Here is a 57,671-nt window from a genome sequence, read left to right as displayed (position 1 = left end):
GGCAATCCGTTTGACCAAATCCAGATTCGGCAGATACAGCCAGCGGTCATCATCTGTTCCCGGGGCCGTATGTTTGTGTACCATAAATACCATTTTACGAACATCGGCGGGTCCCAGGAAATAGACATAGTATTTCTGGTCTCCCCCAACCTGGACATTTTTACGTAGAATGGTAAAATCCCGCGTTCGTGTCCGTCCCTGCTTGTCGGTAATGGTCATGTTGACCTTGCTTTTACCATCCTGCCCCTGATAGTAGGCGACAAGATTGGCCCGATTGACAATCTCGTCGACCGATGGGGTTTCTGGGGGTGTTGTTTGCGATTCGGCAGCGATTGAAACACACGAAAAAGCCAATATAATGGCTGCTAAGAATAGTTTGTTCATAGTACACCTTCCTTTTAGGGTATCGTAATATTGTATCCTGATTCCTACATAATAATTTCTGTTTCGTCGCGGCAAAGACCAGCAGCTTCCACCACTTGCTTCTTTGGCTCACGGAATAGTCCTATCCGTCGGTATATATCAAAAACACCAAACAGGTACGACAGAGTCATGATCGCTTCACAATTTTATGCATTGTTACCTGGAGTTTCTTCTGCCAATCGACAGGCTTTTCGACGAGACAGAAAGCCGCAGACTGCCACCATAACGATTACCACAGCCATGCTGATCCAGGCCAGGGTATTGATTTTCAAATTCCAGAATAATTGAATATTCAAATCTACAACGATCACCGCAGAAATGGCTGAGACGATGCAAGTCCAGCAATTACAGGTTACAGATTGCGGATTAGCCAGATTCCTAAACAGCGGCTTTTCCAGCAGCTTCATCAGGGCGGGTAAAACGAACACCGTGACTGCCCCGGATAAGCCCATAATGGCACAAATAAAGATGCCAACTGTTTTATAAGGTATCAGAGGTGCTGCCAGCAGGGGAAGAAAGCCAATCGCGATCACCAGCACATTGCGGGTAATTGCTCGGGCAGGCTCTCCGAATATCTCCGGTGCCAGTTGTTCCCATGTTTTTCCGGATTGAAACATATCCCGCGAACGTTCGAGAAAATGGATTGCAAAGTCCACCGCCATACCGAGGGTCAAGGCACTCAGAACCGCCACCGGCATATCATAATCCTTGCCGATAAGACCGATAACACCATAAATGCCGACAATGGTTATCGTGAGCGGAATCATACTAAGCAAACCCCACAACACGGACCTGAACAGGATCACCATCATTAAAAAAACCATCAGAAAACTGCCCAGGAAGGATTGCAGCATACCGTTGACCATTTTGTTTTGCCAGATGATATTGATATACGTCTGTCCGGCCCAGTTGTAATGCAGTTCAACCGGCGGAAGATGCTGTGTGAAATAATCATCCACCGCCCGGACGACTTTTTCCATATCCCTGTTGTCACCACTTTTTAATTGAAACCAGATATTCGCATGCCGGAAATCAGGTGTTACCAGGTGCCACAGATAGTGCGGCTTATGACTGCTCTGGTATTGAATCAGGCATTCACTGACCCCCTTGAGATGGTCCGGAATGCGATAATTGGCCGGTTTGCCGTCAATTAACTCCTGATTGACCTTACGAACCACATCGGCGACAGAGCTGCTTTTGCCCACCAGTCCGATTTTTTCCAGATGTTCCTGCAGTCCGATCATGTAGTTCAGCACGTCGGGCCTCTTGAACACCCCAAGTCGTTCCTGCTCAACACCAAAATAGGTCGCAATTTCGTCCCAGATGGCAAATTCATCATCCAAAGCCGCCTCCCCCTTCTGCTGGGCAAATGCTGTCAGTTGCTCAAGCAGGGCTTCCTGAGTCAGGCCTGCAGTGGTCATCTCTTTTATTTTTTCCCGGGCCTGGAAAATCAGATTGCCAGCCTTGGGGTTTTCCGCAGCCATAGACTCCTGCAGGCGATTTAATCCATCGAACAGAGACTGTATCCATCCCGGTTCAGCCTGCTTGGATTCCGGAGCATCCAGAACCAGGTAAGCCATATATGTTCCACCAAAATGCTGATTCAGGGCAATATCGGCCTTGCGAATCGGATGGCTCCGGGCAAACCATTTCACGGGATTGTCGTTCACTTGAATTTTGGTAATACCCCAGACCGCCACCCCGGTCAGAAGCATGAGTATGACCAGAATAGGCCTGGCTTTGCTGTAGGTTAATTTTCCCAGCTGTCGGAGTATCCGCGACATCAGGCTTTGCGAGTCCTGGGTATGTACCGCATGGCCGAAATGAGTCAGTGATTGTTCCGGAATCATCATCACATACGCCGGCACAAACGTCACAGTAAACACCCATGCAATCATGATGCCGATCGCCACAAACGCCCCGAACACCTGGACCGGCGGTATCGGGGTCAGTGCCAGGGAAATAAAGCCGGCTGCTGAGGTCAAAGAGGTATAAAGCATGGATGTAAATAAAACCTGCATCACCTCAACGATGGTGTTTTTACGCCCTTTGTCCGAAGTATACCGATCAAAGAATTCCGACAAAATATGGACCGAATCCACCACGGCGATCGGCATCAGGAATATGGGTATCATGGAGCTCATAATATGCACTGGAAACCGCATTCCGATCAGAAGTCCCATCGTGGAGAGGACAGTCACCATGGCGATAATCATCGGTGCAATGATCAGCACTATTTTCCGGAAAAAAATCAGCATCAGGACAAATATAGTGCCCATGGCCAGAGGTGCTGAGATTGCCATTTGCACAAACATTTCTACACCAAATGTGTCCTGGGCGACAGGTAAACCTGTGATATGATAATCTTCAGTCGCCTGCAACGTGGCAATGTGTGCCTGTAATGCCCGATAGACCCGATAACTCAAATCTTTGCTGGTCAAAGGCAGATAAAGACACAGGGCCCTGCCGTTTTCCGATACCATTGTCCCTTTAAACAAGGGATTGGACATGACTTTGTCACGAATATCCAGAGCCTGTTCACGGGTTTGCGGCGGTTCCTTCATCAGCCATTCAAAGCTGATTTCTCCAGGCCCCTTCTGACCGATGTGGTCCACTTCTGAAGGTGCAATAATGTCCACCTCAACCACCCCCACGGTTTTGGAAGAATCGACAGGGTCCGCCCATCGCAGGGTTTTGGCGTATTGAGCCAGATGATAGATATTGTTCAGTGTTGCCGGATTAAAAACGCCATCGGGATCCTTGTCATTAATGACCCCAACGACGACCATATCGCTGAGATCAAAAATCTTTTTGGTATGGTCATGAAACACACGCACCGGCTCGCTGGAAGACAGCATGTTTTCCGGATCGGTATCGACTCGAATCATGGGAATAAATGCAGCACATGCCAGCGTGAAGAGCACCATGATTGCTGTGACCAGCTTCCAATGGTTGACAGACCAACGGACAATTGTATCACCTGCGGCCTTCATCATTGCCTCCGAGTTAACTTGACTCTCATTATATCTCCACATCAAAAGAATGCATCCGCTTTTTTTCATTTTGTGCAATTGGCATACACACAATCCAGCAATTGGATCACTGCAGGATTCGCAATCCGGTAATACCGATTGGTTTTATCTCGTCTGCACGCCAATACGCCTTTGTCCTTCATAATTGCCAGATGCCGGCTGATAACAGCCTGCTGAACCGCCAGGATCTCAACCAGGCGATTGACTGGAAGTTCTTGATTTTTTAGAGCCTCAATTACTTGAAGTCGAATCGGATGTCCAAGAGCCTTCAAAACATCAGCTACTTTTTCTGCGTTTGTGTTATCCATAATAATCACTCCGTATATATCAACAGATGTATATATGTATATTCATATATTTTGTTCGACCTTTTCCATTCCAATTGCCGTTATTCGCAAAAAAATCTGGGGGCGGCTCAAAATGTACTATGACTTATCGTTAAACAACAAGAATAGAACGGTTATGTACCATGTATTCCAGATAGGTTTGGGCTGTTTTTTTAGGTTGCATTATTCCCCCCTATCGATTATTTTTATAAGTTTATACAATTTGAGGATAAACCGAATGCGAAAACAAACACGTACAGTGGCCGTGGGTTCAGTCCGGATTGGCGGGAGCAATCCGATTGTGCTGCAGTCAATGACCAAAACGGAAACGACCGATGTGGCCGGATGCTTGAGACAGATTGAAAAACTGGTCAAAGCCGGAGCTGGGCTGGTCCGGATTGCTGTCCCAACCCGGGCAGACACGGAGGCTTTTGGCAAGATTGTCCAGAAATCGCCGATTCCGCTGGTGGCGGATATTCATTTTTCACCCGATCGTGCCATTGAGGCCATTGAGGCCGGGGCAGCCAAGATTCGTCTGAACCCGGGAAATGTCAAAAACAAAGACGATATCCTGCGGATTATTGATTGTGCCAAACGCCATCAGATCGCAATCCGTATAGGAGTCAACGAAGCCAGTATCCGGGATTTGAAGCATGATGTGGAACGCGATCAGCGTGTAACCTTGATGCTCCAGGAAATGACAGGATATGTCCGGATGTTTGAGCAGAACGGTTTCGAAAACCTGGTGCTCAGTGCTAAAAGCGCCAATACGGTTCGCACCATTGAAATCAACCGGGCAATCAGCCAGACATTCGACTACCCTGTGCATATTGGGCTAACCCATGCCGGATTGCTGGAAGACGCTCTGGTGCCGTCATCGGTAGCGATTGGTACCTTGCTGGCCGAAGGCATCGGCGATACGGTCCGCGTCAGTATCGCTGGGGATCCGGTTCAGGAAATCGAAGCTGGCAAAAAGATTCTCGCGTCAGTGGGCCTCTATAAACAATCGCAGCCGGAGTTGATTGTCTGTCCAACCTGCGGACGGTGCCAGATTGATGTGGTTGGTCTGGCCAAAAAAGTGCGTAAGGTGCTTCAGAAGTCAAACAAACCGATTCGTGTTGCTGTGATGGGGTGTGTTGTGAACGGACCGGGCGAGGCCGCAGATGCGGATTTGGCCATTTGTGCGGGTGCCGGAAAAGGCTTTTTGTATAAAAATGGCCAGAAAATTGCCGCAGTGGATGAGGCCAATCTGCTGGATGCAATCTCGGAGCAACTGCTGACATTTTAATTCACCAGATATGGCAAATACAACAGGCATTATCTTCGATATCAAGCGGTATTCCATAAACGATGGGCCCGGCATTCGCACCACCATTTTTTTTAAGGGCTGTCCGCTGCATTGCCTGTGGTGTCATAATCCGGAGGGAATTTCCTTCAAACCTCAGCTTATGCATCGGCCCAGCCGGTGTATTCAATGCGGCCGGTGTGTTCTGGTCTGTCCCCAGAAGGCCCTCGAAATTCAAGACAAAAAAATAGTTATATTCTGGGAAAAATGTACCGGCTGCGGCAGGTGTGTTACCGATTGCCCTTCCGGAGCTATGGAGCTTGTTGGCAAATCCGTAACCGTTGACGAGGTGATGAAAGAAATTATCAAGGACATCGTCTTTTTTGACCAGTCCGGCGGCGGCGTTACCTTTTGCGGAGGCGAACCTCTGGCACAGCCGGAGTTTTTGTATGAATTGTTATCCCGCTGTCGGGCGATGGATATCCACACAACAGTGGATACGTCTTGTTATGCGCCGCGGGGTGTTCTTGAACGAATAATAGACCAGACAAATCTGTTTTTGTGCGACATAAAACATCCGGATTCTGCCAAACATTACGAATTGACCGGCGTAGAAAATGCGATTATTCTGGACAATATCCGTTTTCTGGCCCAAAAAAAGAAGCCAGTTATTATCCGAATTCCTGTGATTCCAGGCTTTAATGACCAACCCGAGACTATAAAAACGATTGGAACACTGGTGGCGGATATGAAAAATATACACCAAATTGATCTTTTGCCGTATAATACGGGAGGTCAGTCGAAATCGCAGCGACTGGGAAAACCGTATAAAATGTCAGGAATTCAGGAGCCATCAGGTCTTAATATAAAAGAGCTGGCGGCTGTACTGATGACCATGGGATATAAAGTACATACAGGCGGGTGATAAACCTGTCAACCGGATCTGCCGTGCAGACGATTTTTGCGGGATTGAGACATTATGAATGAACGAGTAAAGCGGCTTCGTGAACAAAGCGTCAATACCAGACCTTATATTTCTTCCGAACGTGCGGAATTGATAACCGCCTTTTATAAAAGTGACGTCCCCATGCAAGTGTCTACACCGGTAGCCCGGGGACTTGCCTTCAAGTACCTGATGGAGCACAAGGCTGTTTCTATTCAGGACGGCGAACTGATTGTGGGAGAACGCGGCCCTGCCCCCAAAGCCACGCCAACCTATCCGGAATTGTGCTGCCATTCCCTGGACGATTTTGAGATTATGAGCAAGCGGGATCGGACACGGTTTGATGTGGATGACCATGTCCGCAAGGTCTATGCTGAGACGATTATCCCGTTCTGGAAAGGCAAGACGATGCGGGAAAAGGTCTTTGCTGCCATGAATGATAAATGGATGGCCGCCTTTGAGGCCGGCGTCTTTACGGAATTTATGGAACAGCGAGCCCCCGGCCATGCTATCCATGATAACAAAATATACACCAGGGGCCTGTTGGATTTTCAGGATGACATTCGCCAGCAACTGCGTAATCTCAATTTTATGAACGATCCCCTGGCGTATGACAAGCAGCAGCAGCTTCTGGGATTCAGTCATGCGATTGACGGGTTGATTACCCTGGCCAGACGGTATTCGGACAAGGCCGCCGAATTGGCCGCTCAGGAAACAGACGCTGCTCGCAAGCAGGAGCTTCTGAAGATTTCAGCTATCTGCAGGCATGTACCTGCCTATGCACCTCGTACTTTCCATGAAGCTCTGCAGATGTACTGGTTCATTCATATCGGGGTCATTTCTGAACTCAATGTCTGGGATTCGTATAATCCAGGCCGGTTGGATCAGCATCTGTATCCGTTCTATAAAAAAGAATTAGAGGCCGGGACATTGACCGAGGATGAAGCCAAAGAGCTGCTGGAATGTTTCTGGGTTAAATTCAACAATCAGCCCGCCCCGCCTAAAGTCGGCATTACTGAGGCTCAAAGCGGCACCTATACGGATTTTGCTCTGATCAATATCGGCGGCGTCAATCCCTCCGACGGCTCGGATGCCGTGAATGACGTCTCCTATCTGATGCTGGACGTTGTGGAAGAAATGAAGCTGGTTCAGCCCAGTGCCTGTGTCCAGATTAGCGCCAAGAATCCGGATCGCTTCCTCCGCAGAGCCTGTCAGGTGATCAAATGCGGTTTTGGACAACCGTCGGTATTTAATACCGATGTCATTATTCGGGAGATGCTCCATGACGGCAAGACGATGTTCGATGCCCGCAGCGGCGGCCCGAGCGGCTGTGTGGAAACCAGTGCCTTCGGCAAGGAAAGCTGTACTCTGACTGGCTATATCAATTGGCCGAAAATCCTCGAATTGGCACTCCATCGCGGCATAGACCCTCTGACGGGAAAACAGATTGGGATCAAGACACCCGATGCGACGACGTTTAGTTCAATTGATGATGTCATTGATGCCTATAAGGCTCAATTGAAATATTTTGTGGATTTGAAAGTGGAAGGCAATAATATCATTGAACGCCTTTATGCCAATTATCTGCCTGCGATGATGCTGTCGATACTGACCGATGACTGCATCAAGAAGGCCCGCAATTATCACGATGGCGGCCCGCGATATAATACGACCTACATTCAGGGTGTCGGCATTGGTACCCTGACAGATGCCCTGGCGGCGATTCAATACAATATATTCGACAAAAAGACCCTCACTATGGCGCAGCTGCTGTCGAGTTTGAAGGCCAATTTCAAGGATAATCCCGCTCTGCAGCAGCAGCTCAAGCAAAGCCCGCGATATGGCAATGATGATGATTATGCCGATCGTCTGGCCACAGAGGCATTCAATATCTATTTCGATACCGTCAACGGCAGGCCCAATACCAAGGGCGGTAAATACCGCGTTAACCTGCTGCCGACAACGGTACATGTGTATTTCGGCCAGATGACCGGGGCCCTGCCCAATGGCCGCAGCGCCGGGGAACCGCTGTCGGATGGTATTTCCCCCACTCACGGGGCAGATGTCCACGGACCGACGGCGGTGATTAAATCGGCGGCAAAAATCGACCATGCTCGCACCGGCGGAACGCTGCTGAATATGAAGTTTACTCCCCACCTGCTCGAAGGGGAAGGAATCGAAAAGCTGCTGCATCTGATTCGCAGTTATTTCCGACTGGACGGCCACCATATCCAGTTTAATGTTGTCACGGCCAAGACCCTCCGGGATGCCCAGAAAAACCCAGACCAATATCGCAATTTGATTGTGCGTGTGGCCGGTTACAGTGATTATTTCAACGATTTAGGTCCCGATCTGCAAAATGAGATTATTGCCCGAACCGAACAGCAATGCCTGTAACAGGATGCCTTCGGCGGTTGTACAAAGAGCATTGTCGATATAGAAAAATCAGAAAAAGGATCTGATTTTTGCTTGCAAAAATGCTGGTCTTTGTTACACTATGGGCCATAAATTCATACGTTTACCTGTCGGCATAAACGGCACGAAGAACGCCATTTCTTAATAAGAGCCTGTAGCTCAATTGGATAGAGCATTGGTCTACGGAACCAAAGGTTAGGGGTTCAAGTCCCTTCAGGCTCGATTTTCTTATTTTTTATAACAAAACAAGATAAATAGGGTTTAGATTTAGGAATTATCTATATGGCCAGTTTTTTGGAGCAGATTTTCAGCAGAGCGGCAAGCAACATTAAAACCATCGCCCTGCCGGAAGGCTGTGATGTACGTACTATCGAAGCGGCATCCGTCATTCTCAAAAAGAAATTTGCCAACATTATTGTCTTGGGTAATCAGGCCAAAGTGCAGCCGTTGCTGGATCGATATCAATTGGATGCCAGGGCGGTTAATTTGATTGACCCCTCCACCGACCCCCGTCGTCAGGAGTTGGCCCAGTATCTGTATGAGCTTCGCAAGGCAAAAGGCCTGACCCTGGAGCAGGCGGAGAAACTGGTCCTGGATGAAGTCTATTTTGCTACGCTTATGGTCAAAAAAGGATGGGCGGATGGCTTGGTTTCCGGAGCCTGCCATTCCACCGCTGATACGCTCCGTCCGGCATTGCAGATCATCAAGCCTGCCGAGGGAATGAAGACCGTTTCCAGTATGTTTTTTATGTGCTGGCCCGACAAAATTCTGCTGTATGCTGACTGCGGGCTGATTGAAGACCCGACGGAAGATCAGATTGTTGATATTGCCGTCTCCACTGCCAAAACCGGTCTGCAATTCGGTATTCAGCCCCGGGTGGCCCTTTTGAGTTATTCCACCAAAGGTTCGGCTTCCGGGCCTAATGCCAAAAAAATGGCCAACGCCTCCGCCAAGGCCAAAGAAATTTTTCAAAAAGAATTCGGCGACAAAGTCATCGTTGATGGTGAACTCCAGTTTGATGCAGCGTATGTTCCCTCGGTGGCTGCACACAAAGCCCCCAACAGTCCGCTAAAGGGCAATGCCAATACATTTATCTTCCCTGACCTGGGGGCCGGCAATTTGTGCTACAAATCCACCCAGCGTCTGGCCGGTGCGGAAGCGTATGGTCCCATCGTGCAGGGGCTTGCCAGACCGGTCAACGACCTGTCTCGTGGCTGCAGCTCGGATGATATTGTGGCTACAGTGGCGATCACTGCGATTCAGGCAGTCAAATAACCTGAAGCAGGGCTTATGATGGCCGGCCCGGACAATCCGTATGTTATCCAGCAGCATACAACACCCGATGGCTGCCATTGGGATTTGATGCTGCAGCGAGGGGATTGTCTGTGGACATGGAGAATGCCTGTCTCGCCTGAACAGATCCTCAGCACGGCCTGCGTGCAGATGGAACGCATTGCTGATCATCCGCTGCGTTTTTTGTCTTATGAAGGGCCGGTTCAGAATCACACCGGCCAGGTGACAATTGCGGATCGCGGCGTATTCCGTTGGCTTTCAGACCAGCCTGAAGCCCTGTCCACCTGTTTCCATGGAACCATCCTACACGGGGTATTCACCCTCACCCGCCAGTCGGGATCTCGCTGGATGCTTGTCCGGCAGAATCCCATTTAACGCCGCAGCTCGGGTATATCCGGCTCCACATGAACCATCACATTGACCGGACGGGAAAGCTGTTCTATTAATTCTGTTTCCAGCGACTCGGCAATCTCATGGGCCTGGGTGATATTCAATAACGGATCCACCAGGATATGCACATCCAAAAACACTTCCCGTCCCACACTGCGTGTCCGGAGCTGATGCCACTGGCGAACACCCTGATGCGTATTTATGACGGTTTGAATCTGCTGGAGTGTTGCCGTATCCACGGCCCCTTCGGCCAATTCGCTGATGCAATCGCCGACGATTTTACACCCAACCATCACAATCATCAGGCCTACGGCAATCGCACCCAATTGATCGCCATGCGGATAGCCGAATTTCACTGCAACCGCACCAATCAGCACAGCTACCGAGCTGAACGCATCGCTGCGATGGTGCCAGGCATTGGCATAGGTTGCCGAACTATGGGTACGCTGGGCAGCAATCCGCGTGATTTGATAAAGATACTCTTTAAGTGCAACCGACAGCAGTGCAATCCAAATCACTGCTGTGCTGATTTGGATCTGTTCATTGCCGGTATGGTGCATGTAAGCAATGCCCTGGGCTCCCTCATAGATGAGCCACGCTCCGACTGCAATCAAAGCAGCGGCAACAAATGCCCCTGCAAAGGTTTCCAGCCGGCCATGTCCAAAGGGATGGGTGTCGTCCGGTTTTTTGGAACCCAAATACACACCCACCAGAAGCGCGATATCCGTTGCAAAATCCGACAGGGAGTGCACGCCATCGGCAATCAGAGAAAGCGATCCAACCAGATACCCGGCAATCAGCTTGACGATCATCAAGGCAATGTTGATACACATGCCTGTAAACGTAACACGTCGGATTTGTGCGTTGGCTGCTTCCAAGGCCAGTGTTTTTGTCATTTCAGGACTTCCCTGCACACGGATTCAATGGTCTCCAGATACCGTTTTGCGACAGCCGGGTCTTTGGTTTCTAAAATGATGCGCATAATCGGTTCGGTGTTGCTGGTGCGGATATGCAGCCAGCCGTCGGCAAAATCAAACCGACATCCGTCACTGGTATTGACCTGGGCATTCGGAAAAATACGCCTGGTTTTTTCAATGATTCGGCCGGCCTGCTCACGATTGGCGGCATATTTGGTCTTGTACATCGTATAGCCCCCCACCGCATCGGCCAACTGTGAAAGACTCTGGCCGGTCTGAGCCATCAACTGCAGAACCATTGCCATGGCCACCAGGCTGTCGCGAATCGGGCCAACTCGCAAATCAATCACCCCGCCATTGCCCTCTCCGCCAATCATACACTGGTTTTTGACCATTGCCTCGGCAACATGGGCCTCGCCGACCGGGGTTCGAATGACTCTGCCCCCCGCCTGGGCTGCAATATCATCGATCATCCGCGAGGTGGACAAGTTTGCCGCCGCGATACCGCCGGGATTTTGATCGAACATATACTTTGCAGCCAGAGCCAGTGTAAATTCTTCCCCGATATAGCGTCCTGTTTCATCGACAAGAGCCAGCCGGTCAGCATCCGGATCCTGGGCAAAACCGATATCCGCCTTTGCCTGAAGGACTTGCTGCCGGAGACTGACCAGATTTTGTTCAGTCGGTTCGGCACCGTGGGCAAACAGCCCCGTCGGCTCAGTATTCACCGGCGTCACCACACAGCCCAGCTTAGCCAGGAGTGCCAACCCTACAGGTCCCCCGGCCCCATTGACACTATCCAGCACCACCTTGTATCGCTTTGCGGCAATCTGCGAGGGATTGACAATCGACAGCACCTTGTCAATATGTACCGCGGCTGCACCAGGATTCGCACTCACTTGGCCGCAGTCCACAGAACAGACCCGGTCAAATTGCTTATCGAAATAAAGGCCGCGGATAGCCTCGGCTGTCGGTTTGGGGGGAGCGATTCCATTGCCCAGCAGGAACTTGATGCCGTTGTACGGCAGCGGATTATGGCTGGCGGTAATGACGACCCCGCCGCTGCATTGCAGATGTCGAAGCATAACCCCCACACCCGGTGTTGTGCAAATGCCCAAATCGATGACATCCACCCCCACCGATGCCAGTCCGGATGCCACAGCACAAAAGAGCATTGAGCCGGAAGGTCTGGAATCCCGGCCAATTGCCACCATGGGGCGTGGGCCGGATTGGCTGCGTTTTAGAAAAGTCCCGAATGCCGCACCATACTCGGCTGCGGTTTCCGGAAACATATTCTCGCCGATAATGCCTCGCATTCCGCTGATCGTAATGATCAATTCCTGTGACATCGCTAAATGCTCCTCGATTTCTCCAGAGTGATTTTCAGTTTTTCAACTAATTTTTCTACCTGTGGATCTTTCAGGGCCAATATATCCTTTAAGGCCTGGCCAATATGCGGCAGATAAGTTTCGATATAGCTGCGTTTGATCATTTCTTCCTTGATACGACGCTGTTTGCGGACATGCATGCCCAACTTGCGGCCGCATTCCTGGACCGCCAGTTTGATTTCCTTGATGATTTCCGGATAATGGGCCACCGCCTCCTTGCTTTCTGAGGTAAACGGCACCCAGACGGATGCGATATGCACCATCAGCATCACCGGTCCCGAGGGCAGCGCTCCGCGGCTTTGCCCCAGCCCATAGCTGCGCCAGTTGACGTCCAGCACGGCCTTATAAATCGCACAGGCCGACTGCTGATAGAGCAGCGGCACACGGTTGGCAAAACGAACCAGCCGCATCAATTGATCTTTTTCTTCTTTTTCGGCAGGCATTCCCGCCTCTTCCTCTTCATCTGTTGGGCTTGTTTCAGAGGCATCCCTGCAGCCATACGCCAGAGCCGCCTCGACGAGGAAAGGATTGCCGCGATACACAGCGGGCTTGCGGGTGCAGCTGGTATAAAATTCCGCATCCACCACCCGCCTGAGGCCGTCAATCAGTTTCTCTTCACCGATCGGGCCGATACAATCCGTCGGAGGGGCCATCAATTTGGTCGAATTAATCACATTATGAAGACGTTCTGCATCTTTGATGGTCAGATCGCAGGGTTTCATATTGACCGACAGTTTGGATTTTCTCAGGAGGTCTTCAGCAATCGCCTGACTGATCCGCGAAAAATCCGATCGCAGAAATTCCCGCATAGTCTTGGCTTCGGTCTGCCGGGCCATCTTGAACAAGACCCCCACTTCCACGCCATACGGATGCGGCTTGATTTCCACCGGGATAAACGGCATCTCATTGCTTTGCCGGGGATAGTCGTAGGTTTTCCCGTCAGGTGCGTGATAGGTAAATGACGCATGAGGGTTGGCAATGGCTGTCTGGGCCAGGTATTCATCAATACTTTGCTTGCCCTTCTGATAGCGACCCTCCATGGTAATGGTGACGCTGGTGCCATGAGGCAGATCGAACTCGCATTCTTCGTCCAAAATCACTTCCGGGCGATTTTTGGTTGTATCAATCTGAACATGATAATGATTGGCCGGCTTTTTGCTGCTGGTCCGGGTCATAATCTGCACCGGTTCGCCGGTGGTCAAAAGGCCGTACATGCCCGCGGCGCTGATGCCGATGCCCTGCTGACCACGACTCATTTTCAGCGAATGGAATTTACTGCCGTACAACAAGCGGGCAAAAATATTGGGAACCTGTTTGGCCACAATACCAGGTCCGTTATCCTTAACTGTCATCCGAAATTTATTCTCACTGCCGTCAACCGGGGCGATGGTCACGATGATATCCGGCAGAATATGGGCTTCTTCGCAGGCATCCAGCGAATTATCGACAGCTTCTTTGACGGCGGTCAAGAGGGCTTTTCGTGGATTATCAAAGCCCAGCAGGTGGCGGTTTTTGGCAAAAAATTCACTGACACTGATATCCCGCTGTTTGGCCGCCATCGACTCAGCGGTTGCAGCCTCACTTTTTCGCCGGCGTGATGGTTTTGATGCGGTCTCAGAAGCCGCCGGCTGCTCCGACTCTTCCTTTTCCATTAGAGCTGTTTGCGATGCGGTATCAGGGGCTTTGGGTTGAATTGCTTCTTGCCCGGCCCCCTCAAAATCAAATCCCAACTGGCTGTCCGGGTTGCCTTTTTTTGTGCGTTTCGTTCCATCCATAATGCGATACTAATCCTACTTGCTATGTTCCGGCTCGTTGCGGCTAAATTCAGCAGTTCCCGCAGTATGCTCGTTGTTTTTTTGCGGAATTACCATCCCTGCCGGGGTTGCTATTCCAATCCCGTAATCAGCTCGCGACAAGCCGGATTCTGACACATCTTATCGTTGTCATTGAGCCAATACGGCATGCCATTAAGTACATTCAGGCCGGACCGGTGGGTTCAATGATATCCATCCACCGGCCCGGCCTGTCTGAAACATCTGAATTAAGACTGTACCCCCTCACCCGCCTTAATACAATTTACACACATACACTTCGTTGACAAAATCCATCGTCTTCAATTCTGCAACAGCCTTTTCATCGAGCTGTTTGTTGAGGCTGACAGCAAGAAGAGCCTTGCCTTCTTCAGCTTTATGGCCGACTCCCATCGTGTTGATGTTGATGCCGTATTTACCCAGCAGTGTACCCACGGCGCCGATGACACCCGGCTTGTCTGCATTGAAGATAATCATCATGGTACCCTCGGGGGTGACTTCCACCGCAAAGCCATCAATGTCAATGATACGCAGCAGCTTGCTGCTGTACACGGTACCCCGAATGGTACGTTTGACCTTGTCAGTTTCCACGGTTGCCGCAAAACTGGATTCAAGGTCTTTGATGTCCGGATTCTTGGTGATATCCACACTGATACCGCGTTCCTTAGCCAGCATCCCGACATTGACTATATTGACCACCGTATCAAAGTGAGGCTGAAGCAATCCAATCGTAAACGACGTCGCAATCGGCTCAACCTGTTTTTCGGCGATGGCTCCACGGAATTCCACCTTGGCATTTTTGATATGCCCCGGTGCCAGGGCGCTCATCAGCGTACCGATACGCTGAGCCAGATCAGCATAGTAACAGACAATCGGTGCTGCCGAACCCAGCGACGGAGCATTCACCGCATTGCGAATCGGTCCGCCCCGCAAGGCATCCACCAGAATCTGGGCTGCTTCGACTGCAACCTCAATTTGCGCCTCTTCAGTGCTGGCACCCAGGTGCGGAGTGACCAGACAGGTCGGCACGTCCTTGAACCGCATATTTTCCGGGGGTTCCTTGGAGAACACATCCAATGCCGCTCCGGCAATCGTCTTGGACAGCAGGGCATTATACAGATCGTCTTCGTTAATAATCCCGCCGCGAGCACAGTTGATCAGCCTGCACGTCGGTTTCATCATTTTCAATTCTTTGGCTGAAATCATATTCAGCGTGTTTTCGTTTTTCGGGACGTGCACCGTGATATAATCGGCTTCACGATAGATCTTTTCCAGATTATCGACAATTTCCACCCCCAGCGATTCGGCTTCTTTCGGAGCCGCAAAGGGATCAAACCCCAGAATCCGCATGTTGAACCCTTTGGCCATCTGCGCGACCGCCATACCGATACGCCCCAGACCAATCACACCCAGCGTCTTATTATTTAATTGATTGCCCTCAAAGCTTTTGCGATCCCACTGGCCGCTTTTGAGGCTGTTACAGGCCGCGACGACATGTCGGCTCATCGCCAGCATCAAGGCCATGGTGTGTTCAGCGGCACTGATGGTGTTGCCGCCAGGAGTATTCATGACAATAATGCCTTTCTTGGTGGCCGCTGGGATATCGACGTTATCTACGCCGACTCCGGCCCGGGCGATCCCCTTGAGTCGGCCGGGATTGGAAAGAACCTTGGCGGTGACTTTTGTTCCGCTTCGGATGATTAAACCGTCGTACTCGCCGATAGTCTGCGCCAGCTCGTCTTCGCTAAGCCCCAGGCGAACAACCGGTTCCACATCATCCATTGCCTTCAGAAGGTCGATACCCTCCTGTGCCAGTTTGTCGCTGATCAGGATTCGTAACATGTTCGGCATCTCCTAATAAACATCTTGCTGGATCATTTCATTCAGTCGTGAACGCTCTTCGTCCACCCTGTATTCCGTCTTACGACACGCATAAAAATTGCGGACAATACAATGCGCTGTTGCCGCACAGAGGCGAGAGACTATCGCATCCCTGCCCTGATTCATCATTTCAATTGCCACGTCCGTTTCTAAACCATCGTTACTGGCCGGCCATAGAAGCTGCCCGGATTTGGCATCGAGCAGTACGGCCCGGCTGACCAGCCTGCCGCTATATATGGTATTCGAATGATGGTTGATGGTTTCAAAGGATTCTGCCCGGATATACAAAACCAACCCGGCACCGGCCTTTTCGGCAAGTGTCTCAGGCCGGACAAAAAAATCCCTCTGACCCTCCACCGAGGACCCGATAATCACATTCTTTTTTTGGATACCTCCTTTTTGGTGAAGCGCTGTCCCAACTGTCCGAGCCAATAAATCCGCAGTCGCGATTTCAAGTCCGCTGGAAGGGGTCGGCTCCACCCAGACGTAAATTTTCTGCGACTGCCGGGACTTCAGATCGAACTCAGGTTTGACGGTTTGTTCAAATGCGCTGGGACTGCTCAAAAAACCAAATATATTACACCCGCCTCCGGTAAATAAAAGAGCCACAGATACAACCATGAGGTGAATCCCGGATTGGCGTCTTCGATCTATCTTAGTGTTCTTCATGTATTGTCAGACGACTCTGTTCCATTGCCTGATTGTCAGTCAGGTCCGTTTCACATACAATTCGTTTCATATCATCGTTTGTTTAAAAGGCACCCACATAAGTGCGGATGAGCGTTGCCACCCAGCCCAGCAGCATGACCACGCCTGAACAGATCAGCACATATTTCCAGAAACGAGGGTTCAATAATACCTGCCATAGCCGAAAGTGTATCCCAAAAACAGCCGTATGTAAAGCCAAAATCCATACGATCACGCTGACGACACAAAAAACCATGGCTGCCGGCTGCAGCACAAACGACCGCCTGATATCCCCTGTGACAAATGCCTGGGCCGAGTGTGTCCATCCGCACCCCGGACACGGCAGCCCATAGCGCTGCTTGAATCCGCAAACCCCCAGTACGGACTGTGGGTGAATGATACCCTTTTCCGCCAGCCAGAGGAAGGCCCAGACCCCAGAAATTCCGGCAAAAATAGCCAATCCAATCAGTCTTTGTGTAAAAATCGGTTTTTTTGTACGATTTGTTTGTTGGAAATCTGTCATACTGCGGCTAAAATAGACCCGTATCATAGATTTGTCAAGGTGAAAGGAGTCTGATGGAATTAACTCCCCTGCTACTGAAGAAAATTGTAGATACTGCCTCGCAGGCTGCTATTCTGGCCGGCAAGAAGGCTGTTGAGGAGCTGACGCATGTCACCAGTTCCCTCAAAAACCCCACCGAGGTGGTTACTCAGGCGGACCCCCTATGTCAGGACATCATTATCCAGTATATCCGCAACGTGTTCCCAACCCATGGAATTCTTGCCGAAGAAGGCCCAAATGCTGCGATGCTGATTGAAGCCCCGCGGGATAACTCGGATATCTGGTGGATCATTGATCCTATTGACGGGACCAATAACTACGCCCACGGCCTGCTGTGTTTTTGTGTCAGCATCGGTGTCATTCAAAACGGAAGTCCTGTTGCAGGCGTTATTTATGATCCGTGCACAGACTCTCTTTATACGGCAGCTTCAGGCCTTCAAACCACCTGCAACGGCAAACCAGTCTCTGTAAGCCATGATAAAATAAGTAAAATATCCAGTTTTGCCTTTGACAGCCATTTCGACCCGTCCGTAGAGCCGGCAGTGCATCAGATGCTTCGCCTGACACGAGCTCGCAGTGTCGGTTCGACCGCTCTGCACTTGGCGTACTTAGCCAAAGGAGCAATTATCGGGACTTTTACTGTATCGGCAAGGCTCTGGGACATCGCAGCCGGAGTCATTCTGATTCAGCAAGCCGGCGGGATTGTAACAACCTTGGATAGGCAGGCGGTATTTCCTATCGATATTGGCAATTATCATTCAGAGCGATTCCGTCTGCTGGCAGCCAATCCCGAAATCTACTCCGATTTGGCAAGAATCTTTGAAACAACCCATTCTTAGGTCCAGTCTTGTATTAAAACAAAAAATCACTTTTTTCCTCCAAGGAGGTAACCCATGCGAAAACATCTTTCTCAATGGAAACCACTGGGCTTGTTAGTCCTGCTGTGTGTGTCTGGAATTGCAGGATTTGCAGCAGAAAATGTCTCAACAGCACCTGCAAAAGATCCCCTGCTGGAGCTATTGCCGTCCGAGTGCCCGATTTGTGTCAGAATCAACGCTTTCCAGACCTCGCTGGGGCAGTTAGACCAGTATCTTACCGGGGTTAATCCAATGCCGATGACCCTTTCGATGATAGCTACCGGCTATGCGGCCGGGATTTTCGGTGATCCGATGATGACCGGGCTGGATATGCAAGGGAGTATCGCTATGGTTGCGATGCAGACAAATCCATCGAACAAGGCCTTGTTTATCTCCTTTTTGGTGCCAACCACAACCACCGACCAATTTCTCAAATCCAATAAAAATCTGTCCACACCAGATGCGGATGGAATTTATACCCTGCAAGTCGAGAATTCCCCTGTTGGCAACCTGATTTTATGTCCTATGGCGGATAAGAAATATCTTTTAATTACTCGCCAGGAAAATAAAGATGATCTTCTGGCAGCCAGTAAACTCATCCAAGAGAAGAAAGCTGCTCTTGCTTCTCGATTTAATGCCTCACTTGCCAAATCATCGCAAACTCAACCGGTATGGGCTTATGTTAATATAGACAAGATTTATACTCTGTATAAAGACTATATTGATCGGGGGATTCAGGAAGTTCAGGTTTCCGTTTCCGAACAGGCAGGCGGCGAAGCGGGGACTGCCATGCAGCCGAAATTAGAGGCTGTGTTTGAGATGCTGCAGTATTTTGCCGGTCAGGCGGATTGGATGACGCTGTCTCTGACGCCCTCGGCCAAGACACTCCAGGCAGAAACCGTGTTCTCCGCGAAAGCTGGTTCAGAACTGGCAGGTATGCTCAAACCGGCAGCAACGGCCGGAACACCCTGGCAGACCGCCGGCTATTTGAATGGGCCGGCTGCGGTCAAATACCTGATGCGGTTAAACAAACCGCTCTTGGAACAAATGAGTGCCCGCATTATCGATATTCTTATTAAAACCTCAACGGAAGCGGAAAAAGTTGAGCTCGAAAAGTGGAAGCCGCTAATCAATAAATGGTTTGTTGCTTATGGCAATGAAATCGCCGGCAGTTTTTCGTACCGAGCGGGAACACCTCCTTTTGAATTCAGCCAGATCGTTCAAATCACCGATGCCAAGGCTGTTAATGCGCTCCAAAAAGAAACCATTGAACCAATTAATTCCATTTACTCCTCGATGGGTTTGAATATGGATGTCACGTATGCCGCATCCGTTGAAAAGTATAAAGGCACAGATATTGGATTATATCAGTTCAAATTCAAGGGAGATGACGCTACATCCGGTGCCATTGAATCCCTGTATGGCAAACAGGGCCTGCAATATCCACTGGCGACGACGTCTGACCTTTTCATGATGTCGTTTGGGCCGGATGCCATGAATCAGCTTAAGGCAATGCTTGATAATCCCAAAGCAGGCCCTGCGACCGGGGAAATTAAGACTGCCCTGGATGCTATTCCCGACAGCAGCAAGGCGGAATTCGTGATGTCGGCCAATATCCTGAGCCTGCTGAAAGGCATGATGGATATGGCCGGCCAGTTCACCGCCGAAAGCGGCATGGAGATGCCCGATTTCTGGAACGGCGTCTCAACGAAAACCACCAGCAATCTGTCTGCGGCGGCATTTGTGGAACCCGGCCAGATTCGCGGCGTCATGGTATTACCCAAAGAACATCTGTCTGAGGTTGTCCAGGCTTTTATGCAGATTCAGCAAAAGCAGATGGCTTTTTATATGCAGCAATCGCAACAGGGCGGACAGGCTATGCCGTTTGGCGGTCAGGGTGAGGCCGAAGAAGAATATGAGGATCCGATGCTCAAAACCATCGGCACTGCTGTTCCGGAAATGAAAATGAAGGATTTAGCTGGCAAGGATATTGTGTTATCCAGCCTGAAAGGCAAACCGGTTATCCTTGATTTCTGGGCAACCTGGTGCCCCCCCTGCAAAGAAATGATTCCGCTGATTATTGACCTGCGAAAGCAGCATCAGCCCGATAAGCTGGTCATCATCGGAATTTCCAATGAATCCGAAGCCAAACTCAAACCGTTTGTCGAAAAGGCCGGGATTAATTATCAGATTGTCTCGTATTCCAATGTTCTGCCCGCACCCTTTGACGCGATTACCAGCATTCCGACGATGATCTTTATCGACTCCGACGGCGTCATCCGGGATGTACTGATTGGCACCCATGAAGCCAAGGATATCAATGCTTCGCTCGGAAAAATAATGAAGCCGTAATCGCATTGCATCAGGAGCAACGCAAAAGCCGAAGGTCTGATAAGCCTTCGGCTTTTTTTAATGCCCCCTCCCTCGCGTGTATTTTTGTTCAGCGTGGATCCGGTACCGGATGCAGAGCAACCAGCCGAGGGACATCGCCTTTCTGCCAGACATTGCTGCGGTCGAAAATGGCAATCATACGCCGCTGCGGGCCGTCGGTGCCAAGCCGGACCAGAATATAAGCCGTGAACGTATCGCTGCGAACCGTAAAGATATTGGCCAGACGATTGAACACCCAGTATTGTTCCTCGTAATCGTTTTCAATCCCCATGTCACCTACATTTGTGGATCCGGGACCGAAGTACTTCTGCATGTCAGCAGCCAGTGAGGGTTTGATGCTGCCATCGACCAAATCGCTTAATTTGGTATAAGGTCGGCCGTCTACAATCTGTTTCGCCAGGGTAACCGGATTAATCTTAATCCTCCATGCCGAGTCGCTGGTGGTTATCACCAGGTTAGGCGGAATTGCCGCGGCAATGACATATTGCGGGGCCGTATTGATATTGATGCGTCCCGGCAGAATACCCGTATCGCTGTTCATTGTGCACAGATATCTGAGCATGCGAGCATCTTTGACCGGATTAAAGCGAATGGCAGACTCGTCCGCGGCTTTGGCGACCAATTCGGTAATGGCATTGGGATCAGGCGCCAGCGAGGTATTAGAGACAAAGCTGATTCGCTGGAAATCCGCAAGACGATTCATAACCAGATTTTTATTATTGGCAACAGGCAATGGATACCCCTGACGCCCCACCACGCTCACGTTGTTAGCAGTACCTAATGTGGGAGTATTATTGTTGACATAAGCAAGCTTGTTGGTGAATTTCCAGGCCGTATCCTGGCGATTGGTGGAACGGACCCCGTCGCCCGTCATCAGAAATGTTTTTTGAGCCTCTGTAATTTCATCCACAACGATATGCTGTCCTGAATTGGCCGGATCCGGACGCTGAAGATAAAGTCCGTCCAGCAATGCGGTCATAAGCCCCATTCCCGGGCGTTCCAGTTTTGCACCAGTTCCGGATATTTGCATGGATGCAGGCAGGCTTCCCGCGTAAACCGTCAACCGGCCCGGGGAAAGCTCTGAACTTGCAGCCGGAATGGACATATCATCAAAGAAATAATTGTCTGTCCCGATTCGAATGGTCCAGCCATCGGGTTGACGACCAAGTTTTATCTCCATCGGATAAGGATTAACCAGTTCGACGGCAAATCCGAGTGCTCTGTCGGCCCTGGTATTATAATTGGTACAGACTTCCGAGATAAACGGCTGCATCTCATAACCATAGATCGTATCCGACGCCGCCAGGCCAAAATCAAAAGCCGTCATATTGGTGATGTTGTTTCCGGCATCCACCTCGTCAATCAGCCGGTCAATAATGGTCTTGGTGAAAAAAGTGGGATTGCTATTGATCTGCGAACCATACAAGGGATCGCTCAAAGGACCGGTTGCGGTATCACTCATATCATCCAGATAATCGATCATATTGGCGGTAATCTGGGCGGCCTTGCGGGCAGCCAGCAGTTTACTCTCAGCCGGATTGACATTCCCCGCCTGATAATCATAAAAATAGCAGTCACGAAGTGCATACAGCACGTGCAGGATATTGATTTTGGCGGTTTTTGTATTGGATGTAATATCCAATTTTCCCAGATTCACCGGGCGTCGATTGAGCGGGCGGAAATACTCTTCCACCGTGCTGCGATTTGCCGTGGGTACTGTACTCAGTGCCGCATCCAGCAAAAGATAACGTCCGCTGCGAATATTCCGGTCAAAGCTGTAGGTCGTGCAGATATGTCGGCGGTCGTATTTGTAGCTGTTGTTGTAATACTCAGAGCCCGATGCCTTCATCTGGCCGTCCGCTTCCCAGACATTGAAATTACGGTAGTCAATCCGCCATTTCCACGGGGCTAAATTGGGAACCCCGTTATCCACGGAACTATCCCGAGGAATCTGCAAGGCGGCATAGTCGCCCCCTCCGGCATCCAGTGTATAATTGGCGACATCCTTACTTTCAATTCTGGCCTCAGTCCCGCTGGTCAGGATAAAGCGGTTTCGCAATTCCAGTTCATCCCCGATATCAAACAGGCGATACGAGCTGCCCATGGTCCCCATATTTTCCAGCAGAATCTGCACCTGGGGAGGAAATTGCTGTGAGGTGAGCATGCCCCCCGAAAACACACCAAAATTTTTCGCTGTAAAAATATTATACCACCCGCTGTTTTCTGTCTGACTGAGCGTACTGTTCAGGTCACTTCCTCGTAACAAAGGCAGATAATTGATTTCCGCCAGATACCGTCCGCCGTCAGCCCAAAAGGAGCCGCCATAAGCAATATACCAGGGCTTTTGGAACGGACTGGCTGGCTTGGCGGAATAGGGCTCCTGATAAAAGCAATAGGCCGTATTCAGGTTCAGCATGGCGCAATTATCGATAATTCGTACCGCCGCATAGACCGGTTCCCCCCGGACGGTGGTTACATCGGGCAGTACGATCCACATACTGTCAGCCACGCCATCCCCGTCGGCATCCGCCTGTTTCCCGGCTGCCACCGAAGATGCAGCAGGATACTCGGGAATGGTATTGCTGCCGTCCTTAATGACCTGATCCCATTGTTTGCCCCCGGCCTTCGACAGGCTTCCGGTCAAATCGGTAACATATTCCCAGCGATACCAGTCATCATTCTGGTTGGTGGCATCCCGCTGATCCGCCAGCTTCGGTTCCAGACTAGCCAGCCAGGGGTCTGCAATCGGATGATCATACGCTTCGGTACCGCTGGTTTCATCGAGCAGTTGTCCTGAGGTTCCCAGCAAATCGTCCGTCAGAGTCTTGCTGATCAGGGCCACCACAGACTGCACCGCATGGTCCAGGTTGCGGTTGTCGGCCACATTCGAGGACGTGATATCCCGGACGCGAGTGACCATCACAAACATCACCCCCACCACCGCCAGCAGTGTGGTGACTACCACCACCAGAATCAGTGCCGATCCGTCCCTGAATCGATTGTTTTGTCTTGATGCCTGCATATCTGCCTCGTCGCTTCCGCTGTCTGCTAATTATTCAGATAGACAATGTGAGTAAACGTCTTGCCGTCCGGAAAAACACCTTTGGAATCATAAATCGTAAAGGTGAATTTCAGTGCCCGGATGTTGGTAAATCCCTCAGCAACATGAAACCACCCGCTGGTACGGGACTGAAAAGTGGAGGTGTACTGATACGTAGTATTGACCTTGTAATAATAGTATTCCCCCCACTGGTTGGAGGCTGTAAAATCGGTTGCCTCCGGATACCATTTATAAGTCGAAGCGGCCGAATCCCACTTTGCCCTCTGTACCGCAAAACTGCCAACCCCCTGCGACAAAATCATATGGAGCGACTGGCCGTCGGCGGCGGACAAATCCACGCCGGGTCTGTTGTTAAAACAGGTCAGAATATAATGTGAAGCGTTTGCGGGATTATCCAGAATTATCCGCCAGTCCGCAAGGCTCAGATTATCGTATTCAAAGACATCATTGCCATACAAAGTCTTATCTTTCCAGGCAACAAAAGAGGCCGTAAACATGGAAGCCGTCGGAAATACATTACCCTCAGGCATCTGCAGCTGCGTCATCAGATGGCATCGTCGGGCCAGAATCTGCTGGGTCCCGAGGCTGCGTGCATCGGGCACAGTTCCCTTATAAGATCGAGTTGCCGTGCGTTTCTTTTCCAATAAATCTATGGATACATTATTCGCCTGACCATAATAAATTCGTGCGGTGTTGCCTTCCAGGGCGGTCGTAGCGGAGGTCGCATCTGTTTTTTTATAATAAGTCCACTGCCGGGAAGTTTGAAATACCCCATTGGCAAAAAACTGGATCTGATCGTATCGTTTGCGGGTTACGGGGTCATATTCATACCAGATCGCCACCGGCATATCATTTCGCAGCCCGCGAAAATCCATATCGAGCTGTTCGGTCACCGCCCGCATTCGTGCCATGATTTCGGTCGTTGCCGCAGCTGTCCGATGGGCCTTGACCGCTGCCGAAAACACGACCCCGGAGATTGCCACCAGGATCACCAGCAAAGCCATCGCCACCAAAAGCTCAATGATTGTAAAGGCTTTTTTCATAATGTTCGTCTAAAATTCCAGAAGCCGCTGATAGACTCCAATGCACGGATTTCGTGTACTGCCCGCTGCCGGGGGGACAACCCAGACAATATTAGCTTCAGACTCCGCATAATCCCGATCCAGGACAAGCAAGTCCCGAACCACATTATCCGAACTTTTGATTTCCACCACACGATACAGTGCCCCCGTGCGGCTGACCAGCAGCACACTGCCTTCGGTGAAAAACCGATATTCGGTATTGTTCGGCATCGCCGGCTTGATCTTGAGGGTCTTGCTGGCGATTTTTTTTTCAATCTGAACCGAGACCGGCTCGGGCCATTTTCCCACAGCAAGCCGCTGGGAATGATTCGGGTCATAATAGAGGGCATTCTGGGACAATAGCCGGCTGACAAAAACCGTCGTCTGAAGTGTGGTATCGCTGATTTTCCGAACCATCGCCGACCAGTGATATTTCTTTTCCAACGCCCCGCTCACCGACGGATACCACCGTTCATCGCCGGGCAGCAGTGATGGATACATCAAATTCAGGTTGGCACTTTCCGTCGCAGGTACCGAGGCCGGTTTGATGACCGATGACAGCGGGCCGGCGGGGCCATCCGGATCTTTGCCAAAAAGCTGAATTTTGGCAAACGCCTCGCTGGCTGCCGTCGCTGCCGCTGTACGTTCCGTGGCCGTACTGGTCAGCTTGACCCCGACTGGAAAGACCATGGCAATCATCACCAGACCAATCGCCAGCACCCCCGTCGCCAGAAGCACTTCCGTCAGAGAAAATCCATTATGTCGTAATCGCTGCTTCATAATTATTTCTTAATCAGCTCACCTGTATAGGGATTGACTGAATCCCGAGTCAGGAATTGCAGATAGTTCGTCCACGGTTTGGCACTGTTTTTCTGCAGTTCTTTTTTGTCGTAGATTCGGAATGCCGAAACACTGTCTTCTTGGCCATAGCCATCGGTGGGATAATCATCCTGGACAAATTGCGCCTTGCCGGCCAGAACATTGGGCTGTGTGTTAAAAACCCGGTCGGTGCTGGTATGATCGGTTTTGCCATCCCGATTGCGGACTCGAACCGGATGCAGCACAAACTTGCCGGACGCATTAAACACCACCGAAAACGTACTGGCCTGATTCATCCCTGCAGCCGAGGTCAAATCCGCATCGGTATAATTACCGTCGGCAATCACCCCCACCGTCTCCGGCAGCGGTATCGGTTTTTTGTTGTCCACCGCCCGGAAACCATTGGCAAGCCCGGTAGCCGACGGATCATGGATAATGAATGTCAGATACGTATTGCCCTCGACATCCCGCTGAAACCGGACGCCGGCATACTTCTGCTCACGAATCGCAATCGCCCTGGCATTGGCCAGCGCCGCATCAATCACGCTGCCGGGCCCCACCGACTGCTCCAGCGACCGGCTCAGTTCTTTGGCTGCCGGAATCGAAACCGCCAGGAGAACGGCGATGATCGCTACCGTCACCAGGACTTCCGTCAGCGTGATTCCATGATTGCTGTGGTTCTGCTTCATTCTCACTTCACTTTCTTTTCCGCATCCGCGAAAAAGAGATGACCTGCATCCGTTTGGTTTAATCGCATCCCCGGACCAGCCGGCGGGTATTATTTTTCGTTTTCATCGATGTTATAGACATCATCCGGCGACCCATATAAGCCATCCGCACCGGCACTGAGCAGAATAAACGACTGAGCCCGGTAGGGACGCTGGGGCGTCGTTGCACTGGGCGGAAAGTTGGGATTGGCTATCCGCTTGTAAAACAATTCGCGATCGCTGGCCATGGGGTGAATTTCTTCCGTTGGCGTCACGTACGCAAAAAATGGATAATTATGATTTACATTATAGATCGCATCCGACGATGTATTTGTCTGATCCGTCCCCAAGGTGGTAGGCCGGAACAGGACTTTCGTTGTGTCTGCACGATAATACAAGATCGGCATCCCTGTTTTCTTGCCGGTGGTTCTGTTGTATACTGTACCAAACATATCGGCCAGGACATAGGTTTCCCTCGCGACAATAGAAGTGGGAAACTTTGAATTGTCTGGATAAATTGAACCCAGCTTAACCGCGTTGGATTTTTCCAATTCCAGATAAGGCCCCTTGCGGACCTTGAGATTTTCAGCGGCGGTCTGCAGCGTTCCATTAAGGACTCCATTGACCGTATCGTAAATCAGTTCCGGACTTCCATCACCATTAAAATCTGCTTTACCGTCACTTTGCCAGGCACTCTTGGGGTGATAGCCGAACCCGTCCCAGCCGACCATCGCCTCGGCCAGTTTCTGGGCGCCGCAATAGCCGGTTTTATTATCGTTACCTAAGAAGGTGTACTCCGACGGCGGATAATCCCCCGTATCCACCCGGAACGTCTCCAGCCCGACTTCGATGGCATGAAACTGGGCCTTCTGTTTGACCATATGGGCCGTTTCCCCGATTTTTTGGATGGCCGGAATCAGCAGGCTGATCATGATCGCGACAATCGCCAGAGCAGTCAGCATTTCCAGCAGTGTGAATCCGCGTATTTGCTTGTCTCGTTTCATTTTTCTCTCCGTTACACTCACGGTTTATTAGGACGCCGCCGGCAGGCAGCTCCATTAGTAATTAAAATTGGTAATATCGTCTTTAGTGCCGTACACCCCATCATAGCCAGCCGAAATCAGAATAAAGGTACTGGCATTGAACGGTTTATAAAAATTCCTGCCCGCATCCGCCGTTTGAGTAATATGTTCATAAAACCACTGGGCTCGTTGTGCATCCGTAGTCTTGTCTGGAGCATTGGGGTTAACAAAATCCATATCAGACAAAGCAGGATCGGACAAGACCGGAAGCCTGACTAATTCATAATTGTCATAATAATTATAAACCCATTTTTCGGCCTGCTGGGCGGTCGGATTGGTCACCAGATTTCTCTGGCTGTCGATCCGGAAGGGCTTGCTCTCGTTGGCTCGATAATACAGCACCGGCAGACCGACTTTGATGGATTCGCCGTTAAGGTTTATCTGATTCTTGTTAAAGACATCGGTAATGACGGGAGACCGGGAATCCGCCTGCTGAGGGGTCGGATTTGGGAGGGATGGGTAAATATTGGTACCGGCACTGCCGCCCCACAACTCCAGAATCGTGTAAACCCCGCTGTATTTGAACTCCACATACGGACCTTTGCGGCGGCGAAGACTGGCCTGTACCGAAGCATCATACAGATCGTCCGGAACCAGCGGATTATAATTTTTGTCGTTGGGAGGATACCAGCCCGTCTGAGGCTCAACACCATACCCATCCCGTCCCACCAGGGCCTCAGCCACCCGCTGGGCGCCGCAGATCACCGGGCCGCCGCTGACAGGTATCTGATTCGAAAACGGATAGCCATCGAAATCCTTGGCAAACAACTCCAGCCCGATATCCATCGCCTTCAGTTCCGCTTTCTGCCGCAGGTTCTTGGCGGTGATGGTGGCTTTGCGCAATCCCACAGCCATTATCCCAACCAGCATGGCAATGATTGCAACCACCGTCAGCAGCTCAATCAGCGTGAACGCTTTTTTATTCAATTGTTTTGGAATCCGTTTCATCTGGTCTTCCCTGTTTTATTCGTTTTGTTTTCTCGCCTCGGCGGCATAGCCGCCTGTATACTCATTGATTGCTCAGATCGTCAGAAGTCCCGAAAAGTTTATCCGGCCCGGCCGACATAATCTTCGGATACGGGTAATGATCCAGATACTCATACTGTAAACTTTCACCCCAGGCATCGATAAAGTAAGGTACGCTAATCCCCCCCATGTCCATTTTAATCTGATGACCATCTGCATCCAGAGTGGTTATCATTCGATCCGACAGCGTATCCAGAATCGCCTTACTGTCGCCGCAGCGATTCAGAAAATAATACAAGGCAGCACTGGAAGCAGCGTTCCAAACTATTATCTGCTCATCTTTATCTTTTTTGGTTAAGATTCCAGCGGTAACATTCGCCGTCAAATCTGCTTCGAAATGTTTTACAGTATACAGATCGGCAACGGCGTCCCCATTTTCATCCCTGTTCTTAAATGGAAACACCCGGTACTGCTCATGGTACTGCTCCAGGGCGGCATCAATAATCTGGATTGTACTTTGGGTCAACTGTATCCCGGCACGGGTGCGCAGATATTGCCCCGTTCCGGCCAGAGCCCCCACCAGGATCATAATAATGGCCAGCGTGATAAGGACTTCTATCAATGTAAAGGCGTTTTTACGCATTCCTGCATCAATCCGGCAGACCTGTTTCTGCTGTCTGTCTTGACTTGTTATCTGCTGTTCCGCATCTGTTTTGTCCGGATGCGTTCGGACCCTCGGCGAGAAATAACGTCAATTGTTCCCCCGGTTGACATTATTTCATAGATGACTCAATGACCTGTCTATTTCTGATGCTGTCAGCACAAGCTCCCCTTCTGCCGCCGACAGGTCAAAATATCGCTTGTGTTCCGTCCTTACTGCTGGCTGCCCTTTTCGAAGTTAAAGATATCGTCGGAAGTTCCATAGAGCTCATCCTTGCCCGCCGAGACCAGAATATACGAATCGGCCCGGTAGGGACGAAGGATGCCTCTGGGATTGGCAGCCGTGACAGTGGATTGCTGAACCTGCTTGTTGAGAATCATATTCTCGAAATTTTCATAGGCAGAGCCGGTGACAGTACCGGTAACCGATTCCAATTCATGTCTCTCGGACGCATCGGTTGTCCCCAGGCAGACAAGGGCGCGATTGTCATCGTAATTGTAGATATCATTTGTATAGTTGCCATCGACAGTGAAATCCTGGAGGGTATAATTGATGCGTGCCTTGAAGTACAGAATCGGCATTCCTGTTTTTTTGCCCGAAGCACGGTTTTTGGCATAGACATCACAGAGCACATAATTGGTACCCAAAAAGGTCCCGCTGGCTCCACCCTGACTGGCAGAAAGGTTTGTATTATACACATCCTGCATACGAAAAGCATTGGCGTTTTCCATATCGATGTACTTCTTGCGGGCCTTGATATTTTCATCCCGGCTCTTTTCGGATTCCGTCCCAGCCTGAATCCCGTTGTTGGTATCATAGACCCAGGCATAGGCATTAAATGTGGGATTCTGGAAATAATTGTACCCATCGGAACGGAACCCCGAACGCGGATGGAAGCCCAGCAAATCCCAGCCCACCATCGCCTCGGCCAGTTTCTGGGCACCGCCATAATTCATATTATCCGCCTGTAAGGGGGCAGCTGGGGTAGGTGTACTGGCTCCACGATTATCATACGAATCCGGATAAGAACCGAAATCGGTCTTGAACATTTCCAGGGCGACATCGATACTGTGGAACTGTGATTTCTGCTGAACCTGCTTGGAATAATCCTTGACCTGATTCAGGGCCGGCACCAGCAGGCCGATCAGGATGGCAATAATCCCCATCACCGTCAGCATTTCCACAATGGTAAAGCCTTTATTTTGACCTGTTCTTTTCATCGTTTTTCCTTTCTCATCAATTATGGCAAGTATTGCGTTATGTTTTTGTCATCGCCGGGCCAGCCGGTGATATCCTTATTCGTATTACATCAGCACCTGAATCATCTTGACCATCGGCAGGAACATGGCCAGCACAATCGTGCCGACCATTCCACCCAACATGATAATCATAAGCGGTTCCAGCAGGCTCATCATGGAGCCGACCAGTACGTCCGCTTCTTCATCAAAGTTGTCTGCAACCTTCATCAGCATTTTATCCAGATCGCCTGTTTCTTCACCCACATCCACCATGTTGACGACGATGGAGTCCACCGTCTTGCTCTGACGCAGGGGGTTGGCGAAGGTATCGCCCTGACGAATAGCCGCCTGGACCTTGCCGAGCATTCTGGAATACACCTCGTTGTCCGCGGTTTCCCGGGTGATATTGATGGCTTCCAGAATCGGTACGCCGGCGCTAATCAGTGTTGCCAGTGTACGGCACCAGCGGGCCACTGCGGTTTTATAGACCACCTTCTTCACGACCGGCAGGCGAAGCTTAACCCAGTCTATGGCAAACCGCCCCGCCTTGAACTGACGAATAAATTTAAAAAATGAAAATACAATAAACGGCGAAACAGCCACCATCCCTGCATTCAAGCCTTTTCGCCCCAGCAGCCATTTGCTGATATTCAACAGGGCCTGCGTCAGTGCCGGCAGACCCGCCCTGCCATCGGACATATCCGCAAGCACTTCCGAGAAAGTCGGCACGATAAAAATCATCAGCCCCAGCACGATGAACAATGCCGCCGTCATCACGACCGCCGGATATACCATGGCCCCTTTGATCTTGGATTTAAGCTTTTCAGCCTTTTCCATAAAATCCGCAACACGGGCCAGAATCACGTCCAGCACGCCGCCGACTTCACCCGCGGCTACCATGTTTACAAACAGACGGTTGAAGCAGCGAGGATACTTGCCCAGCGCCTCCGACAGCGTCGAGCCGCCTTCAATATCATCCGCCACATAACCAATAATCCGTTTGAAGGGGCCTTTTTTCTGCTGTTCTTCCAGAATACGCAGGGATCGCAGAATCGCAAGACCCGCGTCCTGCAGGGTGGACAGCTGCCGGGCAAACTGTGTTACCACCTTGATTTTAATTTTCTTATTGGCCCCCTTGCGTTTCGGGGCCGCCGCCGCGGCTTTTACGGCTACTTTCTTGCCGGCTCCATGTGCCTTGACTTTGGTTGGAAACAGCCCTTTATTGCGGATTTTACTGATCGCCTCTTTACTGCTCAGAGCCTCGATCTCCGCTTTCACCTCATTGCCTTTGGCGTCCAGCGCCACATATTCAAAAGTAGGCATCGTGCACCTCCATTATTCTTCTGCCGCAATGGTTTCGCGGGCAACTTCATCAATCGTCGTGATACCGTCATAAATCAGCGCCAGGCCATTTTCACGCAGGGTCTTCATCCCGGCACGGCGGGCGGCCTCACGCAGGACCGACGTCGAAGCGTGATTCATAATCAAATCGCGGATTTCATCATTGAATACCATGATTTCATAAATGCCAGTACGCCCTTTGTAGCCGGTATTATTGCAGTGTTCACAGCCTCGGCCGTAATAGAGCTTTTTGCCCTTGATGTCTTCGTGCGTCAGTTCCAATTCCATCAGTTGTTCTTCCGATGGGGTATATTCGGTCTTGCAGCGATTACATATCTTGCGAACCAGACGCTGAGCAATAACACCTTCCAGGGTTGCTGTCACCAAAAAGGTTTCCAGACCCAGATCCAAAAGACGTGCAATGGTGCTGGGAGCATCATTGGTGTGCAGTGTGGTAAACACCAGGTGCCCGGTCAGAGAAGCCTGAATAGAGATCTCCGCGGTTTCAAGATCGCGAATTTCACCGACCATACAGATGTCCGGGTCCTGACGCAGAATCGACCGCAAACACCGGGCAAAGGTCAATCCAATTTCCGGACGAATCTGAACCTGAATAAGGCCATCAATATCATATTCCACCGGGTTCTCGGTGGTAATGATTTTCGTGTCAATGGTATTGAGTGCCTTCAGACAGGAATATAAGGTTGTGGTTTTGCCGGAACCGGTGGGGCCGGTTACAATCACAATCCCGTTGGGTTTATTGATGAGCTGATTGACCATATCCAGCTCGCGGGGACGCAACCCCAGCATATCCAGCCGCAAATCCACCTGGGTCCGGTCCAAAACACGAAGCACAACACTTTCACCAAACATCGTCGGCAATACGCTGACACGCAGGTCCACCGGATTGCCGCCAACCACCAGGGGAATACGTCCATCCTGCGGCAAACGACGTTCGGCAATGTCCAGATTGGCCATAACCTTAATACGGCTGGATAAAGCGACTGCAATGCTCTTGGGAGGCGGCACCATTTCATACAAAACCCCGTCAATACGATACCGCATCTTGAACTCATCTTCAAACGGCTCAAAATGAATATCCGACGCCTTCTCACGAATCGCCTGGAGAAGGACATGATTCAGCAGCTTCTTGACCGGGCTGGACTCTGCCAGTTCCTTAATGTCTTCCAGGTCAATACTCTCGCCCCGTCCCTCAAACTGCTTGAGGGTCTGGTCTCCTTCGATTTCACCGATCAAGTCGCCCAGTCCTTCTTTGTCCTCTTTATAATACTTGTCCAGGGCTGCGGTCAAAGCGTCCGGATCGGTTACTTTTGACTCGACTGAAAACCCAAGCAGCGTACTCAAATCATCTGTGGCGCGGAAGTTGTCCGGATTATCAATGGCGACAGTAATGCGATTGCTGGATTTGTCATATTTAAGCGGGAATATTCGATAAGTCCTGGCCATTTGTGATGGAATCTGATCAATCACGGCCTGTGGGATTTCCTGCCCTTCCAGGTCCACATATTCCATCCCTCGTTGTCCGGCCAGGGCAATGCGTAAATCTTTGGGTTTAACAAACCCCTTTTCAACAAAAACTTCACCGAGCTTGACCTGTCCTTTACGCTCCTCTTGAATCTTAAGGCATTCGTGGACTTTCTCTCGGGTCAGTAATCCCATCTTGATCAGGATGCGACCAATCGTTCTGCCTTTTAATTCACTAACCGGAGGTATTTTAGCCATTTCATTCACTCCTGAGCCTTACCCGTTAAAGGTCTCTATTTTATTATAGGTCATTAAAATTGATTCGGCAAACAAATATGCACGGTGACACTTGGCTTAATTAACAATTGTTCTCATTTTTCCTTAAATAAGGGCTATTTAAATAAAAACAAGGTTTTTCAATTGGACTTCGGAAGACTTTTATAGCATTTATTTTTAAAAAAATTAGTTAGACACGTGGCATAATTTACATACATATAAATTCATAATTCGTTTTTTTACAAAAAAAGGCCGATTATGTCGGCCCTTTGAGAACCAAGATGAAAAGGAATCAACCCTGTAAAACCGGACCATATTCTTCTTCAATGGATTTCTTGGCGTGTTGACCTAAAGATTGTCCTAATTTCTTTTCGGCTTTCTCCAAAAGAGCTGCCGGATATCTTGCTTTGTCGAGCATTTCTTCAATGCCAATCAGATCCTTATCATATAATTCCCACAAATGATCATCCAATAACTGCATGCCTATTTTTTTACCAATCTGGATGCTGGATTCGATACGATATGTCTTGTTTTCACGAATCAAGTTTGCAATTGCAGGAGTAACAACCATGAACTCGTATGCCGCAACACGCCCTTTTCCTGTCTTTTTTGGGCACAATGTCTGACTGAGCACCGCAATCAAATTGGTACTTAACTGAACGCGAATCTGTTCCTGTTGGCTGACGGGAAACGCGTCCACAATTCGGTTAATCGTACCTTGACAGCCCGTAGTGTGCAGCGTCCCAAACACCAAGTGGCCGGTTTCCGCTGCCGTGATGGCCGCTTCAATGGTTTCCAAGTCACGCATTTCACCAACCAGAATTACGTCCGGGTCCTGACGCAAAGAACGTCGCAGTGCTTCGGCAAAACTGGGGGTATCCAGCCCCACTTCACGCTGATTGATAACTGATTTTTTGTGATTGTGGTAATATTCAATCGGTTCTTCGATGGTTACGATATGATGGTCGAGGGTTTCATTAATATAGTTAATCATACTGGCCAAGGTGGTCGTTTTTCCGGATCCTGTCGGCCCTGTCACCAGGAACAGTCCTCTGGGGCGTCGGCACAGGGCAGCACATATCTTGGGCAGACCGATTTGTTCAAAACTCAGCAGAGCCGATGGAATCAAACGCAGTACCATCGAGATATATCCCTTCTGGCGAAACACGGCAGTTCTGAAACGCCCGGCGTCGCCGAAGGCAAAACCAAAGTCCGTACTACCCACTTCCTGGAGTTCCTGCTGATTTTTTTCAGGGGTAATACTTTTCATCAAGGCAACGGTATCATCGGGCTCCAGAACCTTAGTTTCGAGGGAACGCAGCCGTCCACTCAAACGAAGGACGGGCGGGCGTCCTACGACAATATGAATGTCTGAACCACCCATTTTGATACAGGCTTCCAAAAGTCGGTCAATATGAAGCGAGGCCATAGTAAATCCTATAAAAGCAACAAAATCGTATTATCCCGCCTGATCCACAACAAGGCCTTCAGCCTGTGTTACACGGGATACTTCTTCAGGAGTTGTAACGCCTTTAAACACTTTGAGTCGTCCATCCTCGAGCAGCGACCGCATGCCGCTGGCCAAAGCCGCTTTTCGCAAGGCACTGGTTGGAGCCCGCGTGAAAGCCAGCTCTCGAATCTGGTTATTCATTTCAAGCATTTCGAAAATAGCGATACGGCCTTTATAGCCGGTGCCGGAGCAACGCGGACAACCAGCCCCCTTATAAATGGGGTGCTTTCGCAAATCTTCCGGCGTAATATTCATCAGTCGCAGGTAATGCGGATCAGGATGCGGGTCCAGCATCTTGCATTCCTTGCATATCACTCGCACCAGACGCTGAGCCATAATAGCCTGAATGGAACTGGCCACCAGGAACGGCTTGACACCCATATCAATCAGACGGGTGATTGCTCCGGGGGCGTCGTTGGTGTGCAGGGTGCTGAACACCAGGTGCCCGGTCAGGGCTGCCTGAATGGCAATGTCAGCCACCACACCATCACGAATTTCACCGATCAGGATGATATTGGGGGCCTGACGCAGCATCGACCGCAGAATTTTTTCGAATGTCAAACCGATATCGGTTCGTATCTGACACTGATTGATTCCCTTAATATTGTATTCGACAGGGTCCTCAGCGGTAATAATTTTCTTGTCCGGACGGTTCAATTCCTGCAAGGCCGAATAGAGTGTTGTTGTTTTGCCGCTTCCTGTCGGGCCTGTGACCAGGAAAATACCGTTGGGCCGGCGAATAATTTTGGTGAATCGCTCGTAGTTATCTTCCTCGAACCCAATCGCTTGAATACCAATATTCACGGAGTCGGGACGCAAAATACGCAAGACCGTACTTTCACCATGATACGCCGGCAGTGCTGAGACACGGAAGTCAATATCCTGCCCGTCAATATTGCGTTTGATACGCCCATCCTGCGGCAGACGGCGTTCACCGATATCCATGCCGGACATAATCTTGACACGGGCCAGCACAGGGGCCTGCATGTTTTTAGGAATGTTGTCACGTTCCACGCAAACGCCATCAATACGATAGCGCACACGCACACGGTCCGCCATCGGCTCGATATGAATATCACTGGCCCGCATGCGGACAGCCTCATCGATAATCAAATTGACCAGGCGGATGACGGGGCCATCGTCTTCTTCCCCGCTCATCTCGGCCCGGCGAATTTCAGCCTGGAGTGTCTTGCCTGCGGCAGCCAGTTCAGCGGCAGTCGCATCAATACTATTGCGAACCGCATCCAGGCGGGTATTGATGTAATTATCAATCTTGGTCGGTGATGCCAGACAACAGTTCAACTCCGCATTCAGACGGAAACGAAGCAAGTCCAGCAAATCCAGATCCAGCGGGTCTTTGATGATGAGTTTGAGGGTGCCGTTGTCTTTGCTTAAAGGCAGGATGCGATGTTTTTTGATTAATTCTTCGGGAATCAGCTGCTTTGCGTTTTCAGGGACTTCGACCTTGTCCAAATCAACGTAGTCCATCCCGAACTGCTTGGCCAGAGCTTCAAAGACCTGGTCTTCATTGGCCAATCCCATCTGGATAAGCATTTCACCCAGACGTTTATTGGATTCCTTGGCCTTTTTTATAGCCTTAATAAGATTCTCTTTATCAACAAGCCCCTTGGCATAGAGAATCTCGCCTAAATGTCTCCTTTTTTTTATCATTCGGTCCTTTCTATCCGCTGTTTGCCCGAATTTCTTAAAAAGTACATTATAACATAACTTCGGTTTACGTCAAACCCCCAGTTTTAATCGCAGCAGATTTAATGCCGTCAGGGCTGCCCGCTGACGTATTATTTCCCGGGAAAGCGGAGCAAAACGAAATTCGCGGACCTGGACATCGTGTCCTGCGGCTATTGCAATATATACTAATCCAACAGGCTTTTGGTTTGTTCCGCCTGTTGGGCCTGCGATTCCTGAAATACCAATCGCAGTATCAGCACAGGCTCTGGCTTGAGCCCCCAAAGCCATGGCTCTGGCGACCGGTTCGCTGACTGCTCCGTAGGTGTCCAAAAGCTCTTTGGGTACTCCTAAATCCCGCATTTTCGCTTCGTTACTATAGGTAATCCACCCCCCTAAATAATACTCACTGCTCCCGGCTGTATCCGTCACTAATTTTCCTATCAGGCCGCCGGTACAGGATTCGGCTGTCACAAGGGTCATTTTCTGCCGCCTGAGCAGCTTTCCGACCACTTCAGGCAGTGTTTCATCCTCAGTGCTATAAACCAGCGGGCCTAAAATCGACACAATTTCCTTTTTTTGCTGCTCAATCATTGTTTTGGCGGTGCTAAAATCGTCTGCGGTTGCAACCACGTGAAGCGTAATGTCACCGCCGGAAACCGTACAGTTTAACAGAGGATTGCGTCCTCGTTTCATCCTGTTCCCCAATTGCTGGGCAATGGTAGACTCGCCCGCACCATAACAGTGTATACGCTCTGTCAATACAATAGGGCCAGATTTTTGCGAGGCCAGTACAGGACGTATATAGTCCTGATACATACTTTTCATTTCAACAGGTACGCCTGGCACAGAGAATAATTCCTTGTCTCCAAAACTGGCGTGCATCCCTGGAGCCGTGCCGATGGGATTCGCAATGGCTTTGATGCCCTTTGGAATATAGGCCTGCACCGCATTGATTGGTGCCATATCTACTTTTCGAGCCTCAAAGAAAGCTTTGATACCGTCATATAAATCTTGCTTAAACTCCAGCTCCACGCCCAGAAATTTCGCCAGGGCCTGTCGTGTCAAATCGTCATCTGTCGGACCAAGTCCCCCTGTAACCAGGATGATATTTCCGACTTCGCAAGCCTGTTTAAAACAGGATACAATATGGTGTATATCATCGCCTACAACCCACACCTCTTGGGTGGGAATCCCCAGTTCAAGCAGTTGGGTGCTGAGCCAATGGGCGTTGGTATCCAGTGTCCTGCCATTTAGTAACTCATTGCCAATACTGATGATGCATGCTTTTTTCATAGCTTGATAATGGCCTTTACCACACCCTCTTTATATCCGGCTACCATCTCGAAGGCATCCTGGGTATGCTCAAAATCAAACTCATGTGTGACCATAAAGTCCAGCTTGACTTGCCTGGAGGCCTGCATGTCAATGGCTTTTTGGGTACAGTGATTTTGCCGTCGCACATTGATTATGGTAATCTCTTTGCGGCGAATAAGATCCGGGCAGAAGCTCACCCGTGGTTCTCGTGGAATTCCCACCATCATGAGCTTTCCACCGGGTTTGAGCAATTCGATGCCCTGATCCAGCGTTTCTTGCTGGCCGGCACATTCATAGACAATATCCATACCGCCGGGTTCAAGTTTGCAAATAGATTGCACGATATCTTCCTGATGCGGGTTACCGACCCAATCCGCCCCGTTTTTCTGAGCTAATTTTGCACGTTCGGGGATAATTTCTGTCATCAGTACCCGATGTGCCCCCAAAGCCCTGGCTGCGGCCATGCAGCTCAAGCCAATCGGGCCTGCCCCGAGAATTGCAACTTTTGCTTTTGAAAAGACTTGTGACTGTTTTACCGCGTATAGACCGATGGCAAAAGGCTCTGCAATCACCCCCTGATTGGCAGTCAGTTTTCCATCAATATCAAAACAGCACTCTGCCGGCATGACCAGATATTCACTGAGGCATCCCGGAATTTGTCCCGGACATCCCAAAAAGACCATTTTGCGACAGGTGTTTTCACGCCCGACAAGACATTGATCGCATTGATGACAGGAAATGCCTGGCTCCACGGCGACTAATTGTCCCGGTTTAAGATGGTTGACTGATGGGCCCACTTCAACGACGCGGCCGGCACATTCATGACCAACCACAAAGGGATATTGAACAATCTGGCTGCCGATGCGTCCGGTTTCAAAATAGTGAATATCGCTGCCGCAGACTCCAACGGCCTCGATTTTCAATAGAACATCATCGGGACGGATAATTTGAGGGGTGGGAATTTCCCTCATTTCCATCTGGCGAATACCGGTCAGGACTTGCGCTTTCATCATTTCTCAACCCAATGATTGTGATAAAAAAATCCTTGTTTAAGCTATCCGCAGCCAAAACAAGGATTTAGAGCGGGCGATCGGAATCGAACCGACATGGCCAGCTTGGAAGGCTGGAGCTTTACCACTAAGCTACGCCCGCAGTCGCATTGATTCCTCTGTTCAATGCTGAGGCATATCTTGACTCAAAATCGAAGAATTGTCAACCCAAAGCTCAATAAAATTGCTGAAAAAAGTCTGTTTTTGTACGGATAACGCTGTATTATTATGGTGAAGTACACAACCCGTTAGAAATGGAGGTCATGATGTTTAAAATCTATTACAATTTGAAGCGAAGCATCATTTGCATCTTTGTTTTAGTTGCCCAGACGCTATATTCGGACATATACCCTCTCATAACAAATGTATATAATCGGGATACTCAGACTCTTAACGGCAAGTGGAATTATATTATTGATCCGTATGAGACCGGTTTTTATGACTATCGTTATCAGGAAAGCAACACGGGGTATTTCAGGAATCAAAAACCGCGAGATAAGTCCGAACTGGTTGAGTATGATTTCGATAAAAGTCCTTTAATCAATGTCCCCGGCGACTGGAACAGCCAGCGGCCAGAGCTGCTGTTTTATGAAGGCACGATCTGGTACAAGAAAAGCTTTAACGATCCTCGCAAGGACAAGGACAGCCGACTGTTTCTGCATTTTGGCGCGGCAAATTACGAAGCCATTGTTTATTTGAATGGTAAAAAACTCGGTAAGCATGTTGGCGGATTTACCCCGTTTTGCTTTGAAATCACGGATGCGGTACGTCCCACACAAAATGATATTGTTGTGAAAGTTGATAATAAACGTTATCGGGAAGCCATACCCACGGTGAATACGGACTGGTGGAACTATGGCGGGTTGACGCGTGATGTGTACCTGATTGTGACTCCGCAGACATTTGTTCGCGATTATTCGATTCAGCTCAAAAAGGACTCGATGGATACCATTGCAGGATGGGTTCAGCTGGATGGGCCTGAAAAGGAAACGGAGGTCACAATCGAGATAGAAGACCTTGGCGTCCGGAAAACCGTCAAGCCGGATACTTCAGGCAAGGCAGAGTTTGAATTGACTGCTTCACCTGTATTGTGGTCGACCGAGAATCCCACATTATATAAAGTGACCTTGTCTGCGGGCAAGGACACCGTGCAGGATCAGATTGGATTTCGGACCATTCAGGTTCGGGGGCAGGATATTCTGCTCAATGGTCAGTCCATCTTTCTTCGCGGCATTTGCATTCATGAAGAATCGCCATTGGGCACCGGTCGTGCCTGTACACCGGAGGATGCCGAGGTGCTGCTGGGCTGGGCGAAAGAATTAGGCTGCAACTTTGTCCGGCTGGCTCATTATCCGCACAATGAGTATATGCTTCGCAGGGCCGACCAGATGGGGATTCTGGTCTGGAGTGAATTGCCTGTGTACTGGACCATTTTGTGGGACAATCCGGCAACGCTTGATAATGCCTTGCATCAGCTTGAGGAAATGATTACGCGCGACAAGAATCGAGCCTCGATCATTTTATGGTCGGTCGCGAACGAAACGCCAGTCAGTGAGCCTCGCCTGAAATTCCTGACAACACTCATTGACAAAGTCCGCCAGATGGATCCAACGCGTTTGGTTACGGCAGCCATGGAAAAAACATCGAGGGGCGATACCGTCCTGATTGAGGACCCGCTGGGAAAATATCTCGATGTGCTTGGCTGTAATGAATATATCGGCTGGTATGAAGGGACGCCGGAGCTGTGCGACAAAAAGACCTGGCAAACCTCGTACGAGAAACCCCTGATTATGAGTGAATTTGGCGGCGGCGCACTGCAGGGGTATCATGCTGACGACCAGACGCGATTTTCAGAAGAATACCTTGAAAAGCTATATATTCATCAAGTGGCAATGCTCAAAAAGATTCCGTTCCTGCGGGGTACAACGCCGTGGCTTCTGAAGGACTTTCGCTCACCCCGAAGGCCCCTGCCCGATATCCAGGATTATTACAATCGAAAAGGGCTGTTTTCAGAGACCGGGCAGCGCAAGAAGGCTTTCTATATTATGCAGGACTTTTATCAGCAAAAAGCCAAAGAAGCTAAGCCCTGAGCGTGTATGCAGGCGAAGTGTGTTTAATCCGGCTGACGCTGCAGGAGGGTGATAATTTCTTCCTTTTTGGGCAGCGCATCCTGGACGCCAAATCGACTGCGGGTCAGGGCTTCGGCGGCTATCGCAAAGCGTACCGCGGCATCGGGAGAATCTTTGGCTCCACAACAGGCTGCCAGGGCCCCGCAAAAAGCATCCACTGCTCCGCTGTTATCCACTACTTCCATCTCAATTCCGGGGATATGTCGGCCGCCCTGTCGGTCTGCCAGTAATGCGCCACGCCAGCCGAGGGTCATGACGACACAGTTGGCCCCTTTGGCTACCAGTTCAGTAGCTACTGATTTCAGTTCGGCAATTCCACCAGCCCCCAGTTCGCTGGCACAGGTAAAATCGGCAAAACGGACGATCAGGACATCCACATTGAAGAATTCCATCGGCCAGTTTAATCCAACGGTAGCATTTCGACCATGGTTTGGCAAACAGACATCCAGGACGACACGACGTTTGTGGATTTGAGCCGTCCGGATAGCGGATACAATGGCCTCCTGGGGCAGCTGACCGCAAACAAGGCAGACATCGGAAGTCGCAATGAGCTGCTCGGCCGCGGCATATTCGATTTCATCCCGGCCAATGGTACGATTGGCCCCGGCGCAGACGCAAATGCTGTTTTCTCCCATAGGGTCAACGAGAGTTATGGCTGTGCCGGTGCTGATGGCATTGGAGGTATAAATGAGATCGGTATTGATGTTATACTGGGACAGATTTTTTTTGATTAAGTGACCAAAGCAATCATCCCCGATACGGGCGATTACGGACACATCGCATCCGCATAAGGCCGCCTGGATTGACCGCACGACTCCAGCCCCCATGGGATAGTAAGCAAATGACGACCCTTCGACCGTCCGCCCCGGCGTAGGGATGGACTGGCATTTGACTGCCATATCGACAAAGACCGGTCCGATGACAACAATTTTTGGAATCCGTTCCGTCATATCTTATGACCTCTTCATTCTGAGTAACATCTGTTTGTTCTCAAAAGTATAGCAGAAAGTCGTTTAAAGAAAAGACATTGCTATAAAAAACTCCTATTTCTTTGAACCGGCTGAATCGGACCTTAGAAAAGGAGATGACATACAGTTCTTTTTAATGGTATTAAGGGCTCCTCGAACAATTCCTTTTGGCGGACAAAAGAATTTTGCCGCTGGAAAGCCATTTTTAGAGCCACTCTTAAGCTTATTGATTTGAAACTCGTGTGAGTGATATTAAGCTAATTGAAGATGTTATAAGGAGGCGATTTAAGCCAATTCTCTTGACCCTGAAATGACAGGATGCTATAACATACCTGAGTTATCCTGAAAGGTTTGCAGGTGAATCAAGCAGTATGTATGACAAATTCGGGCGTTCTGGACACTCTGAGCCGATGGAGTATCGGCGGGCTGGTCCCCGGCAGAACTTTATTTGGAGAAATCCTGTCATGAAATGCAAAACGATTTATGCTCTATCGGTGTTTTGGGGTGTTCAAATGGTTTTCTCATTGGCGGCTTTGGCGGCCGACAACAAAGAAAAACCCCTATTTGATTACCAGCGAAGTCAGCTTAAAAACGGACTTACCGTCATTACGCTTGAAGACTTTTCCTGTCCGATTGTGGCAGTGCAGGTCTGGTACCAGGTCGGCTCCAAGGATGAACGTGCCGATCGCCAGGGCTATGCCCATATGTTTGAACATATGATGTTTAAGGGGACGGAAAACGTTGGCCCCAAAGATCATTTCCAGCTCATTCAGAAGACCGGCGGGACGACCAATGCCTATACGAGTTTTGACCAGACCGTGTATGTCGAAACCTTACCAGCCAGTCAGTTGGCGCTGCCGCTGTGGCTGGAAGCGGAACGGATGGCCTTTTTGAAAATCGACCAGGAATCCTTTGATACAGAACGGAAGGTGGTCGAAGAAGAGTTGCGTAAAGGCGAAAATGAACCGTATGGCACGCTTTACAAAAAACTGGCTGCGATTGTCTTTAAGGATCAGCCCTACCGCTGGACACCCATAGGCAATATTGCCTGTTTGCGAGCTACGAGTGTGGCTGATTTACGGGCGTTCTGGCAGCAGTATTATGTTCCCAATAATGCCACGCTGATTCTTGTGGGCGCTATTCGCCATGATAAGGCTGTTCAGATGGCCGAGACGTATTTTGGCTGGATTCAGAAACGGCCTGAACCGCCACGTGTCCAGGTCCATGCATCCAAACCGGATGCGCCTCAGATTGTGGTAATTGATGACGAGAATGCACCTGCGGCGGTGGCGGGTTATATTTTCCGGACAGTTCCCATGGGGCATACCGATCAGATCGCTTTGGACTTTCTGTCTTCGATTCTGGGCGGAACGCAAAACAGCCGGTTGTATCGTGATCTGGTTGCCGACAGTCAAACCGCCACACATTGTGCATCGATGACGTGGAATCTTCAACAGGATGGTATTTTTGCAGTAGGTGCGGTTCAGGCCCCCGGCGCGGACGCCAAGACTGTTCTGCAGCAAATCAAAAAGCACATCGAGACGATTCAGAAAGAGGGAGTGACCGATACCGAGCTGCAGACGGCTCGAAATCAGCAATTGCGTTCGGTGATTACGGACAATTTGAACATCGAAAGCAAGGCTCAGGTGCTCGGTACGGCAGCGGTTACCATTGGCGACCTGGAATATGCCAATAGCCTGCTTGGCCGGATTCGTGCGGTCAGGGCCATCGATATTCAGCGGGTGGCCAATACGTACCTGCGTTTTGATCAGGGCTTTGAAATTTCGGTTAAGCAGAATCTCAGCGGGATGCTGAATGCAAGCAAGGATGATGAAACCCAAGGTGTGATCGCCGAGCGTGAAAAACAGGCTCCGCCGGCCGGCCGGCCTGGCGAAAAACGTCCTGAGACCTGGCCCACCACGGCCCCGATTGCCAAATCCGAAAATGTCGATCTGTCGATGGTCTATTCGGAGCATCGGCTCAAAAACGGAATCAAAGTGATTGTTGTTCCCAACCATGAGGTGCCCTTTATTTCCGTCAAGCTCGGCTGTATGGCGGGAGCAGCCACAGAAATCAAGCCGGGTACGGCCAATCTGGCCCTGCAGATGCTGGAACGCGGTACAACGACCCGTTCCGAAAAGCAGCTTGCCGAGGAATTATCGCTGTATGCCATCAGCCTGGGGGGAACAGCGGATATGGATACCTGTCAGGTCAATATGAGCTGTCTGACCGAACACCTTGATAAAGGTATGGACCTTCTGGCGGATGTTGTGCGGAATGCGTCGTTTGAGGCGACTGAGTTTGAGAAACTTCGCAAACAGACGCTGACTTCGCTTTTGGTCAATGAAAAGACGCCGGAGTATCTGGCGGATAAGGAATTTTCGTTCCGCCTGTTCGGGAACCATCCTTATGCCCGTACCGTGGAAGGCAACAGTGCTGATATAGAGAAACTGACCGTTGACGATCTGAAACAGTGGTGGAAGCAGTATGTTCGCCCGGAAGACTCTGTCTTGATTTTTTCAGGTGATATCGACGCCCCCAAAGCCCTGGTCCTGGCGGAGACCCGTCTGGGAGAATGGACCTGCGATACGGCACGGCCGGAAGTAAAACTGGCCGCCATTCCGCAGCAGGAGAAAACGCATATCTGGCTGGTGGATAATCCCGGCAGCGCTCAGGTCCAGCTTCGGGTGGGCTGCCACTCCATCAACCGGAAGGATCAGCCGGATTACTTTATCAGTCGTGTGGTTGGCAATTATTTCGGCGGCTCATTCCACAGCCGGATCAATGAGACGCTGCGGGTTCAGAAAGGGCTGACTTACGGGGCATTCGGCTCTTATACAGCACAAAAAGAAGCAGGCTATTTTGTGGTGAATACCTTCACCAAAAATGAGACTGCCGGCCAGGCTATTGCAGCAATCATCGAATTGCTGGATCAACTCCGTAAAGATGGCCCCACCGCAGAAGAACTGGAGCTGTCACGCAGTTACATTAGCGGCAGCATCCTTCGTCGGCGGGAAACACCCCAGCAAATCGCCAACGACCTGTGGCTGATCGAGGCCGAATCTCTGGGCAGGGATTATTATGATAAACTGCTGGCGGGAGTGAATGCCGCTGATGAGGCCAAATGCCTGGCGTTAGCCAACAAAACCATCAATCCGGACCAATTGACGATTGTCGTCGTGGGGGACGCCGAAAAAATTAAGGCGGACCTTGAAAAAATCGCACCGGTTACCGTTGTGGCCAGAGATCCATCGTAAAAGAAAACGCTGCTGTCTGGCTGTCGATTAGCCCTGCTTTGCAAAGGGAGGATTAAAACTGTCTTTTGAACGTCCGTCTGAGTCAGCCACAACCGGCATGAGCCTTAGACCGCAACCGATTTCATCCTCCTTGTCTATTTCATGTTAATGGGCGATGACGTTCATCATATTGAAATAGAACAGCAGTGTGCATACATCCGCACAGGCCAGTACCACGGGTCCGGCTGCCACCTTGGGGTCGATCCGAAAGGCCTTGATCAGCGAGGGAATCACCACGCCCAGCAGACCTGCAGACAGAATAGAAAGAATCAGGCTGAATCCCATGGCAAAAGAAACCCAGCCGCCCCCCTTCCAGACAAACGCCGTCAGCCCGATGATCGAGCCGCAGCCGGCAGCCAGCATCAGCGACACCAGGCCCTCGCGCCGCAGCGGCTCCATTACAGCCTTCCAGGAAAATGAGCCTAACTGGAGTCGCTGAACGGTAATGGTCATGGCCTGCATGCTGACGCTTTCACCCAGTGCCAGCACGACCGTCATAAACATGGCCAGTACCATAATTTCCTGAATCAGCAGTTCATACTGTGCGGTAACGATGGCGCACAGGATGCCGCTGACCACATTGCACAGCAGCCAGGGAAATCGTTCTTTGAACATCAGCCAGGGCGATGCTTTTCGTCCCAGGCTCAGATGCAAGCCCATCAGTTGAAACATGCTGTCGAGTTGCGCCTTATGCCCAAGCGACAGTGATCCTTCGGTAAACTGGTTCATATCCACAATCCCGGCAATCTTTCCGTCTGGAGTGATTGCCGGAACCGCCAGCAGCTTGTGCTTAAGGAGGACATCTCCGGCTTGTTCCATCGTCGCGTCACAGGGCACTGTGACCAGCTTGCGAATCATGACCTCGCTGATCCGGGTATCCATGGCCCCTCCCAGCAGACGGCGAAGGGGAACCACGCCCACCAGACGATCTTGGCCATCCACCGCATATAAATACATAATCCGTTCATTCAAATCACATTGCTGCAAAAATTGAATGGCCTGGCCAACCGTCATGTTTTCGTTCAGACGGACATAGTCCTGATGGTAATATTCCCGGACGGTCTGGTCAAGAAAATCGGTTTTAAATAATGTCATCATGCACTTCTCGGAAAAGATGCTATTTTACACAGCTTTTTACTGAAGACTGACAGGTTTTTGTTTGTTTAGTCATTTATGTGTTTTGATGTCTTGTGCCGGGGAGCCGAAGCGTCTTTCGGAGCCAGGCCAAAGGCATCCAGCCATTGCTGGGTTTCTCGACTGCCGATGCCGTGGCGTTTTTCCTTTGGCTCGCTGACAGGCAGCGGTTTTTCGATTACCTGACAGACCTGAAGCCAGAAGGGAACAGCCCCGACCCCCGGACATTTTCGTCGTTTGGCGGCAGACAGAATCCGCCGGTCACTGCTGACCACGATCAGGCGTTTGGGGGCGGTATTGTCCTGGATGTAGTGTTCGATGATCGTATCCGCCTCAGTATGCTGGCCGGAAAATACTACCTGCAGAATTCCCAACCCCATTAATCCAGCCTTGTTGGGAGGGCCGATTCCGTCAAATACAATAACTCCCGTTTCGCCGGTTCGTCGCAGATACTCGCACAGTACGGCACACAGCTGTGTATCCGGAAATTCCATCTGCTCCTGCAGCTTCTGTACCGCCCGCAGAAGATTATACCCATCAATCAGCACCGGCATGGGATCAGCTCGCTGCGGTGTAACGGATTTCCCCGGCCACAATGGTATTGAGGACCTTGCCCCTGACTTTCCAGCCGTGGTAAGGACAGTTGCGGCTTTTGGAAATGAATTTATTGGCATCAATGGTCCATTCGGCATCGGGGTCGATGATGGTCACATCAGCCCGATCGCCGACACCCAGCCGGCCTTTGTCCACTCCGATGACCGCTGCGGGACGACAGGTCATCATCGCCAGCATGTCTGACCAGTCAATGATACCCGGCTCAATCAGCGCCTTGATATACAGCGGTAATGCACATTCCAGACTGGCAATACCGAACGGTGCAGCCAGGAACTCCAATTCCTTTTCACTCATCAGGTGCGGCGCATGGTCGGTTGCAAGGGCATCGATTAAGCCTTCCCTGACGGCCTGTTTGAGGGCTTCGATGTCCGCTTTGGTGCGCAGCGGAGGATTGACTTTATAATTGGTATCGTAATCGCAGCACATGTCTTCGGTTAATAGCAAATGATGCGGCGAGACTTCACAGCTGACGGGCAAGCCCATCTGTTTGGCTTCGCGCATAATCTTGACCGAGCCGATTGTTGACAGGTGCTGAGCGTGGTATTTGCAATTGCATTTGCGGGCCAGCTGGACATCGCGCCAGAGCATCATTTCTTCGGCCAGCGGGTCAATTCCCGGCAGCCCCAGGACCGTCGATTGATAGCCGGCATTCATCACACCCTTGCCAGCCAGCGAATTATACTGGCAATGCTGGCAGATGACCCGACCGAACATTGAGACATATTTCATTGCCTTGAGCATAATGGAGGCATCCTGCACGCCGTTGCCGTCATCGGTAAATCCGATAGCTCCGGCCTGGCTCATCAAGCCAATTTCAGCCAGCTCCTGCCCCTTGCGTTCTTTGGTAATTGCCCCCATCACATAAATAAACGTTTTGCGGGCCTGTCGCCCCATGCGGTGAACAAACTCGACGGCCGTAGCCTCATCAATTGAAGGATTGGTATTGGGCATGCAGACCACCGAGGTAAAGCCGCCGGCCACTGCCGCCGCCGAACCGGAAGCAATCGTTTCTTCTTCCTCATCGCCTGGTTCCCGGAAATGGACATGGAGATCAATCAGGCCGGGACTGATAATCTTGCCGGCAGCCTGAATAATGTGTGCATCACAGGCACTGACCGGCCCAATATGCGATACCCGGTCCCCTTCGATAAGTACATCTGTAACGCGATCCACCCTGTTGGCCGGATCAATCAATCGCCCGTTTTTGATTAGGATTCGTGTTGTCATATTCGGAATCAAATTGAATTCGTATGATTTTCGTTCTTGCCGGATTTGTTTTCACTTTGCAGTGCCGCTGCCTGACTGACCAGAAACAACACGGCCATGCGTACCGCAACGCCATTGGAAACCTGCTGGAGTATGACGCTGTTGGGACCATCGGCAACTTCGGATTCGATTTCCACGCCGCGATTGATGGGGCCGGGGTGCATGACCAGAATGTTCGGCTTGGCCCGCTTGACGCGTTCGACGGTCAGGCCGAAGAAATGCGAATACTCCCGCACAGACGGGAACATATTACCGCCCAGCCGTTCAAACTGAATCCGCAGCATGTTGATTACATCCAATTCCTCAATTACTTCATCCAGATTATACGAGACCCGCACGCCGAGCTGATCGATTTTGCCAGGCATCAGCGTCGGGGGGCCAACCACAATCACTTTGGCACCCAGCTTGGTTAAAACATAAATATTGCTGCGAGCGACGCGTGAATGGGCAATATCCCCCACAATCCCCACCGTCAGACCATCCAGAGAGCCTTTGACCTGTCGAATGGTATAAGCATCCAGCAACCCCTGGGTGGGGTGTTCGTGATAGCCGTCGCCGGCATTGACCACACAGGCATTGATGCTGCGGCTCAGGAGCTTGGGGGCCCCGCCGGCACTGTGGCGAATCACGACAATATCCACCCCCATCGCCTCCAGATTTCGGGCCGTATCAATCAGGGTTTCACCTTTGTTCACGGAACTGGAGGTCTTGGTAAACTCAATGACATCCGCACTGAGCCGATTGGCAGCCAGAGTAAAGCTGTTGCGAGTACGGGTGCTGTCTTCAAAAAACATATTGACCACCACTTTGCCGCGCAAGGTTGGTGCCTTCTTGACAGACCGGGCACTGAACTCTTCAAATCCCTTGGCCGTATCCAGAATAAATTCCAGTTCCTGCCGGCTTAGTTCGGCCAGCCCGATCAAATGCTTATGACGCCACTGAAAAGTCGTATCCATACATTCCCGCAACTTTGGTTAATTGATTACTACTTCCTCGATGCCGTCGCTTTCCATCAGAAATACATTGATGGATTGTTCGGGCGGAGCCTCGGTGCGAATGCCGACATAATCCGCCCGAATCGGCAATTCCTGATGACCGCGGTCAATCAATACGGCCAGACGAATGGTTTTGGGCCTGCCCAAGTCAGTTAAAGCATCCATTGCCGCACGGACCGACCGGCCGGTGTGCAGTACATCATCGACCAGCAGAATAAATTTGTCGCTGACATCAAACTCGATTTCGGTAGCCTGGACTTTCGGCTGAGTATGTCCTTTGGGGACATTGAAGTCATCGCGATATAAAGTGATATCCAGCGTACCGCTCAAAACAGCACGTCCGGTTTTTGCCTCAATCGCCTTGCACAGACGTTTGGCCAGCACTTCTCCGCGGCTGCGAATACCAATTACTGCAAAATTGCCATCCTGGGGTATATCCGGCAGGATTTTAGTCAATAATTCATCGAGGGTTTGCGCAATCTGTTCTTTGGTGAGAAGTTTTTTCATTTTCAAGACCCACAGAATCCAGTTATAGACATCGGCAATGTCATCTTGCTTATTCGACTCAACATTTAATCTGAAACAAAGTATAACCTCTGGCCGCAAATAAAGCAAGGTAATTGCCGACCCGGAAGACCATATATAAACAGTCCCGCTGAATTCTGACACAATGCTGTTTTCGCTGTCGGAACGATCTATTATCGGGTGTGTTGAAATGTGAATAAGGGAGGATTGCATCATGCATATAGTATATGTATAATAAAGACTTCTGTATAGGGAATACTCTTGAAAACAATGCGAGTCCAAAAGTTATACAGCCTCATGATAAGCCTCTTTGTGCTGGCTGGGGTGTGCATTGGTGATGTCCCTGTCCAACCTCCTTTTCAGCCGGCTGCATTGGGTTCGATTGGTCTTCGCCAGCTGACGACATCAGACCCCAATCTGGATGGTTCCGGTATCCGAATTGCAGCTATTGGACGGAGTATGACCTATAAAGACGGACTGCCGCAGGGGGATTATCGATGTAATATGCGGCATCAGGCCTTGCTAAAGGCAGATGTGCTTTTTGAAGACAATTCCGATGGTTTGACAGGTATATCCGCCCATGAGACAGCTATTGCAGGCTTACTGGTCGGCCATGACACCTTTGGGTATCATCCTCAGCTGGGGCATTTTATCTATAAGGGGGTCTGCCCGGAAGCATCTGTTACTTCTTATGAATTCTGGAGATTCGTTAGCTTGTATATCTTCGCAGCCCATCCATTTGAGGCGGATATTGTAACGATGAGCCTGGGGGAAATATTCCCCGCATGGTGGACTCGGGGTATCGAGAATCTGGTCGAGGAAAAAGGAGTTGTTGTTTTTGCAGCCGTGGGCAATGGCCGGAATGCTTACGACCCGGTTCTATACCCGGCTGCAGGAGCGAACGTAATTGCGGTAGGTGTGGTCAATGCGGCCGTGGATCCCAATGACCAGAAGAGTCTGTCGGTATTTGCATCCCCTCAGCCGGCCTATTCCAGCACAGGTCCGACTGCGGATTTGCGATGTAAGCCAGATTTGGTTGCTCCCGGGCGGGGGCTTGTGGTGTCGGCCGATTCTGATAGCGAATACACCATTGAAGGTGACTGGTCGAGTCTTGCGACGCCAATCACGGCGGGTACTGCCGCCCTGCTGCTGCAAAAAGCCAAATCTATTCCGACTCTACGCAATATGTTCTTTGCCGGTGACACCAACACGCTGGTTAAGGCTATTTTGCTGACGTCTGCGAAGAAGCTGCCTTACTGGCACAAGGGAAATCCAACGCCGGAAGATGATATCCTTTCGCCGCTGGATTTTTCACAGGGTGCCGGAATGCTTGATGCGGTCAAGGCTTATGATCTATTCATGGCCGGTGCCCAACATCCCGGCAAGGTACCGCCCGCCGGCTGGTATCATACTGCATTGAATCCGGACCAACCCCGACACATTTATGACATGTTTTTAACGGACCCCAATACTGCGACGATTACTGCCACCCTGTGCTGGAACAGGGTATATCAGGACCAGTACCCGTTTGAGCCAATTTACGACAAAGACTCGGATTTACGCCTGGAATTATGGGGAATTCATCCCGAGGATCCAAATCTGAATCAATTGCTTGATGTCAGCGACAGTGTGAATGATAATGTGGAACATCTATACCGGGCGGTTGATGCGAGATTTGAACAGTATCGTTTGATTGTGCGTTACAGTGCTTCTGCCGTAAATCCGCAAAAATATGCCATCGCCTGGTATGCTGGTCCGGACAATCTGACCCAGAATCCATTCTGGTATGACTTGAATAACGACGGCAGTATCAATACCACAGACCGCCTGCTTTATTTCATCCTTGACCAGAATCGAACAGATATTCTTGATTCCATCGTAGCAGTGCCCGAATTTCATATCAGCCATGAGCGTCTTGAGACGCTCCAACTGTTCTGGAATCAGCGGCAAAGCTATTTGAAGAACTGGAACAGCCTGTTTGCACTGCCGCTTGAGTAATTGACAGCACGATTGACCTGCCGATTATAAATCTTCATCCAGAAGATGTCCAAATCGGACTTTTTTGGTATGCAGATAATTTCTGTTATGTTTTCCCGGTTTAGCCTGAAGCGGAATTTGTTCGACAATTTTAATCCCATACACGGCGAGACGATCAATCTTTTTGGGATTATTGGTTAAAATACGAATGTTGCGAAGCCCCAGGTCCCGCAGAATCTGGGCACCGATTCCGTAATCCCGCTTATCCGGTGCAAACCCGAGCTTGACATTGGCGTCATAGGTATCCAGTCCCTGTTCCTGAAGCTTGTAGGCATGGAGTTTATTGGCCAGGCCAATCCCGCGTCCTTCCTGACGCAGATAAATCAACGCACCAATGCCTTCCTTTTCGATCATTTGCATGGCCGTAATTAACTGGATGCCGCATTCACATCGTTGAGAATGAAACAAATCCCCCGTCATGCATTCGGAATGCACGCGAACCAAAATCGGTTTTTCGGTCACGATCGGATTGCCTTTATCGTCCAATTTGCCAATATCCCCTTTGCACAAGGCCAGATGAGGCTCTGTTGCAGCGGGACTGTCGTATGCAATCAGTGTAAAAACACCATAATCCGTCGGCAGGGAGATTTGCTGAATCCGTTTGACAATGCGTTCCCGCTGGAGGCGGTATTCTACCAACCTGGCAATGGAGGTCATTTTGAGTTTATGTTTTTGGCAATAGGATACCAACTGCGGAACGCGTGCCATCGTTCCATCGTCATTCATAATTTCACAAATGGTGGCTACCGGTTCCAGTCCTGCCAGCCGCATCAAGTCCACGGACCCTTCCGTCTGGCCCACACGTACCAGGACCCCGCCGTCTTTGGCCCGCAGAGGGAAAATATGTCCGGGTCGGGCCAGTTCTCGGGCTTTGACATCTGGCCTGGCAAGCAATTGAATCGTCCGTGAACGGTCAAAGGCGCTGATACCGGTGGTAATGCCTTCACGTGCATCGACAGTCACGGTGAAGGCAGTGCCGAGGGCGGCGGTGTTCTCTGGTGTCTGAGGATGCAGTCCCAGTCGATCACATTTTTCCGCCGGCATCGGGACACAAATCATACCGCGTCCCTCTTTGGCCATAAAATTGACTATCTCAGGGGTCGTTTTCTCGGCGGCACAAACCAGGTCGCCTTCATTTTCGCGATCTTCATCATCAACCAATACAATCATCCGGCCTTGTCGAAGTTCCTCAAGGATTTCCGGTATTTCGCAAAACACGTTTGTCATTGTCTTATTATCTCATAGTAGTATTCTTTTGTCGGCTTTGTTGCTCAAACTCTTCAATATACCTCAAACCATGGCGAATGTAAACTATTGTTGCCAGCGCTGCGATACCACCAGTGGCCCACCAACAAATCCAGACCCAGTGTGTCCACAGACTGACAATCTTGACCGCCTCTGGCCCAACCAACGTGGACACAACCATCACAATCTGCAAAAATGTGGATAATTTACCAGCCCAAACCGGTACAATTCTCACATGGCCGGTTATAAAATAAGTCGTGATAAATCCCAGCAGCAGAAGGACATCTTTTCCTAAAATCAGAATAACCGGTTCAATCGGCATTTGAAATCCCGGCACAGCCGAACGTTTGACAGTCAGCATAATACAGGCGGCGATAATCAGAAGCTTATCGGCCAGCGGGTCCAGAAACGTCCCCAGGTGCGTTACCTGCTTTTTGACCCTGGCAAGATAACCATCCACGGCATCGCTGACCGCCATAACCAGAAAAATACCGAGGGCGATATAGCGGGCAGTCATTCCGAATCGAGCCTCATTGGCTTCCAGCATAAACAGCACAAACGGTATAATCAAGATGATGCGCAAGATTGTAATCTGATTAGCCCATGTCAGCCGCATGGCATCGTGTTCCTTCCTATATCACCCTGCCGCCATCTACCTGGATAACCTGCCCAGTGATATAATCATTGGACAGCAGGAATAACACCGCATGAACGATTTCTGCGGCATCTCCAAAGCGGCCCAGGGGAATCGCGTCCAGTCTCTTTTGATTGTCGGGCCTATGGAAAACGTCTGCCTGAGTCTGTGCGGCTGCGTGGGGCAGGATGATTCCCGGCGCCACCGCATTCACTGTCGCTGCGGGTGCAAGTTCTCTGGCCAGTGCCTTTGTGGCCGCAATGAGGGCCGCCTTGGAAGCACAGTATTCCACATAGTTGGCCCAGGGGCGAATTCCGCCAATATCCACCAGATTGATGATTTTGGCATAGGGGGCCTGGTCTGGTTTGCAGCCATTTTTTAAATGCAGACGTGTTGCCAGATTACGACAGGCAATCAGCGGCGCTGTCAGATTGACTGCCACCATCTCTTGGATAGTGTCGCCGGTGATTTCCGCCAGCGGTCTGCGGATAAATATCGCAGCAGAATTAATCAAAACCCGAATGTCTCCAAATGTACAGCATTGTTCAAACAGCAAATCGATCTGGCCGGTATCCCGTAAATCCGCCTGTAAAGCAATCGCCTTAAGCCCCATCGCCTTAATCTGACTGACAAGGGATTCGGCCTTCTGTTTGTTCGTGTGATAATGACATATACAATGGCAGCCCGCATCCGCCATCGCCAGTGCAATCGCTGAGCCCAGATTGCCTGTCGAACCGGTCACCAGACACGTTAAGCCATTCAGATTCATAGCACTGCCTCCGGAGAATTCCCGCGTTAGGGATGGTTCATAAATATCCGCTTGATATGGCGTTCAAACAGATTTTGTGTTACATTTCGCGAGACAACCGCCTCATATTTCTCAACCGTATCCAGATAACGCCGGCCCATCTGTGCGGCAATTTTGTACCCAACATGAAGCAATTGTCTGAAATGCGGATTATAGCCGGGATTGCCGGAATCATGGCGTAATGCGGAGGTGTATTGCTGTTCGTCCCAGCCCTTAACCAGAGCCGGATCGGGCAGACGTGCCGGGTTGATATCAATCACTGTCGCATAGGGTGCACATAACTGCTCGCAATGGGTGTACGCCTGGGTATAAATTTCTTTGGCAATCTCCAGACCCTGGCCGCCTGCTTCGGCCAGCCCGATCATTTCTTCCAGCCAGGTCGTACCTGCGGTTTTGATGTGGACTCCGGCACCGGTATCCTTTAATGCCCTGCAAATGGGGGCATAAATGGAGAATTTGTCGCTGCCTGAATGCACACTGAGCTTTAAATTCGCAGGCAGTCCAAACTCCTTGACCGCACATCGAATGACCGCAAGGTCATCTCGAAATTCTTTTTCGAATGCCCGCACATCTCCGACGTAATCCACCCCTTTATTAAATCGTCCGGTGAATTTGGGGGCGATGGTTTGAACCGGAATATTATGCTGGGCCAGCATCTTCAAGATAAAGAAAAGCTCCACCGGGGTCTGCGGCAAATCCGATTCGTCCATCGAGACTTCCGTGACAAATCGGCCCTCTCCCTTGCGCTGGACAATATGCTGGTAGATTTTGCCGGCCTGCTGAGCAGCAGACAGAAACTTGACGGCAATTGCTGTCAGCTGGTCCTTGGTTATGGAGAACGCTTCATCGATACCCGAAATGCGCCATTGTCCCAGATACGGTTTACAGGCCGTGATAAACTGCTCAATCGCCTGTGGGGCTGCCGGCTTGCCGATTTCTTCGGCTACGTCGAGCGTGAAAAAATTGCTCGCCTCGATAAACCCATCCACATTTTTCAGGTGGATATGGTCTGCGTCAACATAATACCCGCCCTGCCAGTGCATGGCCTTAACGGCATCATCGGCTTCCCGCCGGGTATCAACGGGATGAGTGCCAATAATGCTGTGTTCACGGAACGACTTATTCCAGACCGGCACTATCTCGATTCCGGCCTGTCGGGCTTGGATGATGGCCTGAAGCTGAGCCTTACCCTGTTGGCCAAAACGGTCTCCCACTCCAAACGAATACTTTGCTAGGTTCATCTTTTTACGTCCTTATGATCTGTTCGCATGGTGATAAAGCCTTTCTGCATGGGTGGTATTGTAGAGAAAACGAAGTCCGTTTTCACGAAAAAAATGAAGCTGATTAAAGATATTTCTTGTCTGATAAAAAGAGGCACTGTATATGCTTTGTATGACTTTAATACTTGATGTAGCCATTGCGCCTGTTATAATGCCCTGTCGGAATAGATTTTAAGGAGTTTGCATGGCAGTACTTAATGTCAATATCGATCATGTAGCAACGATTCGTCAGGCCCGTCGGGCGGATGAACCAGACCCGATCTGGGCAGCGGTGGAGTGCGAACTGGCCGGAGCGAATGGGATTACCGTCCACCTTCGCCAGGATCGTCGGCATATCAACGACCGCGATGTGCGTCTTCTCAAAGAGACTGTCGCCTGCAAGTTTAATCTTGAGATGTCCATGGCAGAACCTATAGTCAAGATAGCAGAGCAGATTTGTCCTGATCAGGTCACTCTTGTTCCTGAAAATCGGGCGGAGCTGACCACTGAAGGTGGCCTGGAATGTGCGAATAATTTGAAGCGGCTTATCCAGGTCGTCAAGCGGATGCACAAAAAGAACATTCTTGTCAGTTCGTTTATCGCCCCCTCTGAAAAGCAGATTTTGGCCTCGGCGGAGGCCGGTTGCGATGCCGTCGAATTGCATACTGGGTATTATGCCAACGCCACAACAGATGCGGCTATTGAGAAGGCCCTGAATGAGTTGCGGGATGCCCGAGATATTGCCGTTGCCGCAGGGTTGATTGTCCATGCCGGCCATGGCTTGACCTATCGGAACATCGGGCCGGTGGCCAAAATCGAAGGCCTTTGCGAGTTCAATATCGGCCATAGCATCATCTCCCGGGCCGTCATTGTCGGGATGCGAAAGGCCGTTGCCGAGATGCGGCGTTTAATTGAATTGAATCAGTAAAAAATCCCTCTGCGGGAATACGAATCATTAACCATTTTGGAGATTGACCATGTTTCACGGCGCGTTAGTTGCCCTGATTACACCTTTTCATGATGGACAGGTGGACTACCAAACTCTCGAAGAACTGGTGGAGTTTCAAATCGAAAGCGGCTCGGACGGTATTGTTCCGGTCGGGACCACCGGAGAATCCCCGACCCTTTCCTATGAAGAACATAAGGAAGTCATTAAGCGTGTCGTGGATGTGGTAGCCGGGCGGATTCCCGTCATCGCCGGCACCGGCTCGAACAGCACCGCAGAGGCCATTGAACTGACCGAGTTTGCCAAAAAGGTTGGCGCAGACGCTTCGCTGCAGGTTTGCCCCTATTATAATAAACCCACGCAGGAGGGTTTCTATCAGCACTTCAAAGCCATCGCTGAAGAGGTTGACATTCCGCTGGTGCTGTACAATATCCCGGGACGCTGCGGCGGGACAGGGCTATCAATCGACACGGTGGAACGGCTGTCCAAAGTGGAGAATATTGTCGCCATCAAAGAAGCAACTGGATCGCTGGATTTTGTTGCAGAAATTGCCCAGCGGACCGAATTGACGATTTTATCCGGCGATGATTCCCTGACGCTGCCAATTGCCTCAGTTGGCGGCAAAGGTGTTATCAGCGTCGTTGCCAATATTGTTCCGGCCGATGTCAAGGCCATGACCGACCTGATTCTCGAGGGGGATTTTGTCTCGGCCCGAAAATGGCATCGCAAACTGTTCCCGCTGGCCAAAAGCATGCTGAGCCTGGCTACCAACCCGATTCCGATTAAAGCCGCTGCCGCCATGCTGGGGATGGCTTCCGATGAATTGCGTCTGCCCATGGTGCCGCTGGATGACAGCCAGAAGACCAAACTACGCGCCATGCTTAAAGATTACGGCTTGCTGGAAGAGTAAAGAGTATATAACAGCAGTCCTTGGATATCAGGCTGGTTTTATTA

45 protein-coding genes and 2 tRNA genes (1 of these 47 running past the window's edge) are annotated in these 57,671 nt (G+C 50.4%); 13 read left to right on the top strand and 34 right to left on the bottom strand.

Going from position 1 to position 57,671, the window contains the following annotated elements; all coding sequences use genetic code 11:
- The 3 genes from ACQ9LF_RS09875 to ACQ9LF_RS09865 form a co-directional block, all read right to left on the bottom strand.
- On the bottom strand, positions 1–384 hold the 5' portion of the coding sequence (locus ACQ9LF_RS09875; protein ID WP_462489232.1) for an outer membrane lipoprotein-sorting protein. The gene continues 450 nt to the left of window position 1, outside the view; only the first 384 of its 834 coding nucleotides appear in the window; its start codon is at positions 382–384; its stop codon lies off the left edge, out of view.
- Between the two features lie 185 nt (positions 385–569).
- Positions 570–3,419 (bottom strand): efflux RND transporter permease subunit, encoded by a 2,850-nt coding sequence (locus tag ACQ9LF_RS09870; protein WP_462489231.1) that lies wholly within the window; start codon positions 3,417–3,419, stop codon positions 570–572.
- Between the two features lie 62 nt (positions 3,420–3,481).
- Positions 3,482–3,763, bottom strand: a complete 282-nt coding sequence (locus ACQ9LF_RS09865) for an ArsR/SmtB family transcription factor (protein ID WP_462489230.1) — start codon at positions 3,761–3,763, stop codon at positions 3,482–3,484.
- Between the two features lie 256 nt (positions 3,764–4,019).
- Between ACQ9LF_RS09865 and ispG the strand changes: the two genes are divergently transcribed.
- From ispG to ACQ9LF_RS09835, 6 genes are all read left to right on the top strand, one after another.
- Positions 4,020–5,069, top strand: coding sequence for a flavodoxin-dependent (E)-4-hydroxy-3-methylbut-2-enyl-diphosphate synthase (gene ispG / locus ACQ9LF_RS09860; RefSeq protein ID WP_462489229.1), 1,050 nt, complete (start codon positions 4,020–4,022; stop codon positions 5,067–5,069).
- A 10-nt stretch (positions 5,070–5,079) separates the two neighbouring features.
- Positions 5,080–5,991 (top strand): glycyl-radical enzyme activating protein, encoded by a 912-nt coding sequence (locus tag ACQ9LF_RS09855; protein WP_462489228.1) that lies wholly within the window; start codon positions 5,080–5,082, stop codon positions 5,989–5,991.
- 54 nt (positions 5,992–6,045) lie between these two features.
- Positions 6,046–8,406 (top strand): trans-4-hydroxy-L-proline dehydratase, encoded by a 2,361-nt coding sequence (gene hypD, locus ACQ9LF_RS09850; protein ID WP_462489227.1) that lies wholly within the window; start codon positions 6,046–6,048, stop codon positions 8,404–8,406.
- 166 nt (positions 8,407–8,572) lie between these two features.
- Positions 8,573–8,646 (top strand) — tRNA-Arg (locus ACQ9LF_RS09845).
- A gap of 60 nt (positions 8,647–8,706) precedes the next feature.
- Entirely contained in the window at positions 8,707–9,699 is a 993-nt protein-coding gene (gene pta, locus ACQ9LF_RS09840; protein ID WP_462489226.1) for a phosphate acetyltransferase, read from the top strand.
- 15 nt (positions 9,700–9,714) lie between these two features.
- Positions 9,715–10,092, top strand: coding sequence for a DNA polymerase ligase N-terminal domain-containing protein (locus ACQ9LF_RS09835; RefSeq protein ID WP_462489225.1), 378 nt, complete (start codon positions 9,715–9,717; stop codon positions 10,090–10,092).
- On the opposite strand, the gene ACQ9LF_RS09830 is transcribed toward ACQ9LF_RS09835, so the two are convergent.
- The 6 genes from ACQ9LF_RS09830 to ACQ9LF_RS09805 all read right to left on the bottom strand — a co-directional run bounded on the left by ACQ9LF_RS09830 (position 10,089) and on the right by ACQ9LF_RS09805 (position 17,251).
- Positions 10,089–11,003, bottom strand: a complete 915-nt coding sequence (locus ACQ9LF_RS09830; RefSeq protein WP_462489224.1) for a cation diffusion facilitator family transporter — start codon at positions 11,001–11,003, stop codon at positions 10,089–10,091. The genes ACQ9LF_RS09835 and ACQ9LF_RS09830 overlap by 4 nt on opposite strands.
- On the bottom strand, positions 11,000–12,373 hold the full coding sequence (glmM, locus tag ACQ9LF_RS09825; protein WP_462489223.1) for a phosphoglucosamine mutase: 1,374 nt from the start codon (positions 12,371–12,373) through the stop codon (positions 11,000–11,002). Before glmM ends, ACQ9LF_RS09830 begins: the two co-directional genes overlap by 4 nt.
- 2 nt (positions 12,374–12,375) lie before the next feature.
- Positions 12,376–14,187, bottom strand: a complete 1,812-nt coding sequence (locus ACQ9LF_RS09820) for a DNA topoisomerase VI subunit B (RefSeq protein ID WP_462489222.1) — start codon at positions 14,185–14,187, stop codon at positions 12,376–12,378.
- A gap of 291 nt (positions 14,188–14,478) precedes the next feature.
- Positions 14,479–16,065 (bottom strand): phosphoglycerate dehydrogenase, encoded by a 1,587-nt coding sequence (gene serA / locus ACQ9LF_RS09815; protein ID WP_462489221.1) that lies wholly within the window; start codon positions 16,063–16,065, stop codon positions 14,479–14,481.
- Positions 16,066–16,077: 12 nt separating this feature from the next.
- Entirely contained in the window at positions 16,078–16,725 is a 648-nt protein-coding gene (locus tag ACQ9LF_RS09810; RefSeq protein ID WP_462489220.1) for a hypothetical protein, read from the bottom strand.
- Between the two features lie 130 nt (positions 16,726–16,855).
- Positions 16,856–17,251, bottom strand: coding sequence for a DUF2752 domain-containing protein (locus ACQ9LF_RS09805; RefSeq protein ID WP_462489219.1), 396 nt, complete (start codon positions 17,249–17,251; stop codon positions 16,856–16,858).
- 116 nt (positions 17,252–17,367) lie between these two features.
- Here ACQ9LF_RS09805 and ACQ9LF_RS09800 point away from each other — a divergent pair, with 116 nt between their 5' ends.
- Positions 17,368–18,192, top strand: a complete 825-nt coding sequence (locus tag ACQ9LF_RS09800) for an inositol monophosphatase family protein (RefSeq protein WP_462489218.1) — start codon at positions 17,368–17,370, stop codon at positions 18,190–18,192.
- A gap of 54 nt (positions 18,193–18,246) precedes the next feature.
- Positions 18,247–20,562 carry a TlpA family protein disulfide reductase gene (locus ACQ9LF_RS09795; protein ID WP_462489217.1) on the top strand — a complete coding sequence of 772 codons (2,316 nt, stop codon included), beginning with the start codon at positions 18,247–18,249 and terminating at the stop codon, positions 20,560–20,562.
- Positions 20,563–20,650: 88 nt separating this feature from the next.
- On the opposite strand, the gene ACQ9LF_RS09790 is transcribed toward ACQ9LF_RS09795, so the two are convergent.
- From ACQ9LF_RS09790 to ACQ9LF_RS09720, 15 genes are all read right to left on the bottom strand, one after another.
- The gene (locus ACQ9LF_RS09790; protein WP_462489216.1) at positions 20,651–23,623 is read right to left on the bottom strand and encodes a hypothetical protein; all 2,973 of its coding nucleotides are present in this window, start codon (positions 23,621–23,623) and stop codon (positions 20,651–20,653) included.
- 26 nt (positions 23,624–23,649) lie between these two features.
- Positions 23,650–24,705 (bottom strand): prepilin-type N-terminal cleavage/methylation domain-containing protein, encoded by a 1,056-nt coding sequence (locus ACQ9LF_RS09785; RefSeq protein ID WP_462489215.1) that lies wholly within the window; start codon positions 24,703–24,705, stop codon positions 23,650–23,652.
- Between the two features lie 9 nt (positions 24,706–24,714).
- Positions 24,715–25,503: a type IV pilus modification PilV family protein gene (locus ACQ9LF_RS09780; protein ID WP_462489214.1), complete on the bottom strand. Its 789-nt coding sequence runs from the start codon at positions 25,501–25,503 to the stop codon at positions 24,715–24,717.
- 2 nt (positions 25,504–25,505) lie between these two features.
- On the bottom strand, positions 25,506–26,231 hold the full coding sequence (locus ACQ9LF_RS09775) for a prepilin-type N-terminal cleavage/methylation domain-containing protein (RefSeq protein ID WP_462489213.1): 726 nt from the start codon (positions 26,229–26,231) through the stop codon (positions 25,506–25,508).
- Positions 26,232–26,320: 89 nt separating this feature from the next.
- Entirely contained in the window at positions 26,321–27,253 is a 933-nt protein-coding gene (locus tag ACQ9LF_RS09770; protein ID WP_462489212.1) for a type II secretion system protein, read from the bottom strand.
- Between the two features lie 54 nt (positions 27,254–27,307).
- Positions 27,308–28,279 (bottom strand): type II secretion system protein, encoded by a 972-nt coding sequence (locus tag ACQ9LF_RS09765; RefSeq protein ID WP_462489211.1) that lies wholly within the window; start codon positions 28,277–28,279, stop codon positions 27,308–27,310.
- A gap of 61 nt (positions 28,280–28,340) precedes the next feature.
- Positions 28,341–28,940 (bottom strand): type II secretion system protein, encoded by a 600-nt coding sequence (locus tag ACQ9LF_RS09760; protein ID WP_462489210.1) that lies wholly within the window; start codon positions 28,938–28,940, stop codon positions 28,341–28,343.
- A 230-nt stretch (positions 28,941–29,170) separates the two neighbouring features.
- The gene (locus ACQ9LF_RS09755) at positions 29,171–30,178 is read right to left on the bottom strand and encodes a type II secretion system protein (RefSeq protein WP_462489209.1); all 1,008 of its coding nucleotides are present in this window, start codon (positions 30,176–30,178) and stop codon (positions 29,171–29,173) included.
- An 84-nt stretch (positions 30,179–30,262) separates the two neighbouring features.
- A complete protein-coding gene (locus ACQ9LF_RS09750) occupies positions 30,263–31,519 on the bottom strand; it encodes a type II secretion system F family protein (protein ID WP_462489208.1) in 1,257 nt (418 codons plus the stop codon).
- Positions 31,520–31,531: 12 nt separating this feature from the next.
- Complete coding sequence (locus ACQ9LF_RS09745; RefSeq protein ID WP_462489207.1) at positions 31,532–33,280, bottom strand: GspE/PulE family protein; 1,749 nt, start codon at positions 33,278–33,280, stop codon at positions 31,532–31,534.
- Between the two features lie 310 nt (positions 33,281–33,590).
- The gene (locus ACQ9LF_RS09740; protein ID WP_462489206.1) at positions 33,591–34,727 is read right to left on the bottom strand and encodes a type IV pilus twitching motility protein PilT; all 1,137 of its coding nucleotides are present in this window, start codon (positions 34,725–34,727) and stop codon (positions 33,591–33,593) included.
- A 30-nt stretch (positions 34,728–34,757) separates the two neighbouring features.
- A complete protein-coding gene (locus ACQ9LF_RS09735; RefSeq protein ID WP_462489205.1) occupies positions 34,758–36,479 on the bottom strand; it encodes a GspE/PulE family protein in 1,722 nt (573 codons plus the stop codon).
- 69 nt (positions 36,480–36,548) lie between these two features.
- Positions 36,549–37,790, bottom strand: coding sequence for a competence/damage-inducible protein A (locus ACQ9LF_RS09730; protein ID WP_462489204.1), 1,242 nt, complete (start codon positions 37,788–37,790; stop codon positions 36,549–36,551).
- Positions 37,787–38,824, bottom strand: coding sequence for a zinc-dependent alcohol dehydrogenase (locus ACQ9LF_RS09725; RefSeq protein WP_462489203.1), 1,038 nt, complete (start codon positions 38,822–38,824; stop codon positions 37,787–37,789). The genes ACQ9LF_RS09730 and ACQ9LF_RS09725 overlap by 4 nt, the downstream gene beginning before the upstream one ends.
- Positions 38,825–38,892: 68 nt before the next feature.
- Positions 38,893–38,963: transfer RNA gene (locus ACQ9LF_RS09720), tRNA-Gly, on the bottom strand.
- A 160-nt stretch (positions 38,964–39,123) separates the two neighbouring features.
- On the opposite strand from ACQ9LF_RS09720, the gene ACQ9LF_RS09715 reads away from it, so the two are divergent.
- Positions 39,124–40,950, top strand: coding sequence for a glycoside hydrolase family 2 protein (locus ACQ9LF_RS09715; RefSeq protein ID WP_462489202.1), 1,827 nt, complete (start codon positions 39,124–39,126; stop codon positions 40,948–40,950).
- A 23-nt stretch (positions 40,951–40,973) separates the two neighbouring features.
- Here ACQ9LF_RS09715 and ACQ9LF_RS09710 read toward each other — a convergent pair whose 3' ends face one another.
- Complete coding sequence (locus tag ACQ9LF_RS09710) at positions 40,974–41,939, bottom strand: PfkB family carbohydrate kinase (RefSeq protein WP_462489201.1); 966 nt, start codon at positions 41,937–41,939, stop codon at positions 40,974–40,976.
- Between the two features lie 482 nt (positions 41,940–42,421).
- Between ACQ9LF_RS09710 and ACQ9LF_RS09705 the strand changes: the two genes are divergently transcribed.
- Positions 42,422–45,214, top strand: a complete 2,793-nt coding sequence (locus ACQ9LF_RS09705; RefSeq protein WP_462489200.1) for a M16 family metallopeptidase — start codon at positions 42,422–42,424, stop codon at positions 45,212–45,214.
- Positions 45,215–45,358: 144 nt separating this feature from the next.
- Here the strand turns inward: ACQ9LF_RS09705 and ACQ9LF_RS09700 are convergent, their stop codons facing one another.
- The 5 genes from ACQ9LF_RS09700 to pyrR form a co-directional block, all read right to left on the bottom strand.
- Positions 45,359–46,351 carry a magnesium transporter gene (locus ACQ9LF_RS09700; RefSeq protein WP_462489199.1) on the bottom strand — a complete coding sequence of 331 codons (993 nt, stop codon included), beginning with the start codon at positions 46,349–46,351 and terminating at the stop codon, positions 45,359–45,361.
- Positions 46,352–46,416: 65 nt separating this feature from the next.
- Positions 46,417–46,941: an NYN domain-containing protein gene (locus ACQ9LF_RS09695; RefSeq protein WP_462489198.1), complete on the bottom strand. Its 525-nt coding sequence runs from the start codon at positions 46,939–46,941 to the stop codon at positions 46,417–46,419.
- Between the two features lie 4 nt (positions 46,942–46,945).
- Entirely contained in the window at positions 46,946–48,229 is a 1,284-nt protein-coding gene (locus tag ACQ9LF_RS09690) for a dihydroorotase (protein WP_462489197.1), read from the bottom strand.
- Between the two features lie 8 nt (positions 48,230–48,237).
- Positions 48,238–49,224: an aspartate carbamoyltransferase catalytic subunit gene (locus ACQ9LF_RS09685; RefSeq protein WP_462489196.1), complete on the bottom strand. Its 987-nt coding sequence runs from the start codon at positions 49,222–49,224 to the stop codon at positions 48,238–48,240.
- 18 nt (positions 49,225–49,242) lie between these two features.
- Positions 49,243–49,770 carry a bifunctional pyr operon transcriptional regulator/uracil phosphoribosyltransferase PyrR gene (gene pyrR, locus ACQ9LF_RS09680; RefSeq protein ID WP_462489195.1) on the bottom strand — a complete coding sequence of 176 codons (528 nt, stop codon included), beginning with the start codon at positions 49,768–49,770 and terminating at the stop codon, positions 49,243–49,245.
- 288 nt (positions 49,771–50,058) lie between these two features.
- On the opposite strand from pyrR, the gene ACQ9LF_RS09675 reads away from it, so the two are divergent.
- Positions 50,059–51,786 (top strand): S8 family peptidase, encoded by a 1,728-nt coding sequence (locus tag ACQ9LF_RS09675; protein ID WP_462489194.1) that lies wholly within the window; start codon positions 50,059–50,061, stop codon positions 51,784–51,786.
- Positions 51,787–51,810: 24 nt separating this feature from the next.
- Here ACQ9LF_RS09675 and ACQ9LF_RS09670 read toward each other — a convergent pair whose 3' ends face one another.
- From ACQ9LF_RS09670 to ACQ9LF_RS09655, 4 genes are read right to left on the bottom strand one after another with little or no spacing between them, the layout of a single operon-like run.
- On the bottom strand, positions 51,811–53,052 hold the full coding sequence (locus ACQ9LF_RS09670) for a bifunctional 3,4-dihydroxy-2-butanone-4-phosphate synthase/GTP cyclohydrolase II (protein ID WP_462489193.1): 1,242 nt from the start codon (positions 53,050–53,052) through the stop codon (positions 51,811–51,813).
- Positions 53,053–53,059: 7 nt separating this feature from the next.
- Positions 53,060–53,686, bottom strand: coding sequence for a CDP-alcohol phosphatidyltransferase family protein (locus tag ACQ9LF_RS09665; protein WP_462489192.1), 627 nt, complete (start codon positions 53,684–53,686; stop codon positions 53,060–53,062).
- Positions 53,687–53,702: 16 nt separating this feature from the next.
- Complete coding sequence (locus ACQ9LF_RS09660) at positions 53,703–54,473, bottom strand: SDR family NAD(P)-dependent oxidoreductase (RefSeq protein ID WP_462489191.1); 771 nt, start codon at positions 54,471–54,473, stop codon at positions 53,703–53,705.
- 26 nt (positions 54,474–54,499) lie between these two features.
- Positions 54,500–55,753: a tagaturonate epimerase family protein gene (locus ACQ9LF_RS09655; protein ID WP_462489190.1), complete on the bottom strand. Its 1,254-nt coding sequence runs from the start codon at positions 55,751–55,753 to the stop codon at positions 54,500–54,502.
- A gap of 223 nt (positions 55,754–55,976) precedes the next feature.
- Here ACQ9LF_RS09655 and ACQ9LF_RS09650 point away from each other — a divergent pair, with 223 nt between their 5' ends.
- Both ACQ9LF_RS09650 and dapA read left to right on the top strand, forming a co-directional pair.
- On the top strand, positions 55,977–56,699 hold the full coding sequence (locus tag ACQ9LF_RS09650; protein ID WP_462489189.1) for a pyridoxine 5'-phosphate synthase: 723 nt from the start codon (positions 55,977–55,979) through the stop codon (positions 56,697–56,699).
- A 49-nt stretch (positions 56,700–56,748) separates the two neighbouring features.
- Entirely contained in the window at positions 56,749–57,627 is an 879-nt protein-coding gene (dapA, locus tag ACQ9LF_RS09645) for a 4-hydroxy-tetrahydrodipicolinate synthase (RefSeq protein ID WP_462489188.1), read from the top strand.
- Positions 57,628–57,671 lie beyond the last annotated feature (44 nt).

It is taken from the genome of Anaeroglomus insulsum (assembly GCF_050689095.1).
GTDB classification, from domain to species: Bacteria; Planctomycetota; Phycisphaerae; order Sedimentisphaerales; family Anaerohalosphaeraceae; genus Anaeroglomus; species Anaeroglomus insulsum.
The sequence above is the reverse complement of the archived record's forward strand: the minus strand, read 5'-3'. Positions and strand labels throughout refer to the sequence as shown.

Excerpts from the sequence above, each read along its gene's own strand:
- ACQ9LF_RS09745 (WP_462489207.1), bottom strand. The coding sequence starts at position 33,280 with ATGGCTAAAATACCTCCGGTTAGTGAATTAAAAGGCAGAACGATTGGT.
- ACQ9LF_RS09765 (WP_462489211.1), bottom strand. The coding sequence starts at position 28,279 with ATGAAACGGATTCCAAAACAATTGAATAAAAAAGCGTTCACGCTGATT.
- ACQ9LF_RS09785 (WP_462489215.1), bottom strand. The coding sequence starts at position 24,705 with ATGAAAAAAGCCTTTACAATCATTGAGCTTTTGGTGGCGATGGCTTTG.
- ACQ9LF_RS09870 (WP_462489231.1), bottom strand. The coding sequence starts at position 3,419 with ATGATGAAGGCCGCAGGTGATACAATTGTCCGTTGGTCTGTCAACCAT.
- ACQ9LF_RS09755 (WP_462489209.1), bottom strand. The coding sequence starts at position 30,178 with ATGAAAAGAACAGGTCAAAATAAAGGCTTTACCATTGTGGAAATGCTG.
- ACQ9LF_RS09665 (WP_462489192.1), bottom strand. The coding sequence starts at position 53,686 with ATGCGGCTGACATGGGCTAATCAGATTACAATCTTGCGCATCATCTTG.
- ACQ9LF_RS09725 (WP_462489203.1), bottom strand. The coding sequence starts at position 38,824 with ATGATGAAAGCGCAAGTCCTGACCGGTATTCGCCAGATGGAAATGAGG.
- ACQ9LF_RS09795 (WP_462489217.1), top strand. The coding sequence starts at position 18,247 with ATGCGAAAACATCTTTCTCAATGGAAACCACTGGGCTTGTTAGTCCTG.
- serA (WP_462489221.1), bottom strand. The coding sequence starts at position 16,065 with ATGTTACGAATCCTGATCAGCGACAAACTGGCACAGGAGGGTATCGAC.
- ACQ9LF_RS09730 (WP_462489204.1), bottom strand. The coding sequence starts at position 37,790 with ATGAAAAAAGCATGCATCATCAGTATTGGCAATGAGTTACTAAATGGC.
- ACQ9LF_RS09685 (WP_462489196.1), bottom strand. The coding sequence starts at position 49,224 with ATGGATACGACTTTTCAGTGGCGTCATAAGCATTTGATCGGGCTGGCC.
- ACQ9LF_RS09715 (WP_462489202.1), top strand. The coding sequence starts at position 39,124 with ATGATGTTTAAAATCTATTACAATTTGAAGCGAAGCATCATTTGCATC.
- ACQ9LF_RS09740 (WP_462489206.1), bottom strand. The coding sequence starts at position 34,727 with ATGGCCTCGCTTCATATTGACCGACTTTTGGAAGCCTGTATCAAAATG.
- ACQ9LF_RS09770 (WP_462489212.1), bottom strand. The coding sequence starts at position 27,253 with ATGAAACGAGACAAGCAAATACGCGGATTCACACTGCTGGAAATGCTG.
- ACQ9LF_RS09780 (WP_462489214.1), bottom strand. The coding sequence starts at position 25,503 with ATGAAGCAGCGATTACGACATAATGGATTTTCTCTGACGGAAGTGCTT.
- pta (WP_462489226.1), top strand. The coding sequence starts at position 8,707 with ATGGCCAGTTTTTTGGAGCAGATTTTCAGCAGAGCGGCAAGCAACATT.
- ACQ9LF_RS09835 (WP_462489225.1), top strand. The coding sequence starts at position 9,715 with ATGATGGCCGGCCCGGACAATCCGTATGTTATCCAGCAGCATACAACA.
- ACQ9LF_RS09760 (WP_462489210.1), bottom strand. The coding sequence starts at position 28,940 with ATGCGTAAAAACGCCTTTACATTGATAGAAGTCCTTATCACGCTGGCC.
- ACQ9LF_RS09790 (WP_462489216.1), bottom strand. The coding sequence starts at position 23,623 with ATGCAGGCATCAAGACAAAACAATCGATTCAGGGACGGATCGGCACTG.
- ACQ9LF_RS09865 (WP_462489230.1), bottom strand. The coding sequence starts at position 3,763 with ATGGATAACACAAACGCAGAAAAAGTAGCTGATGTTTTGAAGGCTCTT.
- ACQ9LF_RS09705 (WP_462489200.1), top strand. The coding sequence starts at position 42,422 with ATGAAATGCAAAACGATTTATGCTCTATCGGTGTTTTGGGGTGTTCAA.
- ACQ9LF_RS09810 (WP_462489220.1), bottom strand. The coding sequence starts at position 16,725 with ATGGTTGTATCTGTGGCTCTTTTATTTACCGGAGGCGGGTGTAATATA.
- ACQ9LF_RS09700 (WP_462489199.1), bottom strand. The coding sequence starts at position 46,351 with ATGATGACATTATTTAAAACCGATTTTCTTGACCAGACCGTCCGGGAA.
- dapA (WP_462489188.1), top strand. The coding sequence starts at position 56,749 with ATGTTTCACGGCGCGTTAGTTGCCCTGATTACACCTTTTCATGATGGA.
- ACQ9LF_RS09695 (WP_462489198.1), bottom strand. The coding sequence starts at position 46,941 with ATGCCGGTGCTGATTGATGGGTATAATCTTCTGCGGGCGGTACAGAAG.
- ACQ9LF_RS09750 (WP_462489208.1), bottom strand. The coding sequence starts at position 31,519 with ATGCCTACTTTTGAATATGTGGCGCTGGACGCCAAAGGCAATGAGGTG.
- ACQ9LF_RS09855 (WP_462489228.1), top strand. The coding sequence starts at position 5,080 with ATGGCAAATACAACAGGCATTATCTTCGATATCAAGCGGTATTCCATA.
- ACQ9LF_RS09655 (WP_462489190.1), bottom strand. The coding sequence starts at position 55,753 with ATGAACCTAGCAAAGTATTCGTTTGGAGTGGGAGACCGTTTTGGCCAA.
- ACQ9LF_RS09675 (WP_462489194.1), top strand. The coding sequence starts at position 50,059 with ATGCGAGTCCAAAAGTTATACAGCCTCATGATAAGCCTCTTTGTGCTG.
- ACQ9LF_RS09710 (WP_462489201.1), bottom strand. The coding sequence starts at position 41,939 with ATGACGGAACGGATTCCAAAAATTGTTGTCATCGGACCGGTCTTTGTC.
- ACQ9LF_RS09830 (WP_462489224.1), bottom strand. The coding sequence starts at position 11,003 with ATGACAAAAACACTGGCCTTGGAAGCAGCCAACGCACAAATCCGACGT.
- ACQ9LF_RS09775 (WP_462489213.1), bottom strand. The coding sequence starts at position 26,231 with ATGAAGCAGAACCACAGCAATCATGGAATCACGCTGACGGAAGTCCTG.
- glmM (WP_462489223.1), bottom strand. The coding sequence starts at position 12,373 with ATGTCACAGGAATTGATCATTACGATCAGCGGAATGCGAGGCATTATC.
- ispG (WP_462489229.1), top strand. The coding sequence starts at position 4,020 with ATGCGAAAACAAACACGTACAGTGGCCGTGGGTTCAGTCCGGATTGGC.
- ACQ9LF_RS09670 (WP_462489193.1), bottom strand. The coding sequence starts at position 53,052 with ATGACAAACGTGTTTTGCGAAATACCGGAAATCCTTGAGGAACTTCGA.
- ACQ9LF_RS09660 (WP_462489191.1), bottom strand. The coding sequence starts at position 54,473 with ATGAATCTGAATGGCTTAACGTGTCTGGTGACCGGTTCGACAGGCAAT.
- ACQ9LF_RS09820 (WP_462489222.1), bottom strand. The coding sequence starts at position 14,187 with ATGGATGGAACGAAACGCACAAAAAAAGGCAACCCGGACAGCCAGTTG.
- ACQ9LF_RS09735 (WP_462489205.1), bottom strand. The coding sequence starts at position 36,479 with ATGATAAAAAAAAGGAGACATTTAGGCGAGATTCTCTATGCCAAGGGG.
- ACQ9LF_RS09650 (WP_462489189.1), top strand. The coding sequence starts at position 55,977 with ATGGCAGTACTTAATGTCAATATCGATCATGTAGCAACGATTCGTCAG.
- pyrR (WP_462489195.1), bottom strand. The coding sequence starts at position 49,770 with ATGAAAAAACTTCTCACCAAAGAACAGATTGCGCAAACCCTCGATGAA.
- ACQ9LF_RS09800 (WP_462489218.1), top strand. The coding sequence starts at position 17,368 with ATGGAATTAACTCCCCTGCTACTGAAGAAAATTGTAGATACTGCCTCG.
- ACQ9LF_RS09690 (WP_462489197.1), bottom strand. The coding sequence starts at position 48,229 with ATGACAACACGAATCCTAATCAAAAACGGGCGATTGATTGATCCGGCC.
- hypD (WP_462489227.1), top strand. The coding sequence starts at position 6,046 with ATGAATGAACGAGTAAAGCGGCTTCGTGAACAAAGCGTCAATACCAGA.